At 70.4% G+C, this 57,331-nt stretch carries 50 protein-coding genes and 1 riboswitch (1 of these 51 cut by a window edge); of the genes, 28 read left to right on the top strand and 22 right to left on the bottom strand.

Translation table 11 applies throughout. From position 1 onward, the window contains the following. The 4 genes from ACZ4UU_RS38700 to ACZ4UU_RS38685 all read right to left on the bottom strand — a co-directional run. On the bottom strand, window positions 1–34 hold the beginning of the coding sequence (locus ACZ4UU_RS38700; RefSeq protein ID WP_471908109.1) for a response regulator. Its footprint begins 647 nt before the window's first position; the window shows 34 of its 681 coding nt (coding positions 1–34); it begins with the start codon at window positions 32–34; its stop codon lies beyond the left edge, outside the window. Then, window positions 31–1,707 (bottom strand): ATP-binding protein, encoded by a 1,677-nt coding sequence (locus tag ACZ4UU_RS38695; protein WP_471908108.1) that lies wholly within the window; start codon window positions 1,705–1,707, stop codon window positions 31–33. The genes ACZ4UU_RS38700 and ACZ4UU_RS38695 overlap by 4 nt, the downstream gene beginning before the upstream one ends. Window positions 1,708–1,821: 114 nt before the next feature. Further along, entirely contained in the window at window positions 1,822–2,763 is a 942-nt protein-coding gene (locus ACZ4UU_RS38690; RefSeq protein WP_471908107.1) for a sucrase ferredoxin, read from the bottom strand. 153 nt (window positions 2,764–2,916) lie between these two features. Next, a complete protein-coding gene (locus ACZ4UU_RS38685) occupies window positions 2,917–4,194 on the bottom strand; it encodes a citrate synthase (RefSeq protein WP_471908106.1) in 1,278 nt (425 codons plus the stop codon). Window positions 4,195–4,334: 140 nt separating this feature from the next. Here ACZ4UU_RS38685 and ACZ4UU_RS38680 point away from each other — a divergent pair, with 140 nt between their 5' ends. After that, window positions 4,335–5,501, top strand: coding sequence for a citrate synthase/methylcitrate synthase (locus ACZ4UU_RS38680; RefSeq protein WP_471908105.1), 1,167 nt, complete (start codon window positions 4,335–4,337; stop codon window positions 5,499–5,501). A gap of 187 nt (window positions 5,502–5,688) precedes the next feature. Here the strand turns inward: ACZ4UU_RS38680 and ACZ4UU_RS38675 are convergent, their stop codons facing one another. Both ACZ4UU_RS38675 and ACZ4UU_RS38670 read right to left on the bottom strand, forming a co-directional pair. After that, a complete protein-coding gene (locus ACZ4UU_RS38675; protein WP_107119957.1) occupies window positions 5,689–5,925 on the bottom strand; it encodes a hypothetical protein in 237 nt (78 codons plus the stop codon). A 96-nt stretch (window positions 5,926–6,021) separates the two neighbouring features. Then, window positions 6,022–6,573, bottom strand: a complete 552-nt coding sequence (locus ACZ4UU_RS38670) for a DUF6082 family protein (protein WP_471908104.1) — start codon at window positions 6,571–6,573, stop codon at window positions 6,022–6,024. Window positions 6,574–6,895: 322 nt separating this feature from the next. On the opposite strand from ACZ4UU_RS38670, the gene ACZ4UU_RS38665 reads away from it, so the two are divergent. Then, the gene (locus ACZ4UU_RS38665) at window positions 6,896–8,002 is read left to right on the top strand and encodes a CobW family GTP-binding protein (protein WP_471908103.1); all 1,107 of its coding nucleotides are present in this window, start codon (window positions 6,896–6,898) and stop codon (window positions 8,000–8,002) included. A 24-nt stretch (window positions 8,003–8,026) separates the two neighbouring features. On the opposite strand, the gene ACZ4UU_RS38660 is transcribed toward ACZ4UU_RS38665, so the two are convergent. Continuing rightward, window positions 8,027–10,483, bottom strand: a complete 2,457-nt coding sequence (locus tag ACZ4UU_RS38660; RefSeq protein ID WP_471908102.1) for a DNA gyrase/topoisomerase IV subunit A — start codon at window positions 10,481–10,483, stop codon at window positions 8,027–8,029. Window positions 10,484–10,863: 380 nt separating this feature from the next. Between ACZ4UU_RS38660 and ACZ4UU_RS38655 the strand changes: the two genes are divergently transcribed. The 5 genes from ACZ4UU_RS38655 (at window position 10,864) to ACZ4UU_RS38635 (ending at window position 16,102) form a co-directional block, all read left to right on the top strand. Beyond that, window positions 10,864–11,139 (top strand): hypothetical protein, encoded by a 276-nt coding sequence (locus ACZ4UU_RS38655; protein ID WP_471908101.1) that lies wholly within the window; start codon window positions 10,864–10,866, stop codon window positions 11,137–11,139. 103 nt (window positions 11,140–11,242) lie between these two features. Beyond that, window positions 11,243–12,595: a M16 family metallopeptidase gene (locus tag ACZ4UU_RS38650; protein ID WP_471908100.1), complete on the top strand. Its 1,353-nt coding sequence runs from the start codon at window positions 11,243–11,245 to the stop codon at window positions 12,593–12,595. Next, window positions 12,592–13,980 carry a M16 family metallopeptidase gene (locus tag ACZ4UU_RS38645; protein WP_471908099.1) on the top strand — a complete coding sequence of 463 codons (1,389 nt, stop codon included), beginning with the start codon at window positions 12,592–12,594 and terminating at the stop codon, window positions 13,978–13,980. Before ACZ4UU_RS38650 ends, ACZ4UU_RS38645 begins: the two co-directional genes overlap by 4 nt. Before the next feature lie 249 nt (window positions 13,981–14,229). Next, window positions 14,230–14,393, top strand: a riboswitch (cyclic di-AMP (ydaO/yuaA leader). 12 nt (window positions 14,394–14,405) lie between these two features. After that, a complete protein-coding gene (locus ACZ4UU_RS38640; RefSeq protein WP_471908098.1) occupies window positions 14,406–15,191 on the top strand; it encodes a M23 family metallopeptidase in 786 nt (261 codons plus the stop codon). A gap of 218 nt (window positions 15,192–15,409) precedes the next feature. After that, complete coding sequence (locus ACZ4UU_RS38635; protein WP_471908097.1) at window positions 15,410–16,102, top strand: GntR family transcriptional regulator; 693 nt, start codon at window positions 15,410–15,412, stop codon at window positions 16,100–16,102. 217 nt (window positions 16,103–16,319) lie between these two features. On the opposite strand, the gene ACZ4UU_RS38630 is transcribed toward ACZ4UU_RS38635, so the two are convergent. Then, a complete protein-coding gene (locus tag ACZ4UU_RS38630) occupies window positions 16,320–16,601 on the bottom strand; it encodes an HPr family phosphocarrier protein (RefSeq protein WP_016432192.1) in 282 nt (93 codons plus the stop codon). 178 nt (window positions 16,602–16,779) lie between these two features. Here ACZ4UU_RS38630 and ACZ4UU_RS38625 point away from each other — a divergent pair, with 178 nt between their 5' ends. The 6 genes from ACZ4UU_RS38625 (at window position 16,780) to ACZ4UU_RS38600 (ending at window position 23,867) form a co-directional block, all read left to right on the top strand. Continuing rightward, window positions 16,780–19,626 carry a bifunctional acetate--CoA ligase family protein/GNAT family N-acetyltransferase gene (locus ACZ4UU_RS38625; RefSeq protein ID WP_471908096.1) on the top strand — a complete coding sequence of 949 codons (2,847 nt, stop codon included), beginning with the start codon at window positions 16,780–16,782 and terminating at the stop codon, window positions 19,624–19,626. 52 nt (window positions 19,627–19,678) lie between these two features. After that, window positions 19,679–20,266, top strand: coding sequence for a DUF5998 family protein (locus ACZ4UU_RS38620; protein ID WP_471908095.1), 588 nt, complete (start codon window positions 19,679–19,681; stop codon window positions 20,264–20,266). Then, window positions 20,266–21,459 (top strand): alkaline phosphatase family protein, encoded by a 1,194-nt coding sequence (locus ACZ4UU_RS38615; RefSeq protein ID WP_471908094.1) that lies wholly within the window; start codon window positions 20,266–20,268, stop codon window positions 21,457–21,459. The genes ACZ4UU_RS38620 and ACZ4UU_RS38615 overlap by 1 nt, the downstream gene beginning before the upstream one ends. 45 nt (window positions 21,460–21,504) lie before the next feature. Then, window positions 21,505–22,155 carry a thymidine kinase gene (locus tag ACZ4UU_RS38610; RefSeq protein WP_471908093.1) on the top strand — a complete coding sequence of 217 codons (651 nt, stop codon included), beginning with the start codon at window positions 21,505–21,507 and terminating at the stop codon, window positions 22,153–22,155. Between the two features lie 248 nt (window positions 22,156–22,403). Next, window positions 22,404–23,456 carry a Clp protease N-terminal domain-containing protein gene (locus ACZ4UU_RS38605; protein ID WP_471908092.1) on the top strand — a complete coding sequence of 351 codons (1,053 nt, stop codon included), beginning with the start codon at window positions 22,404–22,406 and terminating at the stop codon, window positions 23,454–23,456. A 108-nt stretch (window positions 23,457–23,564) separates the two neighbouring features. After that, window positions 23,565–23,867: a hypothetical protein gene (locus ACZ4UU_RS38600; protein ID WP_471908091.1), complete on the top strand. Its 303-nt coding sequence runs from the start codon at window positions 23,565–23,567 to the stop codon at window positions 23,865–23,867. A 12-nt stretch (window positions 23,868–23,879) separates the two neighbouring features. On the opposite strand, the gene ACZ4UU_RS38595 is transcribed toward ACZ4UU_RS38600, so the two are convergent. The 9 genes from ACZ4UU_RS38595 to ACZ4UU_RS38555 all read right to left on the bottom strand — a co-directional run bounded on the left by ACZ4UU_RS38595 (window position 23,880) and on the right by ACZ4UU_RS38555 (window position 36,986). Beyond that, complete coding sequence (locus ACZ4UU_RS38595) at window positions 23,880–25,112, bottom strand: hypothetical protein (RefSeq protein WP_471908090.1); 1,233 nt, start codon at window positions 25,110–25,112, stop codon at window positions 23,880–23,882. 462 nt (window positions 25,113–25,574) lie between these two features. After that, window positions 25,575–27,524: a TOMM precursor leader peptide-binding protein gene (locus tag ACZ4UU_RS38590; RefSeq protein WP_471908089.1), complete on the bottom strand. Its 1,950-nt coding sequence runs from the start codon at window positions 27,522–27,524 to the stop codon at window positions 25,575–25,577. A gap of 1 nt (window position 27,525) precedes the next feature. Next, complete coding sequence (locus ACZ4UU_RS38585) at window positions 27,526–29,391, bottom strand: hypothetical protein (protein WP_471908088.1); 1,866 nt, start codon at window positions 29,389–29,391, stop codon at window positions 27,526–27,528. Then, window positions 29,388–30,770, bottom strand: coding sequence for a SagB family peptide dehydrogenase (locus ACZ4UU_RS38580; RefSeq protein ID WP_471908087.1), 1,383 nt, complete (start codon window positions 30,768–30,770; stop codon window positions 29,388–29,390). Before ACZ4UU_RS38580 ends, ACZ4UU_RS38585 begins: the two co-directional genes overlap by 4 nt. Further along, window positions 30,767–31,882, bottom strand: a complete 1,116-nt coding sequence (locus ACZ4UU_RS38575; RefSeq protein ID WP_471908086.1) for a thiopeptide maturation pyridine synthase — start codon at window positions 31,880–31,882, stop codon at window positions 30,767–30,769. The genes ACZ4UU_RS38580 and ACZ4UU_RS38575 overlap by 4 nt, the downstream gene beginning before the upstream one ends. After that, complete coding sequence (locus ACZ4UU_RS38570; RefSeq protein WP_471908085.1) at window positions 31,879–32,784, bottom strand: thiopeptide-type bacteriocin biosynthesis protein; 906 nt, start codon at window positions 32,782–32,784, stop codon at window positions 31,879–31,881. Before ACZ4UU_RS38570 ends, ACZ4UU_RS38575 begins: the two co-directional genes overlap by 4 nt. After that, a complete protein-coding gene (locus ACZ4UU_RS38565; protein ID WP_471908084.1) occupies window positions 32,781–35,291 on the bottom strand; it encodes a lantibiotic dehydratase in 2,511 nt (836 codons plus the stop codon). The genes ACZ4UU_RS38570 and ACZ4UU_RS38565 overlap by 4 nt, the downstream gene beginning before the upstream one ends. Window positions 35,292–35,495: 204 nt before the next feature. Beyond that, a complete protein-coding gene (locus ACZ4UU_RS38560; protein WP_471908083.1) occupies window positions 35,496–35,651 on the bottom strand; it encodes a thiomuracin/GE37468 family thiazolyl RiPP peptide in 156 nt (51 codons plus the stop codon). Between the two features lie 531 nt (window positions 35,652–36,182). Next, window positions 36,183–36,986: a VOC family protein gene (locus ACZ4UU_RS38555; protein WP_471908082.1), complete on the bottom strand. Its 804-nt coding sequence runs from the start codon at window positions 36,984–36,986 to the stop codon at window positions 36,183–36,185. 296 nt (window positions 36,987–37,282) lie between these two features. Here ACZ4UU_RS38555 and ACZ4UU_RS38550 point away from each other — a divergent pair, with 296 nt between their 5' ends. Further along, window positions 37,283–38,134, top strand: a complete 852-nt coding sequence (locus tag ACZ4UU_RS38550; protein WP_471908081.1) for a sulfurtransferase — start codon at window positions 37,283–37,285, stop codon at window positions 38,132–38,134. Between the two features lie 89 nt (window positions 38,135–38,223). On the opposite strand, the gene sepH is transcribed toward ACZ4UU_RS38550, so the two are convergent. From sepH to ACZ4UU_RS38535, 3 genes are all read right to left on the bottom strand, one after another. Then, window positions 38,224–39,264 (bottom strand): septation protein SepH, encoded by a 1,041-nt coding sequence (gene sepH / locus ACZ4UU_RS38545; RefSeq protein ID WP_471908080.1) that lies wholly within the window; start codon window positions 39,262–39,264, stop codon window positions 38,224–38,226. A gap of 463 nt (window positions 39,265–39,727) precedes the next feature. Further along, window positions 39,728–41,047, bottom strand: a complete 1,320-nt coding sequence (locus ACZ4UU_RS38540) for a D-arabinono-1,4-lactone oxidase (RefSeq protein WP_471908079.1) — start codon at window positions 41,045–41,047, stop codon at window positions 39,728–39,730. Beyond that, the gene (locus ACZ4UU_RS38535) at window positions 41,007–42,245 is read right to left on the bottom strand and encodes an MFS transporter (protein ID WP_471908078.1); all 1,239 of its coding nucleotides are present in this window, start codon (window positions 42,243–42,245) and stop codon (window positions 41,007–41,009) included. The genes ACZ4UU_RS38540 and ACZ4UU_RS38535 overlap by 41 nt, the downstream gene beginning before the upstream one ends. Before the next feature lie 223 nt (window positions 42,246–42,468). Between ACZ4UU_RS38535 and ACZ4UU_RS38530 the strand changes: the two genes are divergently transcribed. Then, the gene (locus ACZ4UU_RS38530; RefSeq protein ID WP_471908077.1) at window positions 42,469–43,596 is read left to right on the top strand and encodes a ferrochelatase; all 1,128 of its coding nucleotides are present in this window, start codon (window positions 42,469–42,471) and stop codon (window positions 43,594–43,596) included. Between the two features lie 8 nt (window positions 43,597–43,604). Then, complete coding sequence (locus ACZ4UU_RS38525; protein WP_471908076.1) at window positions 43,605–44,438, top strand: inositol monophosphatase family protein; 834 nt, start codon at window positions 43,605–43,607, stop codon at window positions 44,436–44,438. 235 nt (window positions 44,439–44,673) lie between these two features. On the opposite strand, the gene ACZ4UU_RS38520 is transcribed toward ACZ4UU_RS38525, so the two are convergent. Then, complete coding sequence (locus ACZ4UU_RS38520) at window positions 44,674–44,847, bottom strand: hypothetical protein (protein ID WP_167358903.1); 174 nt, start codon at window positions 44,845–44,847, stop codon at window positions 44,674–44,676. Window positions 44,848–45,265: 418 nt separating this feature from the next. Here ACZ4UU_RS38520 and ACZ4UU_RS38515 point away from each other — a divergent pair, with 418 nt between their 5' ends. From ACZ4UU_RS38515 to ACZ4UU_RS38500, 4 genes are all read left to right on the top strand, one after another. Then, entirely contained in the window at window positions 45,266–45,919 is a 654-nt protein-coding gene (locus tag ACZ4UU_RS38515) for a response regulator transcription factor (RefSeq protein WP_007385219.1), read from the top strand. Between the two features lie 6 nt (window positions 45,920–45,925). Continuing rightward, complete coding sequence (locus ACZ4UU_RS38510) at window positions 45,926–47,158, top strand: sensor histidine kinase (RefSeq protein WP_471908075.1); 1,233 nt, start codon at window positions 45,926–45,928, stop codon at window positions 47,156–47,158. Window positions 47,159–47,563: 405 nt separating this feature from the next. Beyond that, entirely contained in the window at window positions 47,564–47,860 is a 297-nt protein-coding gene (locus ACZ4UU_RS38505; protein ID WP_005481602.1) for a DUF4193 domain-containing protein, read from the top strand. Window positions 47,861–47,873: 13 nt separating this feature from the next. Further along, window positions 47,874–48,803, top strand: coding sequence for a hypothetical protein (locus tag ACZ4UU_RS38500; protein ID WP_471908074.1), 930 nt, complete (start codon window positions 47,874–47,876; stop codon window positions 48,801–48,803). 54 nt (window positions 48,804–48,857) lie between these two features. Here ACZ4UU_RS38500 and ACZ4UU_RS38495 read toward each other — a convergent pair whose 3' ends face one another. Then, window positions 48,858–49,319 carry a DUF3093 domain-containing protein gene (locus ACZ4UU_RS38495; protein WP_234765593.1) on the bottom strand — a complete coding sequence of 154 codons (462 nt, stop codon included), beginning with the start codon at window positions 49,317–49,319 and terminating at the stop codon, window positions 48,858–48,860. Between the two features lie 58 nt (window positions 49,320–49,377). Between ACZ4UU_RS38495 and ACZ4UU_RS38490 the strand changes: the two genes are divergently transcribed. The 8 genes from ACZ4UU_RS38490 to ACZ4UU_RS38455 all read left to right on the top strand — a co-directional run bounded on the left by ACZ4UU_RS38490 (window position 49,378) and on the right by ACZ4UU_RS38455 (window position 57,219). Then, window positions 49,378–49,962 carry a PaaI family thioesterase gene (locus ACZ4UU_RS38490; RefSeq protein ID WP_217211407.1) on the top strand — a complete coding sequence of 195 codons (585 nt, stop codon included), beginning with the start codon at window positions 49,378–49,380 and terminating at the stop codon, window positions 49,960–49,962. Further along, entirely contained in the window at window positions 49,959–50,510 is a 552-nt protein-coding gene (gene dut / locus ACZ4UU_RS38485) for a dUTP diphosphatase (protein ID WP_471908073.1), read from the top strand. The genes ACZ4UU_RS38490 and dut overlap by 4 nt, the downstream gene beginning before the upstream one ends. Before the next feature lies 1 nt (window position 50,511). Next, entirely contained in the window at window positions 50,512–51,273 is a 762-nt protein-coding gene (locus ACZ4UU_RS38480; RefSeq protein WP_234765590.1) for a DUF3710 domain-containing protein, read from the top strand. A gap of 181 nt (window positions 51,274–51,454) precedes the next feature. Beyond that, window positions 51,455–52,627 carry an alginate lyase family protein gene (locus ACZ4UU_RS38475; RefSeq protein WP_471908072.1) on the top strand — a complete coding sequence of 391 codons (1,173 nt, stop codon included), beginning with the start codon at window positions 51,455–51,457 and terminating at the stop codon, window positions 52,625–52,627. 151 nt (window positions 52,628–52,778) lie between these two features. Further along, on the top strand, window positions 52,779–55,355 hold the full coding sequence (locus tag ACZ4UU_RS38470; protein ID WP_471908071.1) for an ATP-binding protein: 2,577 nt from the start codon (window positions 52,779–52,781) through the stop codon (window positions 55,353–55,355). Further along, entirely contained in the window at window positions 55,349–56,065 is a 717-nt protein-coding gene (locus ACZ4UU_RS38465) for a response regulator (protein ID WP_471908070.1), read from the top strand. Before ACZ4UU_RS38470 ends, ACZ4UU_RS38465 begins: the two co-directional genes overlap by 7 nt. Window positions 56,066–56,085: 20 nt before the next feature. Continuing rightward, window positions 56,086–56,484: an OB-fold nucleic acid binding domain-containing protein gene (locus ACZ4UU_RS38460; RefSeq protein WP_217211415.1), complete on the top strand. Its 399-nt coding sequence runs from the start codon at window positions 56,086–56,088 to the stop codon at window positions 56,482–56,484. 3 nt (window positions 56,485–56,487) lie between these two features. Then, window positions 56,488–57,219 (top strand): DUF3159 domain-containing protein, encoded by a 732-nt coding sequence (locus ACZ4UU_RS38455; protein WP_471908069.1) that lies wholly within the window; start codon window positions 56,488–56,490, stop codon window positions 57,217–57,219. Window positions 57,220–57,331: the final 112 nt, after the last annotated feature.

The raw sequence follows: 57,331 nt of genomic DNA, 5'->3' as shown, positions 1-57,331 counted from the left end.
GCGTGTCGTCGTCCACGACCAGGACCTCGATCATCGCGACTCCTCCTCGGCGACGGTCTGCGCATCTGACGGCACGGCGAGGGCCGGTTCCAGGTCCGGCTCGGCCAGTGCCTCGGGCAGGACGACGGTGAACTCCGCTCCTCCGCCGGCCGCCTCGCCCACCGCCGCGCTGCCACCCTGCCGTTCGGCGAGCCTGCGCACCAGGGAGAGCCCTATGCCGCGTTCACGGTGCGCCGGCGGCTTCTTGGTGGACCACCCCTCGGTGAAGATCAACTCGCGCTGCTCCTCGGGGATTCCCGGGCCCGTGTCGCGCACCCTGAGGATCGCCGTACGCCCCTCCGCACGCAGTTCGACCTCCACGCGCGCGTGCGCGGTGCCCGCGGCGGCGTCGAGGGCGTTGTCCACCAGGTTGCCGACGATCGTGACGAGGCCCCTGGGGTCGATCAGCCGGTCCGGGAGCCCGGTGCGGTCCGCGAGGCGCAATACGACACCGCGCTCGGCGGCCACGGTCGCCTTGCCGACGAGCAGGGCGGCGAGCAGCGGGTCCTGGATCTTCTCGGCGACCTGTTCCGCCGTGTCCCGATGGTCGCCGACCACCTCGCCGACGAACTCCACGGCGTCGTCGTACATCTCCAGTTCCAGCAGCCCGAGCAGCGTGTGCATACGGTTGGCGTGCTCGTGGTCCTGGGCGCGCAGGGCGTCGATCAGGCCGCGCGTCGAGTCGAGCTCCCGGCCCAACTGCTCCAGTTCGGTACGGTCACGCAGAGTGGCGACGGCGCCGCCGTCGTCGGTGGGCATGCGGTTGGTGACCAGGACACGCTGACCGCGGACGGTGAGCAGATCGGTGCCGGTGACCCGACCGGCCAGGACATCGGTCGTACGGCCCTCGCCGAGCGCCTCGTCGAGGGACCGGCCGACGGCCTCGTCGCCGATGCCGAGCAGCCGCGCCGCCTCGTCGTTGAGCAGGCGGATGCGGCCGATGTGGTCCAGCGCGACGACACCCTCCCGGATGCCGTGCAACATCGCCTCGCGCTCCGCGAGCAACGCCGAGATGTCGGAGAAGGCCAGGTCGCGGGTCTGCCGATGGACCCGGCGCGAGATCAGCCAGGCGGCCAGCGCGCCGACCGCGAGGGCGCCGCCCGCGTACGCGAAGAGCTCGGGGATCGTGTGCAGCAACCGGGCCCGCACGCTGTCGTAGGCGATGCCGACCGAGACCGCGCCCACGATGTCGCCGTCGGCGTCGCGCAGGGGCACCTTGCCGCGCGCGGTGCGGCCCAGGGTGCCGCTGTCGATCTGCATGACCTCGTGCCCGGCGAGGGCCTGGCCCGGGTCGGTGGAGACGGTCCGGCCGACCTCGCCGGGGGTGGGGTGGGACCAGCGGACCCCGCGCCGGTCCATCACCACGATGTACTCGGCCTTGGTGGCGTTACGGATACGTTCCGCCTCCCGTTGGACCGGTCCGCCGACCGTCGCGGGAGTGCGCGCGAGATCCGCGGCGATCTGCGGCTGGGCCGCGGTGGTCTGCGCGATCGACAGCGCGCGGCGCATCGCCTGGTCGTCCAACTGGTCGCTGAGCGGAGCGAGGAACAACCCGGTCGCGAGCACCGCCACTCCCGCGGCGATGGCCACCTGCATCAGCAGCACCTGCGCGAACATCCGCCGGGGCAGACCGAGGCGCAGGCGACGGGCGGGGGGAGTGGGGCTCATACCCATGACGGTACGTGGACGTGCGGGAAGTCCCGTAGAGGGGTGTGGCGTGGATCTCTTGATCAATGTCGACGGTCATGATCAACATCCGGATCAAGGATCCGGTGCGCCTGATCAACTTGCGAGTGCCGTCGTCATCGTGAGTTCGCGCACCGTCACCACGTCCATCCGCGCGGGTGAGCCGAGTACGGACCCGCAGCTCTCGGGGCGCGGCGGCAAGGAGGTGCCCTGTGCCACGCCGACCCGCCAGTGGCGTCCGTCCCGGTGGGCGACCGTCACTTCCCAGTGCGGGGCCGCGCCGCTTGTCCGAACGACGCTCAGCGCCTGCGCGGCGTCCTCGCCGATGGCCCTGCGCACGGCCAGCTCGGCCGCCTGGGCGGGCCGCTCCCAGGCCGAGTTCCCACGACACCCCTCGACGACGATCCGGCCCTCCTGGACGCCGTGCAGGACTTCCTTGACCGCATGGGCCTGCGCCCGGCCGTACGCGTAGCCGTACGGCAGCACGAGCAGCGTCGGTGAGAACCGGTGTCCACCCAGATGAGTGACCTCCCAGACGCCCTCCACACCGGAGGCGGCGAGCTCGGCCGCGAGGGGGCGCCCGAGGAGTGCGCAGCAGCGGTCCCGCTTGCCGTTGGTGCAGACGAGGGCGAGGGGGTCACCTGTGTGGGGGCGCCCTTGGAGGGCCGAGTCGAAGGTGTGGTGGTCACCCATGCCAAGGGCGGCGAAGTCCAGCTCCAGCAGCTGCTCGGGATCGGTGATCGTAGCGGCGCGCAGCCATACGTTCCCGGGCACGGTGTGGGCCGCGTAGACCTGTCGCTCGGCGGCGGTGCCGCAGTCGGCGTGCCGGCCGGGGCGGCGGATCAGCGCGACGCGTACGCCCGTGCCCTTCGCGGCCGTCTCCAGGGCTCGGCCCAGCACCGGGTCCAGGTGGCTCTGCGTGAGTGCCTTGGCACCCCACGGGCCGGGCTGCTCCACCAGCAGCCAGGTCGTCGCTGTCGCCGCGGTCCCCGCGATGGGCTCGGCGAGGTCCTGCGAGACGGTTGAGCACGTACTCACAGAGGTGAGCCTAACCTGACTTGGATGGCGGTGGAGGGTCGAGGGTCAGGTCCGGGGACTGGCCGGTGGGACTGCCCAGACCTGTCCTGCGCCTGTAGTGCGCCCCTCTCCCGCTCCGGGGTGCGCCCCCTCGGGGCCGGAGGCGCGCCCGTCCTACTCCGCCGGAAGCGGCTGGGGCTCCGGTAGTGGTTGGGGCGGCTTCGGGCCCGTGTAGTGCCCGCTCGGTCGCATCCGCAGCGGTCGCTCGCCGTACTCCTCCAGGGCGTGGGCGATCCAGCCCGCCGTGCGGGCCACGGCGAAGATCGTCTCGCCCGCCGTGTAGGACATGCCGCAGGACGCCGTGAACACACCCAGGGCCAGGTCGATGTTCGCGTGCAGCGGGGTGTGGCGGGCCGCCGTGGCGGCGATGTCGCGGGCCGCGGCGAGGGCGGGTGCGGAGTGGGGGATCTCCTCCAGGAGCTCGAACAGGACACGCGCGCGTGGGTCCTCGCCGGAGTAGAGCCGGTGACCGAGCCCCGGGATGCTCCGGCCGGCCCGCAGCTCCTCGGCGATGACGGGCCCCGCGTCGCCCCGGTCGAGCACCTCCATGATCAGTTTGTGGGCGAGGCCGCTCGCCGCCCCGTGCAGGGGTCCCTCGATCACACCCAGTCCGGCGGAGACGGCGGCGTAGGCGTGGGCGCGGGCCGATGCGGCGACCCGGACGGCGAGGGTCGAGGCGGCCAGGTCATGATCGACGAGCAGGGCGAGGGCGGTGTCCAGAACGCGCAGTGCGGCCTCGTCGGCGGACCGTCCGCTCAGCTGTCGCCACAGGCGCTGAGCGATGGAGCCCTCGTCGCCGTGCGTGTACCGCGCGGGCCTGAGGGAGGCGACGAGGGTCGGGATGAGGACGCGCGCGGTGCCGAGCACGGCCTCCTCGGACAGGTCGAAGCGCAGTGGGTCAGCGGTCGCGGCGGCGATGGTCGCCACCCGCAGCCGGTCGGTGGGGCCGACGTGTTCGGACAGGGCGTCGACCGCGCGACGGGCGGCGGTGACGGAGATTTCGGGGGCGGTGAAGGTGACACCGGCGTGCAACTCACCCGTCCACAGCCACTCGGCCACCTCCTCGTAGGAGTGTCGGGCGGCCAGCTCGGTCGCGTCCACGCCGCGGAAGTAGTAGCGGTCCGTGTCGATCAACGTGAGGCGGGTCCGGACGGACAACTCGCCCGCCGCCCCCGAACCGGCCGCGCTCTCCCGCCTGTTGCGCCGGGCGAGCGTCTCCACTTCCTCGGCGTCGAAGGTGCTGCCCCGGCCGCCGGGCGCGCGGCGGCTGCTCAGGTGTCCACGGCTCACGTACGCGTACACGGTTTCGGGCTTCACACCGAGCCGTTCGGCGGCTTCCTGGGTGGTCAGTCGCCGCCCTGTTGGGACGGGGCCGGGCTCTTGATCGCGCATGGGGTCACCGTATCCAGGAAGTCGGACATCGATTTCGGAGGTTGATGTGCAGAATGATTTGAATGTCGAATGTTGATCGGATCAATATTGACAGAAAATCAGTCAATCATGGACAGTCGAATCAAGTCCAGGGAGGAATCATGTCCGTCAACAGGTCAACAACCGCGCTCGTCGAGGTACCTCGCGGGCTGGCGGGTGTCATCGTCACCGACACCGAGGTGGGCGACGTCCGAGGGCTCGAGGGCTTCTACCACTACCGCCAGTACTCGGCCGTGGAGCTTGCGCAGACCCGCCCCTTCGAGGACGTCTGGCATCTCCTGGTCCACGGCGAGCTGCCGGACGCCGGACGCTCCGCCGCCTTCGCCGCCGAGACCGCCGCGCTGCGGCGGCTGCCCGACCAGGTGTGGGCCGCGCTCCCCGCCATCGCGGCGGCGGGCGGAGGGTCCGGACCGTTGGCCGGCCTGCGCACAGCGCTCTCCCTGCTCGGCGCGGCCCAGGGCTTTAGGCCGGTCTACGACATCGACGCCGATGCGCGCCGCCGGGACACCCTCGTCGCGGCCGGGGCCGTACCGACTCTGCTCACCGCGCTGCACCGGCTGGGTGCGGGACTTGATCCTGTCCAGCCGCGCGAGGATCTGTCGTACGCGGCGAACTATCTGTACATGTTGACGGGGGCGGAGCCGGATCCACGGCAGACCAGGGCTGTCGAGCAATACTTGATCTCCACCATTGACCACGGATTCAATGCGTCAACCTTCACGGCTCGGGTCATCACCTCCACGGGGGCGGATGTCGCGGCGTGCCTCGTCGGCGCCGTGGGCGCGCTGTCGGGGCCCTTGCACGGCGGTGCGCCCAGCCGGGCGCTGGACACCCTGGACGCGATCGGCACACCCGACCGCATCGACTCCTGGATCCGCGAACGGGTCCTCGCCGGCGACCGCATCATGGGCTTCGGCCACCCGGTCTACCGCACCGAGGACCCCCGGTCCCGGATGCTGCGCGAGATCGCCCAGAGCTTCGGCGGCCCGCGCGTCGAGTTCGCGGTGGAGGTCGAACGTCGCGTCGAGGCGATCCTCGCCGAGCTGAAACCCGGTCGTGAGCTGCACACGAACGTCGAGTTCTACGCCGGTGTGGTCATGGAACTCTGTGGTCTGCCGCGCGAGATGTTCACACCGACGTTCGCCGCCGCGCGGGTCGTGGGCTGGAGTGCCAACATCCTGGAGCAGGCACAGGACTCGAAGATCATCAGGCCGGTGGCGCGGTATGTGGGGCCCGGGGCGCCGGTGAGGGTTCCGACGGCTGCCTGACATCGGGCCCGGCATACGTGTGGCCTGGTGCCGTTCTGGCGCCAGGCCTCATCGGGTGGTGGGGATCGAGCAGTCACGGGGTGCCGGCTGCTCGCCGGGTCGGTGGCCCGGCTCGCTCAACGGTTGCGCGCGGCCGGGGAGCCTCAACGGTACGGGTCTGGGGTGGACGCGTGCTCGTGCGGTGGTGTCAGGCGTCGGGGATATCTGCCTTGGCGCGGATGAGAGTCTCCCGGCTGACGATGACGATGCGCTCGTAGTCGGCGCGGGCGGCATCGGCGGGCAGTTCCGGGTCAAGCGCCTCGGTGGCCTCGGTGCCGATGACGGCGAAGTTGCCGTCGCTGAGTTCGAACACGTCCGGGCAGGTAGCTCCTGAGTTACTGCCACGGGCGCTTGGAGGCACACCGATGCGGCGCACGATCTTCAAAGGTACTGGTCCTTACGAGGGCTGGGCATTGTAGTCGGGAGAACGTTACTGGTGATTCTGTTTCCGCCGTGGCTGGATGGCGAAAATGTCACCCGGTCAGTCGTTGGGCGGATCGCCGACGACCCACCACTCGTCCGTGTCGGCTTCGTCGAGGTCGCTGACGAGACCGTCAACCATGTGCCCCAGCTGGGCTTCTTCGGATGTCTCGTTCAGGGAGGCGCGCATGTGCTGTGACGCCTCCCAGTACTCACGGAAGATCGGGCTCTGGAAGAACTCCCGCAGATGCCGGTACAGCTCCTCCCGGTCCAGGATTCCCGCCCGGTAGAGGTGGAACAGATGGACGTACCAGGCGTTGGCGTAGAAGAACTGGCGGCGCCTCTCCGCAGGGATGCTCTTGTCGTAGGTGTCGATCACCGCGGCGAGGGAGGGATCGTCGATAGCCCTGGCCAGCAGCTCCCACTGCATGCGCTGCTGATGTGCCAGGGCCTTGCGGCGGATCGCCAGTTCCTCGAGCTCCAGCTGCCTCTCCTGCAGTCGTGCCTCCTCCACCCGCCGTTGACGCGCTGTGAACGCTGCGCTCGCGGTGGCAGCGAGGAGAGCCAGTGCGGTGGTGGCCAACCTCCCCGCAGAGAATTTCCGTGTGGCCATGTCAATTACCCCCGATCAGGCGGCCGTCCGCCGGTCGTCGGGGTGCGGGTCGACTGGAGGGGACCGGCGAGCGGTGGGCGGCGCTTGCCGTCTCCCAGAGTGCCGAGCGGCTCTGATCGGCGGGGAGGCGGAGAGGAGGCGCACGGAGGGAAGCGAGGGTCGCACACTCCGGCGCCATGCCCAACGTCTGCCCGGCAAGTGCTGCTAACAATCGTTCACTTCGCGGTGATTATTCCGGCTCGTATCCTGGGGCGGCATTCAACCTTCGTATGTGCGCCGACCCGCGAGCCGGTGCACCCGTCGGCGTGAGAGAGGTCGCACGTTGAGCCAGCCGAGCCCCGGTCCGCAGCAGATCCCGGTCGTCGTTCTCGCCGGATTCCTCGGTTCCGGTAAGACGACGCTGCTCAACCACCTCCTCCACCGCAGCCGAGGCACCCGCATCGGCGCCATCGTCAACGACTTCGGCGCCATCGAGATCGATGCCATGGCCGTCGCCGGCGCGCTCGGCGACTCCACCCTCTCCCTCGGGAACGGCTGCCTGTGCTGCGCCGTCGACGCCAGTGAGCTCGACGTCTACCTGGAGCGGCTCGCCCGCCCGTCCACCGGCATCGACGTCATCGTCATCGAGGCCAGCGGGCTCGCCGAGCCGCAGGAGCTCGTTCGCATGGTGCTCGCCAGTGAGCATCCGGGCATCGTGTACGGCGGTCTGGTCGAGGTGGTCGACGCCGCCGAGTTCGACGGCACCCGCGCGAAGCACCCCGAGATCGACCGGCACCTCGCCCTCGCCGACCTCGTCGTGGTCAACAAGCTCGACCGGGCGCCGGACGGGGCCCGCGTGCTCGGCCTGGTCCGCGGGCTCACCGACCGGGCCGCCGTCGTCCCCGCCACCTACGGCCGTATCGACCCCGAGTTCCTCTTCGACTGCCGGCCCAGCGAGGAGCGCATCGGGCAGCTGTCCTTCGATGACTTGCATGACCTGCATGACCACACCGGTGGCTCCGGTGACGACTCGGACGGCGGCGACCATCACGGGCACCTGCACACCGGCTACGACAGCCTGTCCTTCGTCTCCGAAGTCCCCCTTGATCCACGCCGCTTGATGGGGTTTCTGGACAGCAGGCCCGACGGGCTGTACCGGATCAAGGGGTACGTCGACTTCGGCCCACACGACACCGCCAACCGCTATGTCCTCCACGCCGTCGGCCGCTTCCTGCGCTTCTACCCGGAGCGGTGGAACGCCGCCGACGCGCGTCTCACCCAGTTGGTCCTCATCGGCTCCGGCATCGACGCCTCCGCGCTCGGCAAGGAGCTGGAGGCCTGCAAGAGCGATGCCCCACACGCCGACGAACACGGCATGTGGGGCGTGCTGCGGTACGTACCGGAGGCGGCGGAAGAGGCCTCCGCCTCCCAGGAGGACTTGGCGGACTAGGGCTTGATCCCCGCCCGACAGGTCCTAGACCGGACCGGCCACCACCGACACCGTCTTCCCGAGTGACACGCCCGAGCCGTCGCGGCGCGGATCGATGTCCGGGAGGTCGGCCGGGGTGCCGTTCTTCTGCGCGGCCCGTGCCGGGACGGCGCCCGCCCAGGCCAGGGACAGACAGTCCTCGCCCTTCAGGAACCGCTGGCAGCGCACACCACCGGTCGCGCGACCCTTGCGGGGGTACTGGTCGAACGGGGTCATCTTGGCCGTCGTCTGTACCGAGTCGTCCAGCGTGCCGCGCGAGCCCGCCACCGTGAACACCACCGCGTCGGCCGCCGGGTCCACCGCCGTGAAGGAGATCACCTTCGCGCCATCCGTCAGCTTGATGCCCGCCATACCGCCGGCCGCGCGGCCCTGCGGGCGGACCTGCGAGGCCTGATAGCGCAGCAGCTGGGCGTCGTCCGTGATGAAGACCAGGTCCTCCTCACCGGTGCGCAGCTCGACCGCGCCGACGATCCGGTCGCCCTCCTTCAGAGTGATGACCTCCAACTCGTCCTTGTTGGACGGATAGTCGGGCACCACACGCTTGACGACACCCTGCTCGGTTCCGATCGCCAGGCCCGGCGACGACTCGTCGAGCGTGGTCAGACAGACCAGGGTCTCGGCGCCCTCCAGGGAGACGAACTCAGACAGCGGCGCACCGCCCGAGAGGTTCGGTCTCGACGCCGTCTCCGGCAGCTGCGGCAGATCGATGACGTTGATCCGCAGCAGTCGGCCCGTGGACGTCACCGCGCCCACCTCACCGCGGGCCGTGGCCGGCACCGCCGAGACGATCACGTCGTGCTTGGAGCGCTTGGCCTCGCCGTCCTCCGCGAACGGGTCGCCGTTCGCCGTACGGGCCAGCAGTCCCGTCGAGGACAGCAGCACCCGGCACGGGTCGTCCGCCACCTGCAGCGACGCGGTGGGCAGTGGCGCCCCCGCCGACTCCAGCAGGACCGTACGGCGCTCGGTGCCGAACTTCTTGGCCACCGAGGCCAGTTCGGCGGAGACCAGCTTGCGCAGTTCCGCGTCCGACTCCAGGATCCGCGTCAGCTCGGCGATCTCCTCGTTGAGCCGGTCCTTCTCCGCCTCCAGCTCGATGCGGTCGTACTTGGTGAGCCGGCGCAGCGGCGTGTCGAGGATGTACTGCGTCTGGACCTCGCTCAGCGAGAAGCGCTCCATCAGGCGCTCCTTCGCCTGCGCGGAATTCTCGCTGGACCGGATCAGCCGGATGACCTCGTCGATGTCCACCAGCGCCGTGAGCAGGCCCTCGACCAGGTGCAGCCGGTCGCGACGCTTGGTGCGGCGGAACTCGCTGCGCCGCCGCACGACCTCGAAGCGGTGGTCGAGGTAGACCTCCAGGAGCTCCTTGAGGCCGAGGGTGAGGGGCTGTCCGTCGACCAGCGCCACGTTGTTGATGCCGAAGGACTCCTCCATCGGCGTCAGCTTGTACAGCTGCTCCAGGACGGCCTCCGGCACGAAGCCGTTCTTGATCTCGATGACCAGGCGCAGGCCGTGCTCGCGGTCGGTGAGGTCCTTGACGTCGGCGATGCCCTGGAGCTTCTTCGACCCGACGAGGTCCTTGATCTTGGCGATCACCTTCTCCGGACCGACCGTGAAGGGCAGTTCGGTGATGACGATGCCCTTGCGGCGGGCGGTCACCGTCTCCACGGACACGGTCGCGCGGATCTTGAAGGTGCCGCGGCCCGTCTCGTACGCGTCCCGGATGCCGGAGAGGCCGACGACCCGGCCGCCGGTCGGCAGGTCGGGGCCCGGGACGTGCTTCATCAGCGCGTCCAGATCCGCGCTCGGGTAGCGGATCAGGTGGCGGGCGGCCGCGATGACCTCGGAGAGGTTGTGCGGCGGCATGTTCGTGGCCATGCCGACGGCGATGCCGGAGGCGCCGTTGACGAGGAGGTTCGGGAAGGCGGCGGGCAGCGCCACCGGCTCCTGCTCCTGGCCGTCGTAGTTGGGGGTGAAGTCGACCGTGTCCTCGTCGATCGACTCCGTCATCAGGCTGGTCGCCGCGGCCTGCCGGCACTCGGTGTACCGCATGGCGGCCGGCGGGTCGTCGTTGCCCAGCGAACCGAAGTTGCCGTGGCCGTCGACCAGGGGGACGCGCATGGAGAAGGGCTGGGCCATGCGCACCAGGGCGTCGTAGATCGACGCGTCGCCGTGCGGATGCAACTTACCCATGACCTCGCCGACGACGCGGGCGCACTTCACATAGCCGCGGTCGGGGCGCAGACCCATCTCGTTCATCTGATAGACGATGCGGCGGTGCACCGGCTTGAGGCCGTCGCGGGCGTCCGGCAGGGCGCGGGAGTAGATGACCGAGTACGCGTACTCGAGGAAGGAGCCCTGCATCTCGTCGACGACGTCGATGTCGAGGATCTTCTCCTCGTACGAGTCGTCGGGCGGCGGGTTCTTCGTGCTGCGGCGGGCCATCGCTGCCGGCTCCTTAGGTTTCTGGTCGCTCGAGCGTTTTGCGGTATCTGACGCGGACCATTGTGGACCGCGGCACTGACAACCACGGACCAGGACCCGATGTTGGGCTCCGGCCCGCCGTCGGAGAAGTGTCGCCGACGTACGGCCTCCCCCGCGACACAGGGGGCGGACGGAGTGCGAACCGCCCGGGCCGTGGCCGCGCTTGCGAGCGGCGGCACCGAAGGCAAGCGCGCGCCGCGAGACCGTTCACTCGGCGGGGTGATCGCCGGGCACACTCCCAGGTCGTGGGCAGGACGAGCCCGGATCGGTGCCGCGAGCACGGCCGGAGCGCGGGTGGCCCTCCCCGCTCGACGGGGATACGGCACGTGAGGGTGAGGACGATGCGCCGGCCGCCGTGCCGGGTGGCGGCCGAGGAGAGAGGAGAACAGACCCGTACAGCGGCGCTCGCCGTCGATCTCGCCCCCGCCGCCGAGCTGCTGAGCCGCTGCTCCGACGCCTTCCCCGAGCCGGCGGGCAACCGCTCGAAGGACGGGCTGACGGGGGTGGCGGTAGCCCTCGGCATGATGCAGGTCGGCGCGCGGCGGACCGAGCCCCGACGGCCGTCGCGCACGGCGTCCCCGGCTCGCCTTCACCGCCGTCCGGGCACGGCGTTCTGACCGGGAACTTCGCCGACCCTTCGGACGCTGCATACAGTGGCAGGAACTGAAGCCGAACTACTCGGCACAACGCAGTGCACGCGACCGGAAGGACACCTTGCCCATGGGTCACACGGCCACACCGGAGGCACAATCCGGCGGCCTCACCGCGACGGAGCACCGCCTGGCCAACGGCCTGCGCGTGGTGCTCTCCGAGGACCACCTCACGCCGGTCGCCGCGGTCTGTCTCTGGTACGACGTCGGCTCCCGCCACGAGGTCAAGGGCCGTACCGGACTCGCCCACCTCTTCGAGCACCTGATGTTCCAGGGATCGAACAGTGTGAAGGGCACGGGCCACTTCGAGCTCGTCCAGGGCGCGGGCGGCTCGCCGAACGGCACCACCAGCTTCGAGCGCACCAATTACTTCGAGACCATGCCCGCCCACCAGCTGGAGCTCGCGCTGTGGCTGGAGGCCGACCGCATGGGCAGCCTCCTGGTGGCCCTCGACGAGGAGGGCCTGGAGAACCAGCGCGACGTCGTCAAGAACGAGCGCCGCCAGCGCTACGACAACGTCCCCTACGGCACGGCGTTCGAGAAGCTGACGGCCCTGTCGTACCCCGACGGCCACCCCTACCACCACACGCCGATCGGCTCGATGGCCGACCTGGACGCGGCCAGCCTGGAGGACGCCCGCGCGTTCTTCCGCACCTACTACGCGCCCAACAACGCCGTGCTGTCGATCGTCGGCGACATCGACCCGGAGCAGACGCTCGCCTGGGTCGAGAAGTACTTCGGCTCCATCCCGGGACACGACGGCAAGCCCGAGCCGCGCGACGGATCGCTGCCGGACATCATCGGCGAGCAGCTGCGCGAAGTCGTGGAGGAGAACGTTCCCGCGCGCGCGATGATGGCCGCCTACCGGCTCCCGCAGGACGGCACGCGCGAGTGCGACGCGGTCGACCTGGCGCTGACGGTCCTCGGCGGCGGCGAATCCTCCCGCCTCTACAACCGACTGGTCCGCCGCGACCGTACGGCCGTGGCGGCCGGCTTCGGCCTGCTGCGGCTGGCCGGCGCGCCCTCCTTGGGCTGGCTGGACGTGAAGACCTCCGGCGATGTCGAGGTGCCCGTCATCGAGGCGGCCGTCGACGAGGAGCTCGCCCGGTTCGCGGCGGACGGCCCCACCGCCGAGGAGATGGAGCGCGCGCAGGCCCAGCTGGAGCGCGAGTGGCTGGACCGGCTCGGCACCGTCGCGGGCCGCGCCGACGAACTGTGCCGCTACGCCGTCCTGTTCGGCGACCCGCTGCTCGCCTTCACCGCCGTACAGCGCGTCCTCGCCGTCACCGCCGAGGAGGTCCAGGCGGTCGCCAAGGCCCGGCTGCGTCCCGACAACCGCGCGGTGCTCGTGTACGAGCCGGTCGCCGACGAGGCCGAGGACGCGCAAGCCCCCACCGACGAGAACGAGGAGTCGGCGCAGTGACCGAGCTCGCCAGCATGGAGTTCCACCCGCAGCCCCAGGCCGGCCAGGCCCGGCCCTGGGCGTTCCCGGCGCCCGAGCGCGGCGAGCTGGACAACGGCCTGACGGTCCTGCGCTGCCACCGCCCCGGCCAGCAGGTCATCGCCGTCGAGGTGCTCCTGGACACGCCCCTGGACGCCGAACCGAAGGGCCTGGACGGCATTGCGACGATCATGGCGCGCGCGTTCTCCGAGGGCACCGACAAGCACACCGCCGAGGAGTTCGCCGCCGAGCTTGAGCGCTGCGGCGCCACGCTCGACGCGTACGCCGACCACCCCGGCATCCGCGTCAGCCTCGAGGTGCCCGTCTCCCGGCTGCCGAAGGCGCTGGGGCTGCTCGCCGACGCGCTCAGGGCACCCGCGTTCGACGACGCCGAGGTCGAGCGCCTGGTGCGCAACCGCCTCGACGAGATCCCGCACGAGCTGGCCAACCCCTCGCGCCGCGCCGCGAAGGAGCTCTCCAAGCAGCTGTTCCCGGCGACCTCGCGCATGTCCCGCCCGCGCCAGGGCACCGAGGACACCGTCGCCGGCATCGACTCCGCGGCCGTACGCGCCTTCTACGAGCGGCACGTACGCCCCGCCACCTCCACCGTCGTGGTCGTCGGCGACCTCACCGGTGTCGACCTCGACGTGCTGCTGGGCGACACCCTGGGCGCCTGGACCGGCTCCCCGGCCCAGCCCCGCCCGGTCCCGCCGGTGACCGCGGACGACAAAGGGCGCGTCGTCATCGTGGACCGCCCGGGTGCCGTGCAGACGCAGCTGCTGATCGGCCGTGTCGGCCCGGACCGGCACGATCGTGTGTGGCCCGCGCAGGTGCTCGGCACGTACTGCCTCGGTGGCACCCTCACGTCCCGCCTGGACAAGGTCCTGCGCGAGGAGAAGGGCTACACCTACGGTGTGCGTGCGTTCGGCCAGGTCCTGCGCTCCGCGCCGGACGGCACGGGCGCGGCGATGCTCGCCATCAGCGGCTCCGTCGACACCCCGAACACCGGTCCGGCGCTGGACGACCTCTGGAAGGTCCTGCGCGGGGTCGCCGCCGAGGGGCTCACCGACGCCGAGCGGGACTTCGCCGTGCAGAACCTCGTCGGGGTGGCGCCGCTGAAGTACGAGACGGCCGCCTCCGTGGCGAACACGCTGGCCGACCAGGTCGAGCAGCACCTGCCCGACGACTTCCAGGCGAAGCTGTACCAGCAGCTTGCCGCGACCGGCACCGTCGAGGCCACGGCCGCGGCCGTGAGCGCCTTCCCGGTGGACCGGCTGGTGACGATCCTGGTCGGCGACGCGGCCGCGATCCGCGAGCCCGTCGAGGCCCTCGGCATCGGCGAAGTCAGCGTCGTGGCGGCCGAGTAGAGGACCTCGGAGGTCCCGTAGCGGACCGAGCAGAGGTCGGACAGCCGCGCCGGGCGACGGCACGCGCGCGTGAGGGGCCCTGGTGACTTCCAAGTCACCAGGGCCCCTTTATGCCCGAATTGGGGGAGAGGTTGCCTGTCTGACCTGTGGGATGCGCTACAAAAGCCGCGATCCGTTTGGGGATTGAAAGTCGCCCCGCTTAGCGTCTTCCGGGCTGTCCGTCAGGCAGTGCGCCGCGCCCGCGGCACCGGACAGCCATCGCCGAGTCCCCGTACGGCGCGAGCCAGGGGAGCCGGGGACCCATCGCAGTCCCTGGGGTGAATCGGACGCCCGCGCAGCCGCGAGGGGGTCCGTAGGAGACCTTCCTGCTCCGAACCCGTCAGCTAACCCGGTAGGCGAGAGGGAAGGAAAGGATCAGCCACTACATGGCGTTCACCTGCGCCACCGGGAAGAACCGCGCCTCCGGGAAGCACCGTCGCCCCGGCCGGTTCGAGCGCACCACCGCCCGCGCGGCGGGCGTCGCCGCGCTCACCGCCACCGGCGTCATAGGCACCCTGGCCGCCCCGGCGCTCGCCGCCGAACCCGCCGCCGAGCAGACCGGCCTCATCCCCGTCATCACCGTCGACGACACGCTCGCCGACCAGATCGATGCCCAGGCCGCCGCCCAGAAGCAGGCCGCCCAGGAGGCCGCGGCCCTCAAGCAGGCCGCCGAGGAGGCCGCGCGCAAGAAGGCGGCCGAGAAGGCCAAGCAGGAGCGCGAGGCCGAGGAGCGCGCCGCCCGAGAGGCCGAGCGCAAGCGCCTGCTGTCCTACGTCGCCCCGATCTCCGGCTCGTACGTCTCCACGGGTTACAAGGCCGGTGGCGCCGTCTGGTCGTCCGGCAGCCACACCGGCGTCGACTTCCACGCCGCCAGCGGCACCTCCGTCCACGCGGTCGGCTCCGGCACCGTCGTGGAGGCCGGCTGGGGCGGGGCCTACGGCAACAACATCGTGATCAAGATGAACGACGGTACGTACACCCAGTACGGCCACCTGTCGTCCATAGGCGTCTCCGTCGGCCAGACCGTCACGCCGGGCCAGCAGATCGGCCTGTCCGGCGCCACCGGCAACGTCACCGGACCGCACCTGCACTTCGAGGCCCGCACGACCGCCGAGTACGGCTCCGACATCGACCCCGTCGCCTACCTCCGCTCGCACGGCGTGAACGTCTGACGTCTCCCGCGCCCCACCCGAAGCTCCGCTTCCCGCAGCTGAGCCTCCCCGAAGCCCCGGCTCCCGAGCCGGGGCTTTCGGCGTTTCCCGGACGATCGGCTGACCAAAAAATATCCATGGATTCCGGCCCGCCGTCGGAAATTCCGGCCGGTTGCAATAGAGTCACTGAACACACGTCATTCGTCGACGTTTCACGGGGATTAAGGCGGAGGTCGGTCATGCGTATTCCGGCGCACTCGGTATGCACCGCGATCCGGGACGACATCGTCGCCGGCGTCTACGAGCGCGGCGGCCGGCTCACCGAGGAACTCCTCGCCCGCCGCTATGGCGTCTCCCGCGTCCCCGTGCGCGAGGCCCTGCGGACCCTGGAGGCGGAGGGCTTCGTGGTGACCCGGCGGCACGCGGGCGCGTGCGTCGCCGAACCGACCGAGCAGGAGGCCGCCGACCTGCTGGAGATGCGCACGCTGCTGGAGCCGCTCGGCGCCGCCCGGGCCGCCCAGCGGCGCACCGAGGCCCATCTGAAGGTCCTGCGTGGCCTGGTCAGGCTGGGCCAGGAACGGGCCAGGCGGGGCAACAGCGAGGACCTGCGCTCGCTCGGCGGCTGGTTCCACGAAACGCTGGCCCAGGCCTCCGGAAGCCCCGCGCTGGCCTCGATGCTGACCCAGCTGCGCCACAAGATCGCCTGGATGTACGCCGTGGAGGCGCCGGTCGACCCGGTGGAGTCCTGGACCGAGCACGGCGCGATCGTGGACGCGGTGGCGCGCGGCGACGGGGAGCGCGCCCGGGGCGTCACGGCCCTGCATGCCGAGCGCGCGATGGGCGCGCACCGGCTGCGGTTCGGCTCCGGTGATCGCGCCGAGCGTGTGAGGAATTCGCAACATCCCGTAAACATGCCGAGCCTGCGGCATTAACACGGGCGCCGTATACAAAGAGGAGATATTCGGCGGCGGTGTATTTCCGCTGCCCTTTTCAGGCGTGCCGTGAGCCATTTCGGTCACCCGTCGCCGGAAAAGCCGCGGCCTGCTCTGCTCGAAACAGCGAAGCCGCGCCCGCCGAAACAGCGAAGCCGCGCCCGCCGAAAAGGCGGACGCGGCTTCACCGTTTGCCACGGAGTCCCGCTCAGGTCCTTCAGACCGTCTCGGGCAGCTCCTCGAGGCCCTCGGAGACCAGCTTCGCCAGCCGGTCGAGGGCGGCGTCCGCACCCTCGGCGTCGGAGGCGAGGACGATCTCCTCGCCGCCCTGGGCGCCCAGGCCCAGCACGGCCAGCATGGAGGCCGCGTTGACGGGGTTGCCGTCGGCCTTGGCGATCGTCACCGGGATACCTGCGGCCGTGGCGGCCCGGACGAAGATGGAAGCGGGGCGGGCGTGAAGGCCCTCGGCCCAGCCGACGTTGACGCGGCGCTCAGCCATGTGATGCTGCCCTTCGGTGTTCAGGGTTGTCTAGACCAGTTTCCCACACCCGTGAAGCCCGCCGGGAGGGACAAAACGTCCCTCCCGAGGTGACCGTCGGGTCGCGGCCTCGACCCGACATGCGTCCTCCACAGACTGCCTCGCGCCGTTGTCGTACGCGAGCCGTACTCTGGGCCCCATGCAGAGCGCCTCGGACCGGCACGAGTACCCCGCCCACTGGGAAGCCGACGTGGTGCTGCGCGACGGCGGCACCGCACGCGTCCGCCCCATCACCGTTGATGACGCCGAGCGTCTGGTCAGCTTCTACGAGCAGGTGTCGGACGAGTCGAAGTACTACCGCTTCTTCGCGCCCTACCCGCGACTGTCCGCGAAGGACGTCCACCGCTTCACGCACCACGACTTTGTGGACCGGGTGGGACTCGCGGCCACGGTGGGCGGCGAGTTCATCGCCACCGTACGCTACGACCGGATCGGCGCCGACGGAATGCCCGCGTCCGCACCCGCCGACGAGGCCGAGGTCGCCTTCCTCGTCCAGGACGCCCACCAGGGGCGCGGCGTCGCCTCAGCGCTGCTCGAACACATCGGCGCCGTCGCCCGCGAGCGCGGCATCCGGCGCTTCGCCGCCGAGGTGCTGCCCGCCAACACCAAGATGATCAAGGTGTTCACGGACGCCGGGTACACCCAGAAGCGCAGCTTCGAGGACGGCGTCGTGCGTCTGGAGTTCGACCTGGAGCCGACGGACCGCTCGCTCGCCGTGCAGTACGCGCGCGAGCAGCGCGCCGAGGCCCGGTCCGTACGCCGACTGCTGGTGCCCGGTTCGGTCGCCGTCATCGGCGTCGGCCGCGCCCCCGGCGGCGTGGGCCGCAGTGTCCTCGGCAACATCAGGGACGCCGATTTCACAGGACGGCTCTACGCGGTGAACAGGGCGTTCCCGGCGGACCTCAAGGAAGTCGACGGAGTCCCCGCGCACCGCTCGATGCGGGACATCGACGAGCAGGTCGACCTCGCGGTGGTCGCTGTGCCCGCCGAGTACGTCCCCGACGTGGTCACCGAGTGCGGCGAGCACGGTGTGCAGGGGCTGGTCGTGCTCTCCGCCGGGTACGCCGAGAGCGGGCCCGACGGCCGGGAGCGGCAGCGTGAACTCGTCCGGCACGCGCGCGCGTACGGCATGCGCATCATCGGGCCGAACGCGTTCGGGATCATCAACACCTCCGCCGACGTACGCCTCAACGCCTCCCTGGCACCCGAGATGCCCCGCCCCGGCCGGATCGGCCTGTTCGCCCAGTCCGGCGCGATCGGCATCGCCCTGCTGTCCCGGCTGCACCGCCGGGGCGGTGGCGTGACCGGAGTCACAGGCGTGTCGACCCTGGTCTCGTCGGGCAACCGGGCCGACGTGTCCGGCAACGACGTCCTCCAGTACTGGTACGACGACCCGGACACCGACGTCGTGCTGATGTACCTGGAGTCCATCGGCAACCCCCGCAAGTTCACCCGCCTCGCCCGGCGCACGGCGGCGGCGAAGCCGCTGGTCGTGGTCCAGGGCGCACGGCACGGCGGCGCGGCGCCCCAGGGGCACGCCGTACGGGCCACCCGGCTGCCGCACGCCACGGTGTCCGCGCTGCTGCGGCAGGCCGGCGTGATCCGGGTGGACACGATCACCGAACTCGTGGACGCGGGGCTGCTGCTCGCCCGCCAGCCGCTGCCGGCCGGCCCGCGCGTGGCGATCCTCGGGAACTCCGAGTCGTTGGGCCTGCTGACCTACGACGCCTGCCTCTCCGAAGGGCTGCGGCCGTTGCCGCCGCTGGATCTGACGACCGGGGCCTCGGCGGCCGACTTCCACGAGGCGCTGTCGCACGCGTTGGCCGACGAGACGTGCGACGCGATCGTCGTCACCGCCATCCCGGCGATCGGAGGCGCCTCGACCGGCGACGCGGAGCTGGCGGAGGCCCTGCGCTCGGCGGCCGAGCGCGTACCGGGAAAGCCCGTGCTGGTCGTGCACGTGGAGCTCGGCGGGCTCGCGGAGGCCCTGTCGGCCGCGGCGAGCACCGCACCGCAGGCGGTCACCACGGCGCCCGGCATCGCGAACCGCGCCCACCCGTTCCGCCCTCTCGACTTCCCGGCCGACCCCCCGCCCGCCCCGTCCGACACGGCCGACGACGCCCCCCGGCTCATCCCCGCCTACCCCGCCGCCGAGCGAGCCGTCCGCGCCCTCGCCGAAGCCGTCAAGTACTCCCAGTGGCGGCGCGACGCCGCCGACCCCGGCCGGGTGCCCGAGTACGACGACATCGACGAGAAGGGCGCCGCCCGGCTGATCGGCGGGCTCCTCGCGCGCGGGCAGGGCCTCACGCTCGGCACGGACGAGACCGCCGACCTGCTCGGCAAGTACGGCATCCAGGTCCACCGCGCCCTGCACGCCCCCACTCCGGACGCCGCCGCCGACGCCGCCCACAACCTCGGCTACCCCGTCGCCCTGAAGGCCACCGCCCCCCATCTGCGGCACCGCGCCGACCTCGGTGGCGTACGGCTCGATCTCGCCGACGAGGAGCAACTGCGGCGGGCGTACGCGGAGTTGACCGACCTGTTCGGCAAGCCGGAGGAGCTGAGGCCGGTCGTGCAGAGCATGGCGCCGCGCGGCGTCGACACCGTCGTACGGGCCGTGATCGACCCGGCCGCCGGCGCCGTGCTGTCCTTCGGGCTCGCCGGGGCCGCCTCACAGCTGCTCGGCGACATGGCGCACCGGCTCATCCCGGTCACCGACCGCGAGGCCACCTCGATCATCCGCTCGATCCGGACGGCACCGCTCCTGTTCGGCTGGCGCGGCTCCGAGCCCGTGGACACCCCTGCGCTGGAGGAATTGCTGCTGAGGGTGTCGCGGCTGGTCGACGACCACCCCGAGGTCGTCGCGGTCACCCTGGAGCCGGTCGTCGTCGCCACCCACGGCCTGAGCGTGCTCGGCGCCTCCGTACGCCTCGCCCCGCCGCCGGCCCGCGACGACCTCGGACCGAGGACGCTGCCCACGTACTGAGACCGCCCTGAGCGGTGCCTCGCAGTCAGTGCGCCCCCGTAGGATGGGCGTCATGGCCAAGACCAGTACGACGACCCAGGGGCTGCGTGCGGCGATCGAGCGCAGCGGCTACTACCCGGCCCTCGTGGCCGAGGCGGTGGAGGCCGCCGTGGGCGGCGAGCCCATCCGGTCGTACCTGGTCCACCAGGAGACGACGTTCGACCAGAACGAGGTGCGGCGGCATGTGACCGTCCTCGTCCTCACCGGCAACCGTTTCATCGTCAGCCACACCGACGAGCAGGCCGCGGACAGCACCTCCCCGACGCCGTACGCCACCACCTCCACCGAGTCGGTGAAGATCGGCCGGATCTCCTCGGTCGTCGTCAGCCGTGTCGTCGCCAACCCGGAGAAGTACAAGCCGGGCACGCTGCCCCGCGAGGTCGTGCTGACCATCGGGTGGGGCGCCGTCTCCCGTATCGACCTGGAGCCCGCCGCCTGCGGCGACCCCAACTGCGAGGCCGACCACGGCTACACCGGCAGCTCGACGGCCGACGACCTCAGCCTCCGGGTCAGCGAGGCCGGCGACGGCCCCGAGACCGTCCGCCAGGCCCTTGCCTTCGCCCAGTCGCTGTCCGAGGCGACCGCGGACCTCACTCGCTGATGGTGCAGCCCACCGCCTGGGACGCCCACCCGGAACCCCTCGCCGTCCACTCCGCGCCCGTCCCCGAGTACGGCGGCGGCTCGCTCGCCGACCTGCTGCCCACGCTGGCCGCGGGCATGGCCGTACCGGAGATGACCGCCGCGATCCCCGAGCTGACCGCAGCCGACCGCAACTGCGTGTTCCTGATCGACGGACTCGGCTGGGAGCAGCTCAAGGCGCACCCCGAGGACGCGCCGTTCATGACCTCACTCCTGAGCAGCTCGCGCGGCGGCACCGGACGTCCGATCACCGCCGGCTACCCGGCGACCACCGCGACGTCCCTCGCCTCCGTCGGCACCGGCCTGCCGCCCGGCGCACACGGCCTGCCCGGCTACACCGTGCGCAACCCCGAGACCGGCGAGCTGATGAACCAGCTGCGCTGGAACCCGTGGACCTCGCCGCGCGTCTGGCAGCCGTACCCCACCGTCTTCCAGCTGGCACAGCAGGCGGGCGTGCACGCCGCCCAGGTGTCCTCGCCCACTTTCCAGAACACCCCGCTCACCAAGGTCGCGCTCAGTGGCGGAACGTTCCTCGGGCGGCTGACCGGCGAGGACCGCATGGACCTCGCCGCCGGGCAACTGGCCGCCGGTGACCGCTCCCTGGTCTACACGTACTACGCCGAACTCGACGGAGCCGGCCACCGCTACGGCGTCGACTCCGACACCTGGCGCGGCCAGCTGATGTACGTCGACCGACTCGTCCAGCGCCTCGCCGAACAGCTGCCACCGCGCAGCGCGCTCTACGTCACCGCCGACCACGGCATGATCGACGTGGCCTTCGACGAGGAGCACCGCATCGACTTCGACGAGGACTGGGAGCTGCGCGCCGGCGTCGCCCTGCTGGGCGGCGAGGGCCGGGCCCGGCACGTCTACGCGGTACCGGGCGCCGCGAACGACGTGCTGACCTGCTGGCGCGAGGTGCTCGGCGAGCAGTTCTGGGTGGCCTCCCGGGACGAGGCGATCGAGGCGGGCTGGTTCGGGCCGCGGATCGACGAGCGGGTGTACGACCGGATCGGCGACGTGATCGCGGCCGCCCGGGACGACGTGCTGATCATCGCGTCCGAACGCGAGCCGAAGGAGTCGGCGATGGTCGGCAACCACGGTTCGATGACCCCCGCCGAGCAACTGGTCCCCCTGCTCGAAGTACGCTCCTGACGACTCCCGCCGTTCTCCTCGTTGCCGAAAGGTGCTCAACTCAACATGCCCGAGCTGGTGTTCTTCTCCGGAACCATGGACTGCGGGAAGTCGACTCTGGCGCTACAAATCGAACACAATCGATCGGCGCGTGGTCTGCAGGGACTGATCTTCACGCGTGATGACCGTGCGGGTGAGGGCAAGTTGTCGTCGCGTCTGGGGCTGGTGACCGACGCGGTGGAGGCCGGGCCGGGGCTGGATCTGTACGGATATGTGGTGGAGGAGCTGTCTCGGGGTGGCCGGGTCGACTATGTGATCGTGGACGAGGCCCAGTTCCTGCCGTCCGGGCAGATCGACCAACTGGCCCGGATCGTGGACGACTTGGAACTGGACGTCTTCGCGTTCGGCATCACCACCGACTTCCGGACGAGGCTCTTCCCTGGCTCCCAGCGTCTGATCGAGCTTGCCGATCGCCTGGAGACCTTGCAGGTCGAGGCGATGTGCTGGTGCGGTGCTCGGGCCACGCACAATGCACGCACCGTGGGTGGGGAGATGGTCGTCGAGGGGGAGCAGGTCGTCGTGGGCGACGTGGCTCAGTCGGCGGCGGAGGTCGGGTACGAGGTGCTCTGCCGACGTCATCACCGCCGGCGGATGACGAGCGCCACGGCGCGGGCAGCGGTGTTGTCGCCGGACGTGCTGCCGATCACGGCCACTTGACCGCTGACCGGCGAGAGGCGCGTCGAACCATCCTCACGTCGTCGCCCGGGTGGTTCCTCGTACACGCCGTAAACGTCCCCTCGGTTCCGCGGACCGAGGTCCCGCAACTGCGCTGTCCCCAGGAACACAGCCTCAGTTGAGTCACGTACGTCCAGGGGGCCGCCAGGAGATCCGTCTCTGGGGCGATGCGGTGTTCGCCTCCGGGAGGGGAGGCTGCACGCCAGGATCAGCGAGCAGGGGAAGGCCGCATGGAAGCGATCAAGGAGCCCGACTGGAGCGTCGTGGGAATCCTGGGGGCCGCCCGTGGCGCCCAGGGGGCCGACAAGGGCGGAGCCATCGGTTCCGAGCATCTACTGGCTGGCATTACCACTGCCAAGGGTGCCGCGCGCGAGGCACTCGCGGACGAAGGGGCGACCAGGACCGCACTGTTGGCGGTACTGCGAGACCGGATGGACCGGGACGGTGCGTGGAGCGGTGCCGACGACGTCGAGGCAAGCGTTGCCGCGAAGGACGTGCTGGGGGACGACGGTGACCGAGGCGGCCGCTTCACGGGCGCCGCTGCCAGGGCGCTGACCGCGGCGATGGAACAGGCGCAGCGGGAAGGCGCGGCGAAGTTCGGCGCGGCTCATCTGCTGCGGAGCTTGCTGGAGGAGGACAACCGCGCGGTGGAACTGCTGGGCGCGTGCGGCGTCTCACCACAGGCCGTACGCGTCCGCCTCGACGGCGGCACCGGGGGCCAGGAGGACGGCCTTTCTCCCCTGCTGCATACGACCCGCGACGTTCTCCTCGGCCGTGGCCACTATCGCCGGATGCCCTTCTGGCAGCGGTGGCTGCTCAAGCTCGGCGGGGTCAACTGGGCGTCCACACCGGCCTGGTGGGTCCGAATGGAGACGTACGAACAGGCACGTCGTCTCGGCCACGGCGTGGTGGGCACCGAGCATGTCCTGCTGGCGATCCTGGCCACCCACGAGGTCGCGCTCCGGTACCCGCATCTCGCGGCGGAGAGCGCCCCCACTGGCGGCACCCGGTACGCGGGCGGTGAGCGGCTGGCCGGCCTGGGCATCGACTACGCCTTGGTTCACGGAGCTCTGACCGGTGACCGCGTCCGTCTGGCGGCCGACGCCCGGCCCGTCGAGCAGTACCTCGATGAGGCCGCGGGGCCGAGCGCGGTGAGGTCGGCCGACTCCGGCAGCGCAACCGCGTCCGATCCGGGCACTGGTCCCCTGGTCGAGATACTGCTGAGGGAGGAGACCCGCGCCCGGCAGTTGATCGACGCGCTGACCACCGCTCCCGGCGGCTGACGGGACATTTGGTCTCGGCTTCATCAACAGGTCTGCCGCCTGAGCGGTCAGGGGCGCTGAGGCGGGTCCGGACGGAGGCGCGATCGGGGCCGGGGCTGCCGGAGTCCTGTGCTGGGCGCCGACGGCCTGCCTGCCCGTGGCGCGCTGGGTCCGCGGGCCGAGGCGACCGTCGAGGCCGGCCACGCGAGCGTGGTCACCGGCTTCCGGGCACAGGCCATGGAGCGCGATGGCGGTCAGTTCGTCCTCGTCGCCGAGCACGGCCGACCAAAACACCCCCTAGGGCGGCGGCAAGCGCACCGCGGACCTGTGCCCGGCGCCGGACTCCCGCTGACCTGCGAGGTGGGGCACGTCCGCCAGTGCGGCCTGTGGTCTGTGATCCTCGACGGCGTGGCGTCCCGCGCCGGCTCTTGAGCGGGACGACCGTCAGTAGGCGGCCGAGACCGGACCCAGGTTCGTCCACCGTCCGGGCCCGGACCACCGGTGCAGCCACACGTCGTGCCCGAAGCCGAGCGTGTGCCCCTCGCCCTCGGGGCCGCCGACCTCGAACCAGCCCGACAGGCCCCGAACGATCTGCCCGTCGACCTGCTCGCCCAGCGCGTCGGCGAGTGCCTCGGGGTCGGTGGGCACGGTGCCGCGCCCGTTCACCCACACTGTGCGGTACACGCGGATCAGGGCCTGCGCCGCCTCGTACTCCTCGACCGCACCGGCCCGGTCGGGCAGCCGCACCAGCCACGGGCACCGCTCGGTGTTACCCGTGCGGCAGTCCTTCGCCCGTACGGCGCCGGGGGCCACGGTGTCGACGCGGTACAGGGTGATGCCGTCCGGCACCCGCTCGGGCGGGTCGTCCCAGGGCTCGCCGCAGTTGTTCTCAACGCTGGTGGAGTACAGCACCGGACCTTGGAACCCGGCGCGGGCCAGCGCTCGCAGGTCCTTGTCGAGGTCGAGCGTCCCCACGAGATACACGGCCTGCCCGCTCCCGTCGGACAGCGATGCGCGCAACTCGCCGCGCGACATCAGAGAGGGGCGCTCGGTGAAGACGGGCACGCCGGGCAGGTTCAACTTCGCGACATCGACCTCGGGCCCCGGTCCGCCCTCGCCCAACTGATCCGCGATCCCCTTCGCGCTGCCCCACGCACCGAGCACGGTCATGGTCCGCGTGTGATGCTTCTTGGCGAGATAAGCTCTCAACTGCCAGGCGACTTCCGGCACTTCAGGTGCCACATGATGCGCGTACCCGTAGTGGAGCCCGGGCGGATTCTCCACCCGACAGGTCCCTATGGCCGGCACTGGCGCCCTGCTCAGTTCGCGGGACGGGGCGTCGGCTATCACCGCGACGATCCGCGGGTACGCGGACCTCAGCTCCTCATACGTCAGTCCGCGCCGCGCCCGCACCGCGACGAACTCCAGCGGCAGATCGCCCTGCGCCTTGTTGGCCCGCAGCAGCGCCCGCAGCTCGTCGAGGGCGATGCGCGCGGCCCCGGCCCGGTCCTCTGCGGCCTGCCGCGTGACGACGGCGACGGTGAACGGCTCCCCTCCGACACCCTCTTGACCACTGTCGCGCCCCCCGTCCCGGTCCCCGCCCTTCTGGACGAGCCCGATCACGACGACCGCCACGACGACCACGCCCAGCACCAGCCGGACCGACCACCTCTTCATACGGCACGACGGTACGGCCGGAATGGCACCCTCGGCAGGCCATGGCGGGCTCCGTGAGCCGCGCGGTGATGACCGGCGGCCTGGCCGAGGGTCTCCGGTGTGTGCGGGCGTGGGGTGACGTAGACCCGGCCGTAGGCCAGGAGCAGCCGGAGCAGCCGGATCTGCTCATCGGCGGCCTTTTGATCACGACGAGGTCCTCAAGAGCGGCGAGGAGCGGATCGTGATCCTGGCTGTGGTCCCGCCGCGGCCCCCAGTCTCTGGATGAAGGCCGTGCGGTGCCTCCACGCGTCGTCCACCGCGGCACCGTGCTGGTTCGCCGGGGACTCGTCGTCGTTCTCGGGGACGTACGGCAGCGGCCGGCGCAAGACTTTGAATGAGTACAAGAGGTTTGTCGGAGGCAAGTTCTGCTGCTGGGAGGCGGCGACCCCGGCTACGACGGCTGCTCGATCCGTAGTGCGCGCCTCAGGGAAAGGGATGGGGAAAGGGGTTGAGTCCGGCCACGGTCGAGGGCGGAGTCGGGTCGCCGAGGAGACGCGGCACGTCGAGAAGCCGGGGCAGGCCGTCCACTCTGCGCATGCCGTGCCCGAAAGTCATCGGTGCGGCCCCCGGAACCACGACCTTGACGCAGGCCAGCCCGCCGGCTCGCTGCTCCGAGGTCGTCTGGTCCACGACCAGCACATCCAGTCCCGTCCGCAGGTACCGGTCGATGGCGTGCTCGACGTCCTGGGTCAGATCATCGGTGCTTATGGGGATGCTCCTGGCTGTCATCTCCTCCAGGGACCGCCGCTCGGGAGAGGAGAACAGGAACTCCAGCCGGGAGAAGACCGAGGGGTCGGCGTACAGCAGCGAGTGATCGCTCATGTTCCGTACGAGCGAGGAGTCTGCGGCCATCGCCGTCACCCGCCCACGATGCTCCGCGTAAGAGCGGTCCACGCTGGCCAGGATCGGGCCCAGCTCGCACAGCGCGTTGAGGACCGCACGCTCGGGGACGAGATGGGAGCCGCCCGCGCACACGGCCTTGGCCCGGCCGGTGCGGTCCGTGTGGTCGACGGCGATGGCCCACACACACGGCAGTCCCTGTTCGACCGTGGTGTCCAGCACCGTGATGGTTCTCGACGTCTCTTCCTCAAGATGCGCGGCGAGCAGACGGACCCGAGGGTCACGGGCCGAACCCAGGTCGATCCTGGGCAGTGGACGGCGCGCGTACCAGGCGATCAGGAAGGCGTCGCGCTCCGCGACTTCGAGGAGACCGTAGAGGATGGCCTCTTCCAGGCAGCCGCCCAGGGCACAGCCATTGGAGATCTCGTAGGCCAGTCGTGGTTCGTCCGGACGCAGCAGGTGGGCACCGTAGTACGCGTACGTCTCGGGCAGCAGCATGGGCCGGCGCCGGGCGAACGAGTAGGCCCACACCCAGTGCATCGACAGGTCTTCGTGGAAGGGGGTGAAGGGGAAGCCGGGTACTCCGTGACGCTCTGGTGTGTAGAGCCCGAGCACGCGCGGATCGACAGCCGTCTCCCGGACGTCGCGGTACGAGGCGCGGACGGTCGTCCGTTTGCCGCCCGCCTGCAGTCCTCCCCACCGCTCGACAGCCTCCAGCACGGCGGTCGCCACACTGGCTCGATAGTTGTCACTGCGGCCCCACCCCGATTCCTCCGACGTGTGTCCGCGTATCGGCAGCGTTGCCCTGGCGACGGGAAGGCCGCCCTCGTCTCCCGTGCCGACATCTCTGATCAGGCCCGTCTCACTGTCGACGAAGGTGCGTACCAGCATCTGGCGTTCATCGGTCGCGTTGCGGGTCCGGAATGCCCCGGGCCGGGGCTTGAGCCGGGGGCGCAGAGTGAGCCGGGCGCGTTCGGCGGTGTCTTCCGGCGGCTCTCCGCAGACGGGACAGAGAGGTTCGGGCAGTATCCGGTGGGTGCGCACGGTCAGGTCCGCCAAGGAGACGCGGAGGAGGGCCGACGCGGACCGGGGGGTGGTGCCGGAGGCCAGTGCCGTGATCTCGTCGGCGACCAGCTCCGCGATGCCGTCGGCGGCGAAGCTGGTCAGCCACGGCGCCGGGCTGCCGGCCAGGCTGTCACGGTTCCGGTCCAGCACGGCGTAGCGGCCGGGCTGGTTTCGGCGGCGCCGCAGATCGGCGCAGGTCCAGCAGCCGGATGCGCCGGGAGTTGTCAGTGGTCCCACAACGACATGGCCCAGTTCGGCGGTCACCGGAAGGACCGGGACCGGGATGGCGGGCACCGCGCCGAGTGGGGCGTCCGCCCATCCGTCCGAGACAGGCACGAGGGCCACGAGTCCCTCGTGCGCGGCCGGTCGGAGTTCTGCCGGGTCGTGCAACCGGACCTTCCCGGCCAGGGAGGCTGCCACGGCCTCCCGCAGGAGGCCGTTCCCCAGCAGGCTCACGACCGGTGTCATGTCATGCATCGAGCAGCACGACCCTTCCTGTGCAGGGCAGGACCCGGGCCATCGCCGGATCGTCGTCGAGAAGCGTGAGGACCGGCTCCCGGCCGGTGCGCCGGATCGCGTCGATCACCTCGGCCGGGGTGACCTCCGCGGGTGGCGTCCACGAACTGTCGCAGGCGCTCGGCTCGTCCAGGACGGCGCCGGGAAGCGCTCCCGACTGTGCTGCCGCCAGCAGGAGTTCGAGACCGTGGTGCGCGGCCTCGGTCCAACTCAGCGCGGCCTCCACATGACGCACGGCCCCCTCCACCGCGCACCCCACGGTCGGTATGCCGGCGACGCCCGTCAGGTCGTACAGCTGGACGTCATGGCCGAGTGCGCCGAGCAGCCGGTGATACTTGCGAAGGGCGGGGTACGAGGCGAACGCCTTCTCATCGATCGGCGTACCGGACCGGTCGAGCAGGGAGGACGGGCCGTCGGAGCCTGTGAACAGGTCGGCCCGGTAGCGGGCGAGGACGGCGGCGGTCACCATCTGCGCCCAGTCCAGACCGGTCCCGACACCGACTTCCAGGTCCGGCACGTCCGGCTGCGCAGCGCCGCGAGCGGTATCGGCGTCGACGCGCAGGACTGCCTCGTCGCCCAGGCGCAGCCCCCAGCGCGGTCGCCGCTCAGCGGGATGCGGCGCATGCAGGCCCGAGGCCAGCACCCCGTACACGCCGACGGCCTTCAGGGCGGCCCGCTGCCTGGCCGAGGCGAAGTCCGGTCCGCACGCCGTCACCTCCACACGGTCCAAAGAGAACGGGTCCGCGACGACCGCACACATCTGCCGCAGTGGCATCTGGGGCAGTTCGGCCTCGTCCAGGTCCCTGATCGGCCCGAACCGCTCGTCGACTGCGGCCATCACACGGGTCGAGAACTCCTCCTCGGTCAACCTCTCCCCGGCGCGCAGCCGTCGTACCGAAGCCTCGAACCGCTCGCGTGATCCCGTCACCGTTCCTGCCGGAGGAGGGAGAGGCAGCACGCGGTGCGAGGACCGCTCCAGCGTGCCGGTGTCGAACACCTGTAGACGGGAGTCGGCGGCGACCGATGTTCCGGTGACGTCGCGGTAGAGCCGGAAGGCGAGATGGTTGGCCAGTACGGACGGAGACGCGCCCGATGCCGGAGGCGTACGGGCGGTCCGGAAGGCCTCTCTGTCTCCAGGCGCGAACCGCCGCCACACCGTCTCCCAGTCCAGTCCCGGGCTCGGTCCGATGACGACCTCGGCCGCCGAGAGGAGCGCCTGCACCAGGGGGATGCCACGCCGCGCGCAGCGTGCGGCGAGGCGCCGGGCCGGAGCGATGCCGTCCGAGTCGAACAAGTGGAGTGCGAAGTCGATGCCCTCAAGGACGTCGTCGTCCGGAGTGTCCCCGTCGCACAGGTCATCGCCGACCTCGACGGGGTTGTCGAGCAGGGCCGTCACTTTTCGTACCCCGCCACGGGAGAGCGCCCGTACGCATGCGGCGACCAGCGGTCCGGGTCCGGCCACCAACGCGCTGCCCCGCACGAAGCGCTCGTGGGCGGTGCCCCCGTCTCCGGTGAAGTATGTGGCGAACGCCCGCCCGGCGTCACTCCCCGTAGGCGTGGCCCGCTCCGCGGCGGCGTCCCGAACCAGGTCCTTCGCAAGCAGTACGTCGATCAGCTCGATGACCAGGGAACGGTGCCGGTCCGACAGGTTCGCGGTGAGTTCGTCCACGGTCCTGCGACCGTCCAGGTGGGGGGCCAGCCTCTGTGTGACAGCCGCGATCGACGTCCCGTTGAGGGTGATCTCACCGGCACTGCTCAGCCAGACCACACCGTGTGCCACCGGTGCGAAGGAGGCGTCGTCACGGAGTCGGGGCCTCATGCTTCGCATCCGTCTTCCCCTTCGTCCGAGGAGGCGGGTCGCCCGAGGGCGAACTCCCCGACACCGGTCTCCTCCAGGGCGTCGAGCCCGGTGGCGGCGGCGAAGGCTTCCGCGTCCCCGACCCCCAGGGCGCACGGCGCCAGCCCCATCGCTGTCGCGGCCAGATACATGGTCTGCTGGAGCACGCCCACATGCTTGAGGGTCAGCGCGTAGGCCATCGCCCGGTACTTCCAGGACAGCCGGCCGTACCTGGTCGCGATCACGAACAGCACCTGGGGTGTGGCACCCCCGTTCATCCCGGCTGCGGACGACATCATCAGCCAGCGCAGGGCGGTCGCGGTGGCCGGGACCTGGCTCAGCCCGTGCTGGTGCGGGTCGTAGTGGTACAGGCCGGAGGGAAGGCCGCGCACCTTGTGCACCAATGGATAGACCTCCAGTTCGTGGGCGGCGCCGCCCGCCGGCCACGGCCGGTCCGACACGTCCAGGCCGGTGTCCTGGCCGGTCGCGCGCACTCGTGCGGTCCGGAACAGGAATTCACCCACCTCCTCGACGGTCAGTGGATCGTCCTCGTCGTACGAGCGGATCGACCGGCGCCCCTCCATCACCGCCGACAGGGGTGGATCCTGCGCGTGCAGCCGTTCGAGATCCGGGCGGGGGAGGGCGATATCCGAGGATCCCCACGTGGGGTGCCGGGCGGGCGGCGGGTCGAAGCGCCCCTTCGCCCAGTAGTTGCCGCCGAAGTCCTCGCCCATCCGGTGATCGCGTCGCAGCCTGCTGTCGTGGTGGAAGGCGAGCTCGTGCGGGCTCCACTGGGCTCCCCGCAGTTCGTCGGTCTCCTCGGCGGCAGCCAGGAGCCCCGCATCCTCCAGGTCGGTCAGAAGCCACCGTGCCGCCTCGGCCGGCAGGCCGCTCGGATCCTGGGCCGCACCCGCCGTGACGACGGTCTCCAGGAGCCGGGTGTCGGTTATCCGCACGCTCCGTGCAGCGGTCGGCGACGCCACCAGTACTCCGTCGCCGTCCCGCCTGACCGACGCGAAGCGGGAGAGCCGATACGGGCGGTCCGACACGGGAGGACGGCGTGGCGGCCACCGGGTGTGGGTGCTGTACAGCGTCCGCTCGCCGCAGGCGACGGTGGTCACCGCCCAACCGCCTCGGGTCAGTGCCGCCACCAGGGCTGCGGTGCTTTCGGCCGGGCAGAGAGCGCCGAGTTCCTCGACCGACCGGTCGTCGACGAGCTCGCGCAGCACGGCGTGCTCCGGAGCGGTCAGCCGGCCGAACTCCTCGGCGTGGGGCCAGCGGAGGAGAGCGGTGGCGCCCGAGCCGGAGGTGAGGCAACGCACGCCGTCCGTGAGCCGGTACAGCCTGCGCAGCGCGGTCACGACGACTCCCGCAGCCGCGTGGAACCGGCCCTGGGCGACCGGCCGGGAGTGGGCAGCAGTACGTCGGTGGCGGACACCTGGAACAGATCCTCGGCGGCGTTCGCCGCCAGATGGCACAGCAGGAACCGCTCGACGGGAGCCAGTCCGAGCCGGGTGAGATGCAGATACGTGTAGTTGAGGGCGAGCCGATACCCGTCGAACCAGACCCTGTCCACTTCGACGGACGGGCGGGGACGGTTGTGAAAAGGGCTCTTCCGCAGCATGGACCTGGCCAGTTCATCGTTCTCGGCCGAGCGGTGCGCCCACGGCGGGTCCATGCTCATGTCACCGGCCGCGATCAGGTCCGCACCTTGTCGCACCGTGTCACCCGCGGCATCCAGCCAGCCGCGGACGAAGGAAGGCTCTGCCGCCTCCGAGTCGATGGCGGCCAGCAGCACCTCCAGCCGCCGCACGAGCTGGTCGCGGTGGACAGCGTAATGCCGGTCCCATGCTTCGCGGAGTCCCTCGGCCTCCGGCCACCAGGACAGGAACGCCTCGGCATGGGAGCGGAACGAGACGAATCCCTGTCGAAGTCCCGTGCCGGACAGCCCGTGAGCCGAGGCAATCATGGTGTCGAAGGCGAGCTCGGTGAGCCGGCCGCCGGTGCGCAGATGAGCGACCGTGTCGAACGCGAGCGGTGTCGTCGCCGCGTAGAAGTCGGCGAGCAGATCGGCGGCCCGGTCGCTGCCGAGGACATGCAGCCGTCGGTCGTACGGGATTTCCTGCACGGAGTTGTCGGGCAGCAGCGGGCTCAGCGGTCCGGGCTCATGCTCGAGTTCGGCGAGTCGCTCATGCCGACGGGTCATCTCCGCGGCGTCGACCGCCGCAGTTGACGGGTGCGCGGTCAGGTAGGTCTTGACCAACTCGTCGATCGCGGGACGGACGACGTCCTCGAACACCTCCGGCCGGGCGTTGACGTTGATGCGCACATGCGGGCCGCGGAGCCAGTGCGGCAGGTAGTGGACCGAGGACACATGCGGCGAGATCCTCTCCACAAGCGGCTTCACGGCCTCCAGCAGCAGTCCGCCGCGGTCCTCGTCGTAATAGGTGACACGGAAAGTCCGCCACATCATTCCCCCTTGGGTCCGTCCGGGTCGCTGACCGCGCGTGCGGCCAGATAGCGCAGCACCCCTTCGGCGTCGACACGTACACCGACCCGGTTGGCGAACAGGTGCGCGCACAGATCTGACACGGACTCGGCGGACGGGGCGGTGGCGTCCGCGTCCAGCACGTCCACCACCTTCGCCAGCGACGCCGTCCACTGACGCAGAGTGCCGCCGCCGTCGGGCATCCGACGCCATTCCCGCGCAGCTCTGCCCATGTCGGCGGCCAGGGCGAGCAGTCGGTTCCGCTGCTGCTCGTACAGGGCCTCCTGGCCATCGCTTCGTGAGCCGGCCTTCGCGAGTTGGCGCCTGGCGAGGTCCGGTACGTCCTCGCTGCCGAGTGTCCAGGCGAGGAAGAGACAGCAGAGTACGGCCGTTTCACGGCGCTGCCGTGTGGCTCCGGAACGCAGTTGGGCGAGCGCCAGTGCGCTGGACTCGGCGAAGTGCCCTTCCACGGTCTCGATCGTCGAGCCGCTGCCGTAACGGAGGTGTTCACGGTGGTACGGCAGGAAGTGCACCGAGTTGTTGGCGTACATGTGCTCGACAGGGACGACGCCCTCCCACGCTCCGATCTGCCGGGCGGAGGCGAGGTACTCATCCTGGGTCAGTACGTCGGGAGCCGGGAAACGCTCGAAGTGAGCTACGGCCCGGTGTTCGATCAGGTTGCGCACGTCGTCTCGCAGCGCGTCGTCGCTGGGCAGGACACGGAGTCTGATGTGCGGGCCGCCGTCCCAGTACCGCAGGAAGAAGCATTGGTCCGCCCATGCGCGCTCGCGCAGTTCACCGGCCAGCGGGTCCACCAGTCCGGTCAGCAACTGGTCCTGGTCCCCGTGGTGGAACAGATGCGCACTGATCCATCCGCCACCGCTCATGGCGAGCCGTCCGTGCTGAGTTCGAAGACGATTTCGGACACCCGGGGCTCCGAGCCCGCCACCGGGCGGGCGTGGGCGGGGTCGGGCAGTGCCTCCTCGAAGGCGACATGCCCGGTGAACGACTTGGTCATGTGGCGGAAGACAGCGAGCATCGACATGCTGGACAAGTCCAGGAACATGGGTTTGCGGGATTTGGCGAACACGTTGCTCACCCAGTCCCCGCCGGCCGTGTGCAGCCGCATGAAGGACCGCCGCGGGATGCCGTGGGCACGCAGCCAGCCCGCCAGACGCAGGAGGTGATCCGCGTCCGTCTCTCCGGCACGCCGCACCGGGACCTGGTCGATCGGGGCCCGCCACTCCGCCCGTTGTACGACGAGCCGCCCCACTTCCACCCGCGGCAGGAACTCCACGTCCTGAGTTCGGTCGGCGGGTGCGGGTTTGAACAGGGACAGGCTCGGGTGAAGGAGATACGACTGTCCAAAGGCGGCGAGCAGCAGCCGCGCGGCGGGAGGCAGCAGCGGGTCGGCCAGCATGCCCAGATGGGCGGGCTGAATGAGGCGGCCCGTCGACCGGGCCACCAACTCGAGTGTGCCGCTGCCGGGTTCGTGCCGGACCACGAGATCGCGCAGCGGGATGCGCTCGGGGGCGGGCCGGGTGGTCGTGGTGTATGGATAGTCGATCTCGTACGGGGCCGTGGGCGCACGCAGATTCACCGACACCCCGAAGGTCCCGGACAGTTCGGCGAGTACCGGGATGTGTTCCGCGTCCGACGCGGTCCGGCCGGTGGAGAACTCCGGTCCGCCTGCTTGGCGCAGCAGCCGGGCCCAGCGCCCACTGCCCTTGCCGTATCCGCCGCTGATGGTGTTGACCACAGCCGTCAGCCGATCGCCGCCGAACTCCGGCTGGACGTAGCAGGCGATGGAGCCGGGGGTGCGGACCCAGTTCGGCCAGCCCGCGGCCAGGTCGGCCAGCACGGCGGGGTCGGTCCTGAGCACGGTGCCGTCGCGTACACCGGACAGCACCGTCTCCAGCGACTTCTGACGCAGCCGGTGCAGCAGGGCCAGTTCCGGCACCGGACTGTGCTCCAGCACTTCGGCCGGGACGGGTTTGCTGAGTTGCAGGAAGGGACGCAGCGGGCGCAGCCAGTCGGGGCAGTCGGCGTCCTCGCGGGCGAGGTCGAACTGGATCGCGGTGTGCACGTCCAAGAACGCCGGTGCGGCTCCCGCGCCGAATCGGTGTCCGACGTACTCGCCGAGCGCCATCCGGACGGGCAGCATGCGGTCGTGCAGGGACAGCCAGCGGCGCAGTACGTCCAGGTCGTCGAGAACCGGCTGCCACTCGGCCCTCGAGGCGGTGAGCAAACCGTGGGGCAGGACCGCGTTCTCGTGAAAGGCGATCTTGCCGAGCACGTCCGGCGGCGGCCAGTTCAGCCCCAGCCGTCGGCCGATCGCGGTGAGCAGCTGCGCTATCGCGGTCTGCCGCGTGCGGTAGCCGTCGGTTTCCGTCGGGCGCAGTTCCCCGGTGAGTTCGTCGCGCAGGGCAGTGAGATCGGCTGTCAGGTCGCTGAGTCCGGGGGCCGTGGCGACGAGGTGTCCGATCAGGTCGTTCAGCGGGTTCTCGGACTGGTCGGACACGGGACCGACGTACTCCAGCGCGCCGATGGCCAGCAGCCGAGCACAGAACCGTGCCACTGACTCCTTGCTCTGGGACGCCGTGGAGGCGAGGGTGTCGTGCAGGTGGGCCAGCGAGCACTGGTCTCCCACGATGCGCAGACATGCGGCGATCCGGGGTGTCGTCGGCACCGACATGAGTGGCTCGGCCGGCCGATGGCCCAGGAAGGTGTAGCGGCCGTTCACCTCTCGCAGGCTGGGGTTGGGTCGCACATGGAGGCCGCGGGTGACCTCCTCCCGCAACAGCAGCGCGCCGGTGAGCTGTTCCAGGACCATCCGGTCCAGTTCGAGGACGCAGGCGATGGTGTCGTCGCCCGAGGAGGACAGTGCTGGGCCGTCGTCCGACCAGGTGCCCGCTGCCGTTGCCGTGAAGGTGCTGTACGGGCTGGTCTTCGTGGCGGCGCGAGAGACGAACTTCGTCAGTCCGACGATGGTACGAGGCTTGAACCGGGCCTGGCGGCGCGTCAGTTCGTCCAGCAGTGTGGGACTGGCCTGGGACAGGGCGTGCCGGAACATCGGATCGGCGGCGGTCTTGAACAGCTTGGCCGTCTCGTCCGCGCGGTCCTGATCGACCGTCGCCGAGAGTTCGCGACGCGCTTCCTGTTGTCTGCGCATTGTCTCCAGCCAGCGCACGACGCGGTCCGAGGTCTGTGCGGGCAGCGCCCGCGCCAGCTCCTCATCCCATTCCATACGCGCCGGGAGTCGTTTGCCGTGGATGCTGCGGCGTAATGCAACCAACCTGGGCTTCAAGGAGAGATCACCGAGCCCGCCGATCGCCGTATAGAGCAGATCGCTCAGTTCTTCCGCATCCTTGGCCAGTTCATCGTCGAGCGACAAAATATCCTGGGTCAGATGCCAGGATCGACTGCCCGCCAACTCATCCGGCAGAGTCGCGGGAAGTCCGCAGAAACGGGCGAAGAAATACTTTCCGAAGGAGGAGGAAGTCACATGCAGCCCTTGACTGAAATCAGTTGGCGGATGCGCGTGGCACCTGGCCGCGGTGCCGAGGAGGACATCCGCCTCGGCACCGCGGTTGTCAGGCTACGGCAGGGACGAGCAGGAGCTTCCACAGCTCGGGAACGAGGCGCCGTTCTCGACGAGGCCGTGACCCGCCGTCAGGGACTCGACCGTGAGTCCGCTGTCCGCCAGATCGAAGACATCCACGGGGATGTCCTCGAGGTCGAATTCGATTTCCATACCGTTTTCCACTGCATCTCCTGTGGTTGCGGAAATTGGACTGCCGACAAGTGAATGTCGACGCATTTCCGAGACTACAGCGGCCGGTGAGGCAGTTCCACCCGCCCGGTGAGGTTGGCTGAATGTGCCACCGTCACTCACAGCAAAGCTTCATCTGGAATTCCATATTCGGAATTTATTGTTCCATTCCGAATGCGTGCTTGGGTGTTTCTGGGCAGCGTGAACCGCCCTCCGAGCAGTTGGTGCAGCGGTGCAACGAGCCGGACTTCAAGAAGGGCCGCCGGCATCCGCACTCAGGTGGACAGGTGGTGAGGTTCCCTTTTCCAAGGGAGGAAACAGGCCTCCTAGTGATCGGTCATCGACCGGATGCGGCCAGTCTCGGAGGCTCTGGACGCACGACCTACCTATAACGTTCCAGGTTGCGGTCGCCCCTTGCGTCTCAGGTGCACCCGCGAGGGAGACCTGGTAAGGAGGCGACGCGGTTCCCGCAGTCGCACCGCCGGCGCATGACAGCGGCCGGAGTCGCCCCGGTCAGCGCGGGTTCTGGATCAGCGAGAACCGGGCACCCTCCGGGTCCGCCACCGTCGCCACCCGGCCGTGCTCGCTGTCGTGGGCCGGTTTGAGGACATGACCGCCGAGGTCGACGACCCGCGCCACCGTCTCGTCCGTGTCGGCGACTTCGAAGTACGTCATCCAGTGCGGGCCCCGGTCACGCGGCAGAGCGGTGCCGACACCATGGATGCCGGCGACCGGCCGGCCGTCGATGTGCAGGGTGACGTAGTCGAAGTCGGCGGAGACCACCGGCTCCTCCTCGTAGGCGAAGACGGTCTCGTAGAACTTGGCGACGTTGACCGACTCGAAGGTCAGCAGCTCGTTCCAGGCCGGGGTGCCGGGCACGCCCGTGATGGCCGTGCCGCGGTGCTCCGCCCCCTGCCAGATGCCGAAGACGGCGCCGGAGGGGTCCGAGCAGATCGCCATCCGGCCGGCTTCGCCGGCGTCCAGCGGGCCCACGCCTACCGTCCCGCCGCACAGTCGTACGGTGTCGGCGGTCAGATCCGCGTCGTTCGAGGCGAGATAGGGCGTCCAGGCGATGGGGAGATGGCGGTCGGGCGGCAGCTGGCCGATGCCGGCCACCTCGTGGCCGTTCAGCAGGGCCCGCACATAGGGGCCGAGCTGCTGGGGACCGGGCTGGAACTCCCAGCCGAACAGCGCCCCGTAGAACTCCTGGGTCGCGGCCGGCCCGTGCACCATCAGACTCACCCAGCAGGGCGTGCCGGGCGCGTGCCGAGCGTGCGTCTCGCCGTGCGGGCCGGCCGACCCCCGTGCCTCGGTCATCGTCACTCTCTCCTCGACCCCTCGCGGTGGCCGCGTCGCTTCCGCTGTCCGGACCCCCGTGCCGATGCTCGCACCACCCGTGGCCACGCGCGCTGCGGGCACGCCGCCGTGCGAGGCAGCTGCCCGGAGGATGCCGGGTGTGCGATTTACGGCCCGTTTCCGTGCGATTGCCGATGGATGTCCATCGGCTGTACAGGATGTGCCTGATCCCGTACGCCTCGTGATCGGACCTGTCCGGCGGAGCAGAGTAGCCGGACCTCGACGTTGCGACCACCCCGTGCGCAAGGATGGTGACCATGAACGCCATCATCTCCGCATCCGAACTCGCGAGCGAACTTGCGGACGGAAACCCGCCGGTGCTCCTCGACGTCCGCTGGCAGCTCAGCATGGCCAAGTCCGCAGGTGAGCCGCCGTTCGACGGCCGGGCCGAGTACCAGGCCGGGCACATCCCCGGCGCGGTCTACGTCGACCTGGACCGGGAGCTGGCCTCCGCACCCGGTGTGCGCGGTCGCCATCCGCTGCCGGACTTGGCCGAATTCGGTGCCGCGATGCGCCGGTCGGGCGTGTCGTCCGGGACGCCGGTGGTCGTGTACGACGGCGGACAGGGCTGGGCAGCCGCCCGGGCGTGGTGGCTGCTGCGCTGGACGGGTCACCCCGACGTGCGGGTCCTCGACGGCGGGTTGCCCACCTGGGAGGGACCGCTGGAGACGTCCGTACCGACTCCGACGGAGGGCGACTTCGAGCCCGCCCCGGCGACGACGGGCCTCCTCGACGCCGACGGCGCCGCCGCGCTCGCCCGCTCCGGGCTTCTGCTGGACGCGCGGGCGGGAGAGCGGTACCGGGGCGAGGTGGAACCGATCGACCGGGTCGGCGGCCACATCCCCGGCGCCGTCTCCGCGCCCACGAACGAGAACGTCGGCCCCGACGGCCGCTTCCGGCCCCCCGAGGAACTCGCGGACCGCTTCAAGTCCCTCGGCGCCTCGGAGGGCACGGAGATCGGCGTGTACTGCGGCTCGGGCGTCTCCGCCGCCCACCAGGTGCTGGCCCTGGCCGCGGCGGGCATCCCCGCGGCGCTGTACGTCGGTTCGTGGTCGGAGTGGTCCTCGGACCCGTCCCGGCCGGTGGCCGTGGGGCCGGATCCGCAGTAGGGCGGTACAGCACGAGGGCCGCGTCGCAACCGACGCGGCCCTCGTCCTCGTACGGCCGCCTCCGCCGCCGTACGACCTGCTGCTCCTGCCTACTCCTGCTTCTTCCTGCGCGTCCCGAACACGATCTCGTCCCAGCTCGGGACGGCGGCTCGGCGGCCCGGGCGGACGCCGTCGGCTTCGGCCTGGCGGTCCGTGGCGCCGATCAGGCGGTCGCGGTGGCTGCCGACGGAGCGGGGCATGAGGACGTCCGCGTAGGCGGAACCGGCGGAGGCGGCCGGGGCGGGAGGTTCCTCCGCCGTGACCGGCTCGGCCGGGGGCTCCTCCTCTTCCGGCTCCGACGGGCGCTCCGGCACCACCAGGTCACCGCGGAAGCTGGGCACCGCTTCCAGCAGGCTGGTCAGCGAGTCCCGTTCCTCCGTGGTCTCCTCGGCGGGTTCGGAGGCCTGCGAGGGCAGGCTCGGCCGTGCGGTCTCCAGCGCACGGTCCATCGAGCGCTCGCGCGGAAGCCGGGCGATACGCGGCACGAACGGGAAGCTGGGCTCCGGCGCGGCGAGGTCCTCGGACTCGCCGATCAGCGAGCGCGCCTCCTCGTCCACGGCCTGTACGAGCCGCCGGGGCGGATCGTACGTCCAGCTCGCCGAGTGCGGTTCGCCCGCCACCATGTAGACCAGCAGCACTTCCCAGGTGCCGTCGTCGCGGCGCCACGAGTCCCACTGCACGGTGTCCTTGTCGGCGCCGCGCAGCAGCAACCGCTCCTGGACGGCCTCGCCGAGCTGTGGCCCGGCGGCGTTCTCGCCGGGCCGGCGGACGGGGGTCTTGCGAGCCCTTTCGGCCATGAACGCGCGCTCGGCGAGCACGGGGCCCTCGAAGCGCCGGACGCGGTCGACGGGGATGCCGGCGAGTTGGGCGACCTCTTCCGCGGTCGCACCAGCGCGTATACGCGCCTGGATGTCGCGGGGGCGGAGATGGCTCTCCACCTCGATCTCGATCTGGCCGAGGCGGGGACGGTCGCCGCGCACGGCGGCGCGCAGGCGTTCGTCGATCGGAAGGGTGTACTCCGTTGCGTCGGCAGCCTTCAGCACCAGCCGTGTGCCGTCATTGGAGACGGCCACGACACGCAGTTCGGGCATGGGGACCTCCCGGGTGGTGCCTGCCGACGTCACGTGCGTCGCTGCTTCCGCTAGTCGAGTGTGGCCTGCCCGGGTGCAGCCTGCCACAACCTTGCCGAGTTGCCCGGCGTGTCGGGCGCGGGCCCTGGATCGCCGTTATGGCACGGTTACCTATTCGCAACGCTAAGTGACCAACTCCGTCACCCTGTGCAACTAGCCCCCTCCCGGCGGTCCTTGAAGGCCACGGACGCCCAGGCGGGAGACCGGACCCAGGGCTCGCAACAGTACTCCATTTGGGCCACGTGCGTGGATTGGCACGCCGCCCAACTTCTGGCAAGAAGCGTGACTCGGCCGTCGCTTGAGCGGTTTTCGGATCTTGGACGTGGCGTACTTCACCCAATCCGCAGAAACGGAACCAATGAATTCCGTCATGCGTCGCGTGGGCCACGGATCGGCCGGATCTGGGTGGTCGTCTGGCGGTCGGCTACGCCCCCAACACCCGCCGCAGGTAGTCGTTCTGGAACCGACGATCGGGATCCAGCCGGTCCCGCAACTCCGTGAACTCGCCGAAGCGCGGGTACACCTGCGCGAAGTACTCGGCGTCCCGCGTGTGCACCTTGCCCCAGTGCGGCCGCCCCTCGTGCGCGGTGAAGATCCGCTCGGCGGCGGTGAAGTACCGCTGGAACGGGGTGCCCTTGACCATGTGGACGGCGATGTACGCGCTGTCCCGGCCCGAGGCGGTGGAGAGCGTGATGTCGTCGGCCGGGGCGGTGCGCACCTCGACCGGGAAGCTGACCCTGAGGCCGGAGCGGTCGACCATGACCTTCAGCTCGCGCAGCGTCTCGACGACGGCCTCGCGTGGAACGGCGTACTCCATCTCCACGAAACGCACCCGGCGCGGCGATGTGAAGACCTTGTAGGGGATGTCGGTGTACGTCCGCGCGGACAGGGCCTTGCTGGAGACCTGGGCGATGGCGGGGATCGTGGCGGGCACCGCGCGGCCGACCCACTGGGCGACCTGGAAGACGCCGTTGGAGAGGAACTCGTCCTCGAACCAGCCCTGGAACTGCGACACCGGCTTCTCCGGGCCGGCGCTGCGGTTGTTGCGCTTGGTGTTGGTGTTGCCGGTGTGCGGGAACCAGTAGAACTCGAAGTGCTCGTTCTCCGCCCACAGTTCGTCGAAGTCCGCCAGGACCCGGTCGAACGGCATCGGCTCCTCGCGCGCGGCGAGCAGGAAGAGGGGCTCCACGGCGAACGTGATCGCGGTGACGACGCCCAGGGCGCCGAGGCCGATCCGGGCGGCCGCGAAGACCTCCGGATTCTCCTTCTCGGAGCAGGTCAGCACCGAGCCGTCGGCGGTGACCAGCTCCAGTGCCTTGATCTGGGCGGCGATCGACGCTGAGTCGCGGCCCGTGCCGTGCGTGCCGGTGCTGGTGGCGCCGGAGACCGTCTGCTCCATGATGTCGCCCATGTTCGCGAGCGACAGACCCTCGCGGGCCAGGGCCATGTTGAGCCGCTTGAGCGGGGTGCCGGCCTCGACCGTGACCGTCATGGCATCCCGGTCAACGTTGCGTATGCCGGTCAAGAGTTGAGGACGGATCAACACACCGTCGGTCGCGGCGATGGACGTGAACGAGTGCCCGCTGCCGACCGCCTTCACGGGCAGACCGTCCTCGGCGGCCCGGCGTATCGCCGCGGCCAGCTCCTCGACGGAGGCCGGAGTGACCTCGCGCCCGGGGCGGACGGCGATATTGCCGCCCCAGTTACGCCACGTGCCGTTCCTGCCGCTCGCTGTGCTGCTCAACGGTGCCTCCCCGACGCGGAGCCGGCCTGCTGAGCCGGCGGTACCCCAGGAAACCGACCGCGACCGCGACGGCCCCGGACACCGCCGGAACCCCGTACCCGGCGTCCGCACCGGCGGCGTCGATCACCCAGCCGGCCGCGGAGGAGCCGAGCGCGACCCCGACCGCGAGCCCGGTGCTCACCCAGGTCATGCCCTCGGTCAGTTGCGCGCGTGGTACGTGCTCTTCGATCAGGGACATGGTGGTGATCATCGTGGGAGCGACGGCCATGCCCGAGACGAACAGCGCCACGGCCAGAAACGGCAAGTTTCCGACCAGTAGGAGGGGGATCATACTCACGGCCATCGCGCATATGCCCAGCAGCCAGCGAGGTTCGGGCGCCCCCTTGAAGCGCAACAGCCCGAAGACCAGACCCGCCCCGCAGGAGCCCGCCGCGTACAGCGCGAGGACCACGCTCGCGGCGCTCTTGTGTCCCTGCTCGTCCGCGAAGGCCACCGTGACCACGTCGACGGACCCGAAGATCGCTCCGGTCGCCACGAAGGTCGCCACCAGGACCTGGAGCGCCGGGGCGCGCAGGGCCGAGCTGCCGCCCTGCTTCTCCCGCGGGTGCGGCGCCGGCTCGGTGGCCCGCTGGGCGGTCAGCCAGAAGACACCGACCGCCAGGAAGCACCCGGCGAGCAACGGCCCGGCCTCCGGGAACCACGCCGTGGACAGTCCGATGGAGATGATCGGCCCGAAGATGAAGCACACCTCGTCGATCACGGACTCGAAGGAGTACGCGGTGTGCAGCTGAGGGGTGTCCCGGTACAGCGCGGCCCAGCGGGCGCGGGTCATCGCCCCGACGCTCGGCACGCAGCCGATGCCGACGCAGGCCACGAACAGCACCCAGTCCGGCCAGCCGTAGTGCGCGGCGAACAGCAGCAGGGCGCCCGCCACGAGCGAGATCAGCGTCGCCGGACGCAGCACCCGCCGTTGCCCGTACTGGTCGACCAGCCGTGAGACCTGCGGGCCCGCCACCGCGGCGGCCAGCGCGATGGTGGCCGACAGGGCGCCGGCGAGGCCGTACCGCCCGGTCAGCTGGGAGATCATCGTGACCACGCCGATGCCCATCATCGACAGCGGCATCCGGCCGAGGAAGCCCGCGGCGGAGAAGCCCTTGGTGCCGGGGGTGGCGAACAGGGCGCGGTAGGGGCTCGGCACGGGGGTCTCCGGTCAGGCGGAAGCAGCGGGGCTGCGGGGGCTCGGGGCGGCTCGGTGAGGCGTGAGGTGGCGCAGTAGGGCGTGAAGGTGGCTCGTAAGGCGCGTGATGGGTCGGTACAGCTTACGAGTTAGGTGACCCTAATGCACCAGGCCGGACGAATCGGGAACCCGGGTGTCACCCCACCGTTTCCCGGCTGTCAGTACCGGATGACAGGATCGATCCATGCCAGACGTGTGCGATGCGACCCCCTACGACGCCCTGCTCCTGCTCTCCTTCGGCGGCCCCGAGGGCCCGGACGACGTGATCCCCTTCCTGGAGAACGTCACCCGCGGGCGGGGCATCCCCAAGGAACGCCTGAAGGAAGTCGGCGAGCACTACTTCCTGTTCGGCGGCGTCAGCCCGATCAACGACCAGAACCGTGCCCTGCTGGACGCCCTCCGCAAGGACTTCGCCGAGCACGGCCTGGATCTGCCGATCTACTGGGGCAACCGCAACTGGGCGCCCTACCTGACGGACACCCTGCGCGAGATGGTCGCCGACGGCCGCCGCCGCATCCTCGTCCTCGCCACCAGCGCCTACGCCTCCTACTCGGGCTGCCGCCAGTACCGCGAGAACCTCGCCGACTCGCTCGCCGCCCTTCAGGCCGAGGGCCTGGAGCTGCCGAAGGTCGACAAGCTGCGGCACTACTTCAACCACCCCGGCTTCCTGGAGCCGATGATCGACGGCGTCCTCGCGTCCCTCGCCGACCTCCCCGAGGACGTCAGGGACGGCGCCCACATCGCGTTCTCGACCCACTCGATCCCGAACGCCTCCGCGGACACCTCCGGCCCCGTGGAGGACCACGGCGAGGGCGGCGCGTACGTCGAGCAGCACCTTGACGTCGCCCAGCTGATCGCCGACGCCGTCCGCGAGCGCACCGGCGTCGACCACCCCTGGCGGCTCGTCTACCAGTCCCGCTCCGGCGCCCCGCACATCCCGTGGCTGGAGCCCGACATCTGCGACCACCTGGAGGAGCGCCACGGGGCCGGAGTGCCCGCGGTCGTGATCTCGCCCATCGGCTTCGTCTCCGACCACATGGAGGTCCTGTACGACCTCGACACGGAGGCCAAGGCCAAGGCCGAAGAGCTGGGTCTGGCGATGCGCCGCTCGGCCACCGTCGGCGACGACCCGCGGTTCGCCGCCGCGATCCGCGACCTGGTGCTGGAGCGCGCCGCCGTCGAGCGCGCGGAGGAGGTCACGCCCTGCGTCCTCGGCGGGCTCGGCGCGAGCCACAACCTCTGCCCGGTGGGCTGCTGCCCGGCCCGCGCGCCCAGGCCCGCCGCCGCGGGCGCCGACAGTCCCTACGCGTGAGGAGCCCCGTGACCGACGTGAGCCACGTACCCGACCCCCTCCACTCCGAACTGCTCGAACTGGCCCAGCAGGCCGCCCTGCGCGCGGGCGAGCTGCTGCGCGACGGCCGTCCGGCCGACCTCGCCGTCGCGGCGACCAAGTCGAGCCCGATCGACGTGGTCACCGAGATGGACATCGCGGCGGAGAAGCTGATCACGGACCTGATCTCCGAGCACCGCCCCGACGACGGCTTCCTCGGCGAGGAGGGCGCCTCCACCGAGGGCACGAGCGGCGTCCGCTGGGTGATCGACCCCCTGGACGGCACGGTCAACTACCTCTACGGGCTGCCCACCTGGTCCGTCTCCATCGCCGCCGAGCAGGACGGCGAGACGGTCGTCGGCGTCGTTACCGCCCCGATGCGCGGCGAGACCTACCACGCGGTGCGCGGCCGCGGCGCCTGGGCCAGGGGCGCGTGGGAGGGCGAGCGCAGGCTCAGCTGCCGCCCCACGGCCCCCCTGGAACAGGCCCTGGTCTCCACCGGCTTCAACTACGTCACCGAGGTCCGCACCCATCAGGCCGACGTCGCCCAGCGGCTGATCCCGCTCCTGCGCGACATCCGACGCGGCGGCTCGGCCGCGATCGACCTCTGCGACCTGGCGGCGGGCCGCCTGGACGGCTACTACGAGCGAGGGCTCAACGCCTGGGACGTGGCCGCGGGGGACCTGATCGCCCGGGAGGCGGGTGCGTTGACGGGTGGGCGGCCGGGGGAGCGGCCGTCACGGGATCTGACGGTGGCTGCTACGCCGGGGGTCTTCGAGCCGTTGCAGGGGTTGTTGGAGGAGTTCGGGGCTTGGCACGACTGAAGAGGGCGGGGCTTGGCAGTGGGGCGGGTCCTGGGGGGTGCCGGCTCGTGTGAGCCGGTGAGGTGACAGGGAGCGCTGCAGTGAGGTGCCGAATCGTTGCTCGGTCGCCTCCGGGGCGCCACATGCCGGTGTCGTTGGCCCAGTGGGCGTTGGTGGGCTCATAACGTGGGTCCGGTGAACCGGCAGGCCCCCGGCGCTGGATTCGCCGGGGGCCTGCTGTTGGTCTGCGAGCTGGTCAGACGCTAGTCGCGCCGACTTCCACACCGTGCTCGGCGGCGAGGCGGCGCAGGTCGTCGAGCTCGCCCTGCTCCACCTCGACGAGGAAGTCGTCGCCCTCGTCACGAGCCCGCGTCAGGTCGGACTCGGTCGCCCTTATGCGCTGCAGAAGTCCTGCGGTGAATGCGTCCATGCTGCGCCCCCTCGTCCTGGGTCGGTGGGTCGATGGCACGGGGGTGTGCCGTTCGGAAGGGACGATCACGTCTCCAGTGGATGCCCAGCGCTGCCCAGGCCGGGCGGCGACGGTGCCGGACACCCACGCCCGCTCTGCGGAAAGCGGATTGCCTTGTACCGCTTGGTGTCGCGGCACAAGCAGAGCGTGATCGCGGGGTGTACAAGCCGTCCTCCCCCCGCTCTCTTCCGCGGAAACCTCAACCGGAAGAGAAAATCTCGCATTCCCGGGCTTCATACCTGTCCCTCATGGGCCGCTCACCCGTCTTACCGCCGACTTATGACCGAAAAGGGCAGGATGGAGGCCGAGACACCCGACGAACCCCTGCCCGCGAGCGAGGAACAGCGCTACGCGGGTGGACACAGGAAGGACAAGCGACGTGCGCGTACTCGTCGTCGAGGACGAGCAACTGCTCGCCGATGCGGTGGCCACCGGACTGCGCCGGGAGGCCATGGCCGTCGACGTCGTGTACGACGGTGCGGCCGCCCTGGAGCGCATCGGCGTCAACGACTACGACGTGGTCGTCCTCGACCGCGACCTCCCGCTGGTGCACGGTGACGACGTGTGCCGCAAGATCGTCGAGCTGGGCATGCCCACGCGCGTGCTGATGCTCACGGCCTCCGGCGACGTCAGCGACCGGGTCGAGGGGCTGGAGATCGGCGCCGACGACTATCTCCCCAAGCCCTTCGCCTTCAGTGAGCTGACGGCACGCGTGCGTGCCCTCGGCCGCCGTACGAGCGTTCCGCTGCCGCCCGTCCTGGAGCGCGCCGGCATCAAGCTCGACCCCAACCGCCGCGAGGTCTTCCGCGACGGCAAGGAGGTGCAGCTGGCGCCGAAGGAGTTCGCCGTCCTGGAGGTGCTGATGCGCAGCGAGGGCGCGGTCGTCTCCGCGGAGCAGCTGCTGGAGAAGGCCTGGGACGAGAACACCGACCCGTTCACGAACGTGGTGCGGGTGACCGTCATGACGTTGCGCCGCAAACTGGGAGAGCCGCCGGTGATCGTCACCGTGCCCGGTTCCGGCTACCGGATCTGATGCCTCATGGCCGCTACACCCGCGCCTCCCCAGGCGCCCCCGAAGCCCACCTGGGACCCCCGGAAGGCTGAGCCCGTCTTCCCGTGGCTGCGCCCCACCATCCGGATACGGCTCACGCTGCTGTACGGCGGCATGTTCCTGATCGCCGGGATCCTGCTGCTGTCGATCATCTACTTGCTGGCGGCCCAGGCGCTGCACGTGGGCAGCGACCTGCCCTTCAAGATCGCGGAGGGCAAGGTCACCAGCAACGTCTGCGATCTGCCGTCGAGCGCCACGCCCGAGGTGTTCAACGACGCGATGAACTCCTGCGTCAACGAGCAGCGCCGGCACGCCCTGGACGACCTCCTCAGCCGATCCCTCCTGACCCTCCTCGGCCTCGCCATCATCGCCTTCGCCTTCGGCTACGCCATGGCCGGCCGGGTGCTGTCGCCGCTGGGCCGGATCACCCGGACCGCGCGTGCGGTGGCGGGCTCGGATCTGTCCCGGCGTATCGAACTGGACGGTCCGGACGACGAGCTGAAGGAGCTCGCCGACACGTTCGACGAGATGCTGGAGCGGTTGCAGCGGGCCTTCACGGCGCAGCAGCGGTTCGTGGGCAACGCCTCGCACGAATTGCGTACCCCGCTCGCGATCAACCGCACGCTCCTCGAAGTGCATCTGTCGGACCCGGGAGCGCCGGTGGAGCTCCAGCAGCTCGGCAAGACCCTGCTGGCCACCAACGAGCGCAGTGAGCAGCTCGTGGAGGGCCTGCTGCTGCTCGCCCGGAGCGACAACCAGATCGTCGAGCGTAAACCGGTGGACCTCGCGGAGGTGGCCGAGCAGGCCGTCGACCAGGTGCACGGGGAGGCCCAGGCCAAGGGCGTGCTGATCCGCGGCGAGCAGAAGCCCGCGGTCGTCCAGGGCAACGGCGTGCTGCTGGAGCGGATCGCGCTGAACCTGGTGCAGAACGCTGTCCGGTACAACATCCCGGAGGGCGGCTGGGTCGAGGTCACCACCGATGTCCAGCACGGGCAGGCGGTGCTGATCGTCGCCAACACCGGGCCGGTGGTGCCGGCGTACGAGATCGACAATCTGTTTGAGCCGTTCCGGCGGTTGCGCACGGAGCGAACGGGCAGTGACAAGGGCGTGGGCCTGGGGCTGTCCATCGTGCGGTCGGTGGCGCGGGCGCACGGCGGGCACATCTCGGCGCAACCGCGGGAGGGGGGCGGTCTCGTGATGCGGTTCGCGCTGCCGATCTGAGATCATGTGCGCCGACACTCGGCAGGTACACGGGGATGTTCGCTTTGCGCGGAATTTTCAGGGCACTCGGCGAACGCTCTCGTGTGTGATCGATCACAAGGGCGGTTTTTCGGTCATCTACTCTCCGTGATCATGGGGCCGGTCGGAAAGCCGGGAAAATCCGGGTTTTCGAGGGTCTTGATCACGGGAAGTACACGGTGAGACGCCTTTGAACTGCGGCATTAGGACCGTGTACGGTCCCGTTCGCCATCCAAGCCGATCACTCTTGAGGAGTTCGGTTGGGTGTCGATTGAGTAACAGACCTTGATGTGAGGCAAAATCTCCGCCTCGGGTCGGGCACAAGTCCGGCCTCTCACGCGTTACGTGCGCTGGAGACACCGCAGACACCCAGAGGGGGAGAGCGACATGGCAACGGATTACGACACCCCACGCAAGACCGACGACGACGTCGACTCGGACAGCCTTGAAGAGCTGAAGGCCAGGCGGAACGACAAGTCGACGTCCGCCGTGGACGTCGACGAGTTCGAGGCCGCCGAAGGCCTGGAACTGCCCGGCGCGGACCTCTCGAACGAGGAGTTGGCCGTCCGGGTGCTGCCGAAGCAGCAGGACGAGTTCACCTGCATGAGCTGCTTCCTGGTGCACCACCGCAGCCAGCTGGCCCGGGAGAAGAACGGTCAGCCGATCTGCCGCGACTGCGACTGAGGTCGGGTCGGGCATGACTGGCTCGACCCCTCCTTGGAAGCGCCGTTCCCGACGGTCGGGAGCGGACGAAGGGCCGTTTGACGGCCCGTACGGCGCGCGTGACGACGAGCGGGGCTCATCCAGTACGGGAGCCTCGCTCGAACCGCTGTCCGGGGCAGGCCTCCCGGCGCCCGCGGCGGTTCCCGCGCCCGTCGCCAGACGAAGGGCCGCGGCGATCCGGGAGAAGGCCCGGGAAGGCGTCCGTAAGGGCGGCAGCCGCGCCAGAGCGGGCCTTGGGTACCTGGCGGACCGGATCATCGAGAACGCCCCGCGGATCCCCGTACGCGACCTCGCGACCTTGCGCCGGCAGTTCCCCGGCCTCGGGCCCGAGCAACTCGCCGACAAACTCGTGGCGGGCGCGGCGAACGCGAGCTCGACGGTCGGCGCGGGAGTCGGTGCGGCGGCGATGCTGCCCGTGCCACCCGCGATGCCGGCGGAGCTGGCCGCCGAGATCACCGGTGTCGCGGCGATCGAACTGAAGCTGATCGCCGAACTGCACGAGGTGTACGGCGTACGCCCGCCCGGAAACCTCAAGGACCGCAGCACCGCGTATCTGACCGCGTGGTCCGAGGAGCGCGGCATCGACCCGATGAAGCCTGCGACGATAAACGCCGCTCTCGGTGGGCATATGAAGCGCGAGTTGCGTCAGCAGATCATGAAGCGCACCGTCCGCAACCTGCCGAACCTGATGCCCTTCATGGTGGGCGCCGCAGTGGGCGCGGTCATGAACCGCCGGGACACCAAGAAACTCGCGGCACGCGTGCGTGCGGACCTGCGCAAGGTCCGGGTGCCCTGGGACGAGCTGCCCCAACTGCCGCCCCTGGAACGCCCGGCGCGACCGCTGGAGATGGGTGAGATCGTGCGGGACCTCGGACGCGGGACGCCCGACGATCCAGGCCGGTGAAGGCCCGCTCTGGTGTGCCAGGGGCTGTGGAAGTGACAGGTTCGCCCCCCGGCCCTACGCCGAGGCCTTCGCCGCCTCGATCGCCTCCGCCAGCCGCTCCGGCTCACGGGTGGACAGGTACAGGTACGGGGTCGGGTCCTCCGGATCGGTGACCTCGACGCGCAGGGCCGTGGGGATGTAGGCGCGCAGGAGGAGGAAGGCGCGGGTGTCGGCCTTGTGGGTGCGCCAGGCGCGGGCCTCCTCGGCGTCCAGGACGTGCGCCTCGCCCAGGGCCCGCACCGGGATCTTCGCCTCGCCGGCGATCAGTGAACCGCCCACCACGCGGATACGCAGCGAGCCGTACGAGCTGGCCATGACGGCCGCCGCGGCGGTGCCGCCGACCAGGCCGCCGAGCATGGGCAGCGTGCCGAACGGCAGAAGGATCAGGGCCAGGGAGACCCCGACCAGGAACGAGATCAGCCACCAGGAGCGGGGGGCGGTGAGTCGTTCGTCGTACGGGGCGGCGGAGAGCTGCATGGAGCCAAGCTTGGCACGGTGTCCGATTGTCACCGACGCGCGGGTAAGGTCTGCGGCTGTGAGTGGTACTTCAGCGGCTCTCAAGCCGCCGGCCGACGCCGTGAAACCGGCCCGTCACCCCGATGCTCCCGCACCCGGTGAGCTCCTCGGCGCGCACTACGGCGAGTGTTTCGGCTGCGGCGGCGAGCAGGCCCACGGACTGCATCTGGAGGCGCGGGCCGGGGACGGCGTCAGCATCACGGCCGAGTTCACCGTGCAGCCCGCTCATCAGGGCGCGCCGGGCCTCGCGCACGGCGGGGTGCTCGCGACCGCCCTCGACGAGACCCTCGGCTCGCTGAACTGGCTGCTGCGCACGATCGCCGTGACCGGGCGGCTGGAGACCGACTTCGTGCGGCCCGTCCCGGTGGGCACGGTGCTGTATCTGGAGGCCGAGGTGACGGCGGTGGCGGGCCGCAAGATCTACTCCACCGCCACCGGACGGATCGGCGGCTCCGACGGACCCGTCGCCGTCCGGGCCGACGCCCTCTTCATCGAGGTGAAGGTCGACCACTTCATCGACAACGGCCGCCCGGAGGAGATCCGGGCCGCCATGAACGACCCGGACCAGGTCCGGCGTGCCCGTGCCTTCGAGGTGAACCCGTGAGCCGTGACCCCCTGAACGTGCTGATCCGGCGCGTCGACCCGGACGTACCGCTGCCGGCGTACGCGCACCCCGGTGACGCGGGGGCCGATCTGCGCACCACCGAGGGCCGCGAACTGAAGCCGGGGGAGCGGGCCGTACTGCCCACCGGGGTGTCTGTCGCCCTCCCCGAGGGGTACGCGGCGTTCGTGCACCCCCGGTCCGGTCTCGCCGCCCGCCTAGGTGTCGCCCTCGTGAATGCCCCGGGGACGGTTGATGCCGGGTACCGTGGGGAGATCAAGGTGATCGTGGTGAATCTCGACCCGCATGAGACCGTGCGGTTCGAGCGCTTCGACCGGATTGCCCAACTGGTCGTCCAGCAGGTCGAGAGGGTCCGCTTCCAGGAGGTCGCGGAGCTTCCCGATTCGGTACGGGCCGCAGGGGGCTTCGGGTCCACCGGCGGGCATGCCGCGGTGGGCGGCACAAGCGATACAAGCGGTGAGGCCGCCGATGGCGGCGCAACGGGTGGGAATCGATACGCTTCGGTCGTATCCGACCGGGAAGGACAGTGACGTGTTCGGACGTCGCAAGAAGAAGGGTGCCGCCGAGGACGCGGCCGGCGAGCCCGAGCAGGTCGTCGACGGTGTCGACACTGAGGCGGACGACGACGGTGAGCGCGAGCGCGTGAGGCTGGAGCCGGAGCCGCGGCCCGACGGGCCCTGGGACAGCTCCGAGGTCCGTGAGCCCGGCGAGGGCCGGGTCGACCTGGGCGGCCTGTTGGTACCGGGCGTCGACGGCATGGAACTGCGCGTGGAGGTCGCGGGCGACGCGATCGTCGCGGCGACCGTCGTGCTGCGCGACAGCGCCATCCAGCTGCAGGCCTTCGCCGCGCCCAAGCGCGAGGGAATCTGGAGCGAGGTACGCGAGGAGATCGGCTCCGGCATCACTCAGCAGGGTGGCATCATCGACGAGGTCGAAGGCCCCCTGGGGTGGGAACTGCGGGCCCAGGTACCGGTTCAGCTGCCGGACGGCACGGGCGGTTTCCAGGTCGTGCGGTTCGTCGGGGTGGACGGTCCCCGCTGGTTCCTGCGCGGTGTGATCTCGGGGCAGGGCGCCGTGCAGCCGCAGGCGGCCGGTCTGCTGGAACAGATCTTCCGGGACACGGTCGTGGTCCGCGGCGAAGGCCCGATGGCCCCCCGTGACCCGATCGTCCTGAAGCTGCCGAACGATGCCCAGATGGTCCCCGAGGGCGTCCAGCAGGAGGAGGCCGGTTCGCGCTTCTCCGGCGGCATGGGCCAGCTCCAGCGCGGACCGGAGATCACCGAGGTTCGTTGAGCGACCCCGAGGTTCGCAGGGCGACACAGAAAACAGCAGGGCCGCATCCCGTACGGGGTGCGGCCCTTTCTCGTGCGTGAACCCTTGACGGCTCATTGGTCTGTACCTACCGTCTCCGGCCAACGCGTCTGTTCATAAAGGCGCTTCACGTTCACATACGAGAACGGAAGGCCCCCCACGCATGCGCAGAACCGCACTCCTCGCGGCCGCGGCCGCCCTCGTCGCCGGTGTCCTCGCCTGGCCCACCGGCGCCGGCGCCGCTCCCGCCGCCTTCGTCCACCCCGGAGTCACCGTCTCCAAGGGGCAGTTGGACTTCACCCGCTCCAAGGTCAACGCCGGCGCCCAGCCCTGGAAGGGCGCCTTCGACCGGATGATGGCGAGCAAGTACGCCGATCTGAATCGCACGCCCAAGCCCCGCGCGGTCGTCGAGTGCGGCTCGTACTCGAATCCCAACCACGGCTGCACCGATGAGCGCGAGGACGCGACAGCCGCCTACACCCAGGCCCTCGCCTGGTACATCACCCGCGACGAGCGGCACGCGCGGAAGGCCATCGAGCTGATGGACGCCTGGTCCGCGGTGATCAGGGACCACACCAACAGCAACGCGCCCCTCCAGACGGGCTGGGCCGGCTCCTCCTGGCCCAAGGCCGCAGAGATCATCAAGTACACGTACGCCGGGAACTGGGCGAACTCCGGCCGGTTCGCCACCATGCTGCGCAACGTCTACCTGCCCGAGATCATCAACGGCTCGAACTCCAACGGGAACTGGGAGCTGTCGATGATGGAGGCCGCCGTCGGTATCTCCGTCTTCCTGGAGGACAGGGCGTCGTACGACAAGGCCATGGCGAAGTTCCGCACCCGCACCGCCGCCTACGTCTACCTGTCCTCCGACGGCGACCTGCCCAAGACCGTGCCCAGCCAGAACCTCAACACCCGCGAGAAGATCGTCAACTACTGGCAGGGGCAGGGCACCTTCGTCACCGGCCTCACCCAGGAGACCTGCCGCGACCTCACCCACACCGGGTACGGCATCTCGGCCATCTCGCACATCGCCGAGACCAGCCGGATCCAGGGCCAGGACCTCTATGGCACCGACGTCGGCGAGCGGCTGCGGCACGCACTCGGGTTCCAGGCCAAGTACGAGCTCGGTGAGGCCGTACCCGGCTGGCTGTGTCGCGGCTCGCTCAAGCGCGGGCTCGGGCCGGTCACCGAGGTCGGGCACAACGCCCTGGCCAACCGTCTCGGCCACGCCATGACCAACACCGAGACACTGAACGAGCGCAACCGCCCGGCCGGCAGCAACAACCTCTTCGTGGCCTGGGAGACCCTCACCCACGGCGACAACCCCGGCTGAGCCCTTCCGCGGTCGAGCCCATGACGTCCCGGTGGGAGCGTCAGAGTTGCGTCAAAGACGCTCCCGCCACCGCGCCCGGCCCCATTTGTCGCGATTATTGGCCGTAAGGTCGACGCTGCGTAGGCAGCGGTGGCCGAACACAATGAGGACCATGGGACGCGGCAAGCTTCGGATCTACCTCGGTGCGGCACCGGGCGTCGGCAAGACGTACGCGATGCTGTCCGAGGCGCACCGGCGCGTCGAGCGGGGCACCGACTGCGTGGTCGCCTTCGTGGAGCACCACGAGCGACCGCGCACCGAGGTGATGCTGCACGGGCTCGAACAGATCCGGCGCGGGCGGCTGGAGTACCGGGGCACCACCTTCACCGAGATGGACGTCGACGCCGTCCTGGCCCGGCGTCCCCAGGTGGCCCTCGTCGACGAACTCGCCCACACCAACGTCCCCGGCTCCCGCAACGCCAAGCGCTGGCAGGACGTGGAGGAGCTGCTGGCGGCCGGGATCGACGTCATATCGACCGTCAACATCCAGCACCTGGAGTCCCTCGGCGACGTCGTCGAGTCGATCACCGGCGTACGGCAGCAGGAAACGGTGCCGGACGAGATCGTGCGCCGGGCCGATCAGATAGAGCTGGTCGACATGTCGCCCCAGGCGCTGCGGCGGCGCATGGCGCACGGCAACATCTACCAGCCCGACAAGGTGGACGCAGCTCTCTCCAACTACTTCCGGCCCGGCAACCTGACCGCGCTGCGCGAACTGGCGCTGCTGTGGGTGGCGGACCGGGTCGACGAGTATCTGAAGCAGTACCGCACCGATCACCGGGTGTCGAAGATCTGGGGTTCCCGGGAGCGGATCGTGGTCGGCCTGACCGGCGGCCCGGAGGGCCGGACCCTCATCCGCCGGGCCGCCCGGCTGGCGGAGAAGGGCGCGGGCGGCGAGCTGCTGGCCGTCTACATCGCCCGCAGCGACGGACTGACCTCCGCCTCGCCCAAGGAACTCGCCGTCCAGCGCACCCTCGTCGAGGACCTGGGCGGAACGTTCCACCATGTCGTCGGCGACGACATCCCGGCCGCCCTGCTCGACTTCGCGCGCGGCGTGAACGCCACCCAGATCGTCCTCGGCTCCTCGCGCCGCCGAAGCTGGCAGTACGTCTTCGGACCGGGTGTGGGCGTGACCGTGGCCCGGGACTCGGGTCCCGACCTCGACGTGCACATCGTGACGCACGAGGAAGCGGCCAAGGGGCGCGGACTGCCCGTGGCCCGGGGAGCCCGACTCGGCCGGTCCCGGATCCTCTGGGGCTGGTTCACCGGCGTCGCCGGTCCGGTCCTGCTCACCCTGCTGCTGACCCACATCGACGCCGACCTCGGTCTCGCGAACGACATGCTGCTGTTCCTGACCCTGACGGTGGCCGCGGCCCTGCTCGGCGGGCTCTACCCCGCACTGGCCTCGGCGGCGGTCTGCTCGCTGCTGCTCAACTGGTACTTCACCGCGCCCCTGCACCGCATCTCGATCGCCGATCCGAAGAACCTCCTCGCCCTCGTGATCTTCGTCCTGGTGGCACTCGCGGTCGCCTCCGTGGTCGACCTCGCCGCCCGCCGCACCCACCAGGCGGCCCGGCTGCGCGCCGAGTCGGAGATCCTCTCCTTCCTCGCGGGCAACGTGCTGCGCGGCGAGACCGGCCTGGAGGAGCTGCTGGAGCGGGTCCGTGAGACCTTCGGCATGGACTCGGCGGCCCTGTTGGAGCGCAAGAGCGACGTCGACCCCTGGACGCGCGCGGGCGAGGTGGGACAAGGGCACGCGCCCGAGCGGCCGGAGGACGCGGACGTCGACGTACCGGTGGGCGACCACATGGCGCTCGCGCTGACCGGCCGCGTACTGCCCGCCGAGGACCGCCGGGTGCTCGCCGCCTTCGCCGCCCAGGCGGCCGTGGTCCTGGACCGGCGCAGGCTCCAGGCTGAGGCCGACCAGGCCAAGGTGCTGGCCGAGGGCAACCGCATCCGTACCGCGCTGCTGGCCGCCGTCAGCCATGACCTGCGTACCCCGCTCGCCGGCATCAAGGCGGCGGTCTCCTCGCTGCGGTCCGACGACGTGGCGTGGTCGGAGGAGGACGAGGCCGAGCTGCTGGCGGGCATCGAGGAGGGCGCCGACCGGCTGGACCACCTGGTCGGGAACCTTCTCGACATGTCCCGCCTCCAGACCGGTACGGTCACGCCGCTGATCAGGGAGATCGACCTCGACGAGGTGGTGCCGATGGCGCTGGGCGGGGTACCGGACCACAGCGCCGAGCTGGACATCCCGGAGACGCTGCCCATGGTCGCCGTGGACCCTGGGCTGCTGGAGCGGTCGGTGGCCAACCTGGTGGAGAACGCCGTCAAGTACAGCCCGGAAGACCGCAGGGTCCTGGTGGCCGCCAGCGCCATCGCGGACCGGGTCGAGGTCCGGGTGGTCGACCGCGGGCCGGGCGTCCCGGACGATGCCAAGGAACGTATCTTCGCGCCCTTCCAGCGCCACGGCGACGCCCCGCGCGGCGCGGGGGTCGGGCTCGGACTGGCTGTCGCCCGCGGGTTCGCCGAGGCGATGGGCGGCACGCTGAACGCGGAGGACACACCCGGCGGCGGCCTCACCATGGTGCTCACTCTGCGAGCGGCGGGACCGCGCGCGGAGCTTGTCGAGGAGGGGGGCGTGCCAGTGGAGCACCCCGAGGAACCAGAAAGGCAGACCACATGCTGAGCCCGACCGCGGGGACTCCCCAGACCCCCACGAGGGTTCTGGTGATCGACGACGAGCCGCAGATCGTGCGCGCCCTCGTGATCAACCTCAAGGCCCGCAAGTACGAGGTCGACGCGGCCCACGACGGGGCCACCGCCCTCGAACTCGCCGCCGCCCGTCACCCCGACGTGGTCGTCCTCGACCTCGGACTGCCCGACATGGACGGCGTGGAGGTCATCCGGGGCCTGCGCGGCTGGACCCGGGTGCCGATCCTGGTGCTGTCCGCCCGGCACTCCTCCGACGAGAAGGTCGAGGCGCTCGACGCGGGCGCCGACGACTACGTCACCAAGCCCTTCGGCATGGACGAACTGCTCGCCCGGCTGCGGGCCGCCGTACGCCGTGCCGAACCCACCGGGGCCGGCGAGGACGACGTGATGGTGGAGACCGAGGAGTTCACCGTCGACCTGGCCGCCAAGAAGGTCAACCGGGGCGGGAAGGACGTACGGCTGACCCCCACGGAATGGCATCTGCTGGAGGTGCTGGTCCGTAACACGGGACGTCTCGTCAGCCAGCGGCAGCTGCTGCAGGAGGTGTGGGGGCCGTCGTACGGGACGGAGACGAACTATCTGCGGGTCTACATGGCCCAGCTGCGCAGGAAACTGGAGGCCGACCCGTCGCACCCCAAGCACTTCGTCACCGAGCCTGGGATGGGCTATCGGTTCGAGAAGTGATGCCCGGTAGTCTTCAAGACATGAGTGCTGTTCCTCGTTCCGAAAAGTCGGTGGGCCGGTTCCGGCGCATGCTCGACCGGCTCTCCTCGTCGCAGGAGGACCTGGAGTCCGAGGAGCTGCGTGAGGACGCCGAGACCGCAGGCTGTATCAAGATCGGTGACTGCCGTGACCGACAGATAGTGACGGTTACTGGTACCTTGCGCACGGTCACCCTGCGGCCACGTGCGGGCGTTCCGGCCCTGGAGGCCGAGCTGTTCGACGGCTCCGCCGCGCTGGACGTGGTGTGGCTCGGCAGGCGCTCCATAGTCGGGATAGAGCCGGGGCGCCGGCTGATCGCATCGGGCCGGGTCTCCATGAGCCGGGGCCGCCGCGTGCTGTTCAACCCGAAATACGAACTGAGACCCCTCGGACGGGAGTAGCCGGTGACGTCGCTCGACAAGCCGACTGAAGACACCACCGACACCACCGCGAACGCCGAGCACGACGCCCGGGCGGTGACCGAGGCCGCCCTGTTCGAGGCCTTCGGCGGCATGCGCGGCATGATCGAGACGGTGCTGCCGGGGCTGCTCTTCGTCACCATCTACACGATCAACAAGGACCTGCACCTCTCGGCCATCGCCGCGCTCGCGGTGTCCCTGGTGCTCGTGGTCGTGCGCCTGGTGATGCGGGACACCATCAAGCACGCGTTCAGCGGTGTCTTCGGCGTCGCCTTCGGTGTCGTGTTCGCGATGATGACGGGCAACGCGAAGGACTTCTATCTCCCCGGCATGCTCTACACGCTGGGGCTGGGACTCGCGTACATCATCACGACGCTGTGCGGGGTGCCGCTGATCGGGCTGATCCTCGGGCCGGTGTTCAAGGAGAACCTCTCCTGGCGTACGCGCAATCCCGGACGCAAGAAGGCGTACGCGAAGGCCAGTTACGCCTGGGGCGCGATCCTGCTCGCCAAGTGCGCGATCCTCTTCCCGCTGTACTGGTGGGCGGACACGACGCAGCTGGGCTGGGTGCTGGTCGCGCTGAAGATTCCGCCGTTCCTGCTGGCTGTGTGGCTGACGTGGGTCTTCCTGGCGAAGGCGCCCGCGCCGATCGACGTGTTCGCGGAGATGGAGGCCGAGGAGAAGGCGCGGGAGGCTGCCGCTCGGTCGGCCGAGTAGTCGGCGGCAGAACGGTTCTCGCCCCCGCCGCCCCTACCCGTCCCATCCTTCTGGGGCTCCGCCCCAGACCCCGCTCCTCAAACGCCGGAGGGGCTGGATATTCAGCCCGTCC

The sequence above is a fragment of the Streptomyces sp. NPDC028907 genome (genome assembly GCF_055564995.1).
The sequence above is the reverse complement of the archived record's forward strand: the minus strand, read 5'-3'. Positions and strand labels throughout refer to the sequence as shown.

Coding starts and splice junctions, on each gene's coding strand:
- ACZ4UU_RS38695 (WP_471908108.1), bottom strand. CDS start 1,707: ATGAGCCCCACTCCCCCCGCCCGTCGCCTGCGCCTCGGTCTGCCCCGG.
- ACZ4UU_RS38685 (WP_471908106.1), bottom strand. CDS start 4,194: ATGCGCGATCAAGAGCCCGGCCCCGTCCCAACAGGGCGGCGACTGACC.
- ACZ4UU_RS38680 (WP_471908105.1), top strand. CDS start 4,335: ATGTCCGTCAACAGGTCAACAACCGCGCTCGTCGAGGTACCTCGCGGG.
- ACZ4UU_RS38670 (WP_471908104.1), bottom strand. CDS start 6,573: ATGGCCACACGGAAATTCTCTGCGGGGAGGTTGGCCACCACCGCACTG.
- ACZ4UU_RS38660 (WP_471908102.1), bottom strand. CDS start 10,483: ATGGCCCGCCGCAGCACGAAGAACCCGCCGCCCGACGACTCGTACGAG.
- ACZ4UU_RS38655 (WP_471908101.1), top strand. CDS start 10,864: ATGCGCCGGCCGCCGTGCCGGGTGGCGGCCGAGGAGAGAGGAGAACAG.
- ACZ4UU_RS38650 (WP_471908100.1), top strand. CDS start 11,243: ATGGGTCACACGGCCACACCGGAGGCACAATCCGGCGGCCTCACCGCG.
- ACZ4UU_RS38640 (WP_471908098.1), top strand. CDS start 14,406: ATGGCGTTCACCTGCGCCACCGGGAAGAACCGCGCCTCCGGGAAGCAC.
- ACZ4UU_RS38635 (WP_471908097.1), top strand. CDS start 15,410: ATGCGTATTCCGGCGCACTCGGTATGCACCGCGATCCGGGACGACATC.
- ACZ4UU_RS38630 (WP_016432192.1), bottom strand. CDS start 16,601: ATGGCTGAGCGCCGCGTCAACGTCGGCTGGGCCGAGGGCCTTCACGCC.
- ACZ4UU_RS38625 (WP_471908096.1), top strand. CDS start 16,780: ATGCAGAGCGCCTCGGACCGGCACGAGTACCCCGCCCACTGGGAAGCC.
- ACZ4UU_RS38620 (WP_471908095.1), top strand. CDS start 19,679: ATGGCCAAGACCAGTACGACGACCCAGGGGCTGCGTGCGGCGATCGAG.
- ACZ4UU_RS38615 (WP_471908094.1), top strand. CDS start 20,266: ATGGTGCAGCCCACCGCCTGGGACGCCCACCCGGAACCCCTCGCCGTC.
- ACZ4UU_RS38610 (WP_471908093.1), top strand. CDS start 21,505: ATGCCCGAGCTGGTGTTCTTCTCCGGAACCATGGACTGCGGGAAGTCG.
- ACZ4UU_RS38605 (WP_471908092.1), top strand. CDS start 22,404: ATGGAAGCGATCAAGGAGCCCGACTGGAGCGTCGTGGGAATCCTGGGG.
- ACZ4UU_RS38595 (WP_471908090.1), bottom strand. CDS start 25,112: ATGAAGAGGTGGTCGGTCCGGCTGGTGCTGGGCGTGGTCGTCGTGGCG.
- ACZ4UU_RS38590 (WP_471908089.1), bottom strand. CDS start 27,524: ATGACACCGGTCGTGAGCCTGCTGGGGAACGGCCTCCTGCGGGAGGCC.
- ACZ4UU_RS38585 (WP_471908088.1), bottom strand. CDS start 29,391: ATGAGGCCCCGACTCCGTGACGACGCCTCCTTCGCACCGGTGGCACAC.
- ACZ4UU_RS38575 (WP_471908086.1), bottom strand. CDS start 31,882: ATGATGTGGCGGACTTTCCGTGTCACCTATTACGACGAGGACCGCGGC.
- ACZ4UU_RS38570 (WP_471908085.1), bottom strand. CDS start 32,784: ATGAGCGGTGGCGGATGGATCAGTGCGCATCTGTTCCACCACGGGGAC.
- ACZ4UU_RS38560 (WP_471908083.1), bottom strand. CDS start 35,651: ATGGAAATCGAATTCGACCTCGAGGACATCCCCGTGGATGTCTTCGAT.
- ACZ4UU_RS38555 (WP_471908082.1), bottom strand. CDS start 36,986: ATGACCGAGGCACGGGGGTCGGCCGGCCCGCACGGCGAGACGCACGCT.
- ACZ4UU_RS38550 (WP_471908081.1), top strand. CDS start 37,283: ATGAACGCCATCATCTCCGCATCCGAACTCGCGAGCGAACTTGCGGAC.
- sepH (WP_471908080.1), bottom strand. CDS start 39,264: ATGCCCGAACTGCGTGTCGTGGCCGTCTCCAATGACGGCACACGGCTG.
- ACZ4UU_RS38530 (WP_471908077.1), top strand. CDS start 42,469: ATGCCAGACGTGTGCGATGCGACCCCCTACGACGCCCTGCTCCTGCTC.
- ACZ4UU_RS38520 (WP_167358903.1), bottom strand. CDS start 44,847: ATGGACGCATTCACCGCAGGACTTCTGCAGCGCATAAGGGCGACCGAG.
- ACZ4UU_RS38510 (WP_471908075.1), top strand. CDS start 45,926: ATGGCCGCTACACCCGCGCCTCCCCAGGCGCCCCCGAAGCCCACCTGG.
- ACZ4UU_RS38505 (WP_005481602.1), top strand. CDS start 47,564: ATGGCAACGGATTACGACACCCCACGCAAGACCGACGACGACGTCGAC.
- ACZ4UU_RS38500 (WP_471908074.1), top strand. CDS start 47,874: ATGACTGGCTCGACCCCTCCTTGGAAGCGCCGTTCCCGACGGTCGGGA.
- ACZ4UU_RS38495 (WP_234765593.1), bottom strand. CDS start 49,319: ATGCAGCTCTCCGCCGCCCCGTACGACGAACGACTCACCGCCCCCCGC.
- ACZ4UU_RS38475 (WP_471908072.1), top strand. CDS start 51,455: ATGCGCAGAACCGCACTCCTCGCGGCCGCGGCCGCCCTCGTCGCCGGT.
- ACZ4UU_RS38470 (WP_471908071.1), top strand. CDS start 52,779: ATGGGACGCGGCAAGCTTCGGATCTACCTCGGTGCGGCACCGGGCGTC.
- ACZ4UU_RS38465 (WP_471908070.1), top strand. CDS start 55,349: ATGCTGAGCCCGACCGCGGGGACTCCCCAGACCCCCACGAGGGTTCTG.
- ACZ4UU_RS38460 (WP_217211415.1), top strand. CDS start 56,086: ATGAGTGCTGTTCCTCGTTCCGAAAAGTCGGTGGGCCGGTTCCGGCGC.